Origin of the sequence: Spirosoma sp., from assembly GCF_026391055.1 — a bacterium.
GTDB lineage: Bacteria > Bacteroidota > Bacteroidia > Cytophagales > Spirosomataceae > Spirosoma.
Genome location: NZ_JAPLET010000010.1, coordinates 230,025 through 287,695, shown reverse-complemented (window position 1 = coordinate 287,695; position 57,671 = coordinate 230,025). Strand labels below are relative to the sequence as shown.

General features: G+C 49.7%; 45 protein-coding genes, 1 tRNA gene and 1 riboswitch (1 of these 47 only partly in view). Of the genes, 24 read left to right on the top strand and 22 right to left on the bottom strand.

Going from position 1 to position 57,671, the window contains the following annotated elements:
- On the top strand, positions 1 to 1,253 hold the 3' portion of the coding sequence (locus NT073_RS03600) for a Gfo/Idh/MocA family oxidoreductase (protein WP_297368907.1). Its footprint begins 124 nt before the window's first position; 1,253 of the gene's 1,377 nt are visible here — the last part of the coding sequence; the start codon falls outside the window, past its left edge; it ends in the stop codon at positions 1,251 to 1,253.
- Positions 1,254 to 1,305: 52 nt separating this feature from the next.
- Here the strand turns inward: NT073_RS03600 and NT073_RS03595 are convergent, their stop codons facing one another.
- Together NT073_RS03595 and NT073_RS03590 are read right to left on the bottom strand one after the other, a co-directional pair.
- A complete protein-coding gene (locus NT073_RS03595; protein ID WP_297368903.1) occupies positions 1,306 to 4,863 on the bottom strand; it encodes a DEAD/DEAH box helicase in 3,558 nt (1,185 codons plus the stop codon).
- 78 nt (positions 4,864 to 4,941) lie between these two features.
- On the bottom strand, positions 4,942 to 5,955 hold the full coding sequence (locus NT073_RS03590) for a hypothetical protein (RefSeq protein WP_297368900.1): 1,014 nt from the start codon (positions 5,953 to 5,955) through the stop codon (positions 4,942 to 4,944).
- Between the two features lie 229 nt (positions 5,956 to 6,184).
- On the opposite strand from NT073_RS03590, the gene NT073_RS03585 reads away from it, so the two are divergent.
- The 3 genes from NT073_RS03585 to NT073_RS03575 all read left to right on the top strand — a co-directional run bounded on the left by NT073_RS03585 (position 6,185) and on the right by NT073_RS03575 (position 9,360).
- A complete protein-coding gene (locus tag NT073_RS03585; RefSeq protein ID WP_297368897.1) occupies positions 6,185 to 7,444 on the top strand; it encodes an anthranilate phosphoribosyltransferase in 1,260 nt (419 codons plus the stop codon).
- A 133-nt stretch (positions 7,445 to 7,577) separates the two neighbouring features.
- On the top strand, positions 7,578 to 8,774 hold the full coding sequence (gene lhgO / locus NT073_RS03580) for an L-2-hydroxyglutarate oxidase (RefSeq protein ID WP_297368894.1): 1,197 nt from the start codon (positions 7,578 to 7,580) through the stop codon (positions 8,772 to 8,774).
- Positions 8,775 to 8,853: 79 nt separating this feature from the next.
- Complete coding sequence (locus NT073_RS03575) at positions 8,854 to 9,360, top strand: DNA starvation/stationary phase protection protein (RefSeq protein WP_012930087.1); 507 nt, start codon at positions 8,854 to 8,856, stop codon at positions 9,358 to 9,360.
- Positions 9,361 to 9,428: 68 nt separating this feature from the next.
- Here NT073_RS03575 and serS read toward each other — a convergent pair whose 3' ends face one another.
- The 6 genes from serS to NT073_RS03545 all read right to left on the bottom strand — a co-directional run bounded on the left by serS (position 9,429) and on the right by NT073_RS03545 (position 14,361).
- Positions 9,429 to 10,700: a serine--tRNA ligase gene (serS, locus tag NT073_RS03570; RefSeq protein WP_297368888.1), complete on the bottom strand. Its 1,272-nt coding sequence runs from the start codon at positions 10,698 to 10,700 to the stop codon at positions 9,429 to 9,431.
- A 163-nt stretch (positions 10,701 to 10,863) separates the two neighbouring features.
- Positions 10,864 to 11,007, bottom strand: coding sequence for a nucleotidyltransferase domain-containing protein (locus NT073_RS03565; protein ID WP_297369177.1), 144 nt, complete (start codon positions 11,005 to 11,007; stop codon positions 10,864 to 10,866).
- A gap of 138 nt (positions 11,008 to 11,145) precedes the next feature.
- Positions 11,146 to 12,486, bottom strand: coding sequence for an aspartate kinase (locus tag NT073_RS03560; RefSeq protein ID WP_297368885.1), 1,341 nt, complete (start codon positions 12,484 to 12,486; stop codon positions 11,146 to 11,148).
- Between the two features lie 91 nt (positions 12,487 to 12,577).
- A complete protein-coding gene (ribH, locus tag NT073_RS03555) occupies positions 12,578 to 13,078 on the bottom strand; it encodes a 6,7-dimethyl-8-ribityllumazine synthase (RefSeq protein WP_297369150.1) in 501 nt (166 codons plus the stop codon).
- Positions 13,079 to 13,355: 277 nt separating this feature from the next.
- Complete coding sequence (locus tag NT073_RS03550) at positions 13,356 to 14,051, bottom strand: tetratricopeptide repeat protein (RefSeq protein ID WP_297368882.1); 696 nt, start codon at positions 14,049 to 14,051, stop codon at positions 13,356 to 13,358.
- Between the two features lie 79 nt (positions 14,052 to 14,130).
- Entirely contained in the window at positions 14,131 to 14,361 is a 231-nt protein-coding gene (locus tag NT073_RS03545; protein ID WP_297368879.1) for a DUF4926 domain-containing protein, read from the bottom strand.
- 79 nt (positions 14,362 to 14,440) lie between these two features.
- A riboswitch (TPP riboswitch) is annotated at positions 14,441 to 14,535 on the top strand.
- A 77-nt stretch (positions 14,536 to 14,612) separates the two neighbouring features.
- Between NT073_RS03545 and NT073_RS03540 the strand changes: the two genes are divergently transcribed.
- Entirely contained in the window at positions 14,613 to 16,994 is a 2,382-nt protein-coding gene (locus NT073_RS03540) for a TonB-dependent receptor (protein ID WP_297368875.1), read from the top strand.
- Positions 16,995 to 17,174: 180 nt separating this feature from the next.
- On the opposite strand, the gene NT073_RS03535 is transcribed toward NT073_RS03540, so the two are convergent.
- A complete protein-coding gene (locus tag NT073_RS03535; protein ID WP_297368872.1) occupies positions 17,175 to 18,314 on the bottom strand; it encodes a cystathionine gamma-synthase in 1,140 nt (379 codons plus the stop codon).
- An 86-nt stretch (positions 18,315 to 18,400) separates the two neighbouring features.
- Between NT073_RS03535 and NT073_RS03530 the strand changes: the two genes are divergently transcribed.
- Positions 18,401 to 19,072 carry a VTT domain-containing protein gene (locus NT073_RS03530; protein WP_297368870.1) on the top strand — a complete coding sequence of 224 codons (672 nt, stop codon included), beginning with the start codon at positions 18,401 to 18,403 and terminating at the stop codon, positions 19,070 to 19,072.
- Between the two features lie 29 nt (positions 19,073 to 19,101).
- Here the strand turns inward: NT073_RS03530 and NT073_RS03525 are convergent, their stop codons facing one another.
- Positions 19,102 to 19,911, bottom strand: coding sequence for an alpha/beta hydrolase (locus NT073_RS03525; RefSeq protein WP_297368867.1), 810 nt, complete (start codon positions 19,909 to 19,911; stop codon positions 19,102 to 19,104).
- A gap of 95 nt (positions 19,912 to 20,006) precedes the next feature.
- On the opposite strand from NT073_RS03525, the gene NT073_RS03520 reads away from it, so the two are divergent.
- The 3 genes from NT073_RS03520 (at position 20,007) to NT073_RS03510 (ending at position 22,820) form a co-directional block, all read left to right on the top strand.
- Positions 20,007 to 20,462, top strand: a complete 456-nt coding sequence (locus tag NT073_RS03520; protein ID WP_297368864.1) for a MaoC family dehydratase — start codon at positions 20,007 to 20,009, stop codon at positions 20,460 to 20,462.
- A gap of 89 nt (positions 20,463 to 20,551) precedes the next feature.
- The gene (locus NT073_RS03515; protein WP_297368860.1) at positions 20,552 to 21,721 is read left to right on the top strand and encodes an acyl-CoA dehydrogenase; all 1,170 of its coding nucleotides are present in this window, start codon (positions 20,552 to 20,554) and stop codon (positions 21,719 to 21,721) included.
- A gap of 172 nt (positions 21,722 to 21,893) precedes the next feature.
- Positions 21,894 to 22,820 (top strand): AraC family transcriptional regulator, encoded by a 927-nt coding sequence (locus tag NT073_RS03510; protein WP_012930100.1) that lies wholly within the window; start codon positions 21,894 to 21,896, stop codon positions 22,818 to 22,820.
- 90 nt (positions 22,821 to 22,910) lie between these two features.
- Here NT073_RS03510 and NT073_RS03505 read toward each other — a convergent pair whose 3' ends face one another.
- The 5 genes from NT073_RS03505 to NT073_RS03485 all read right to left on the bottom strand — a co-directional run bounded on the left by NT073_RS03505 (position 22,911) and on the right by NT073_RS03485 (position 25,674).
- Positions 22,911 to 23,348, bottom strand: a complete 438-nt coding sequence (locus tag NT073_RS03505; protein ID WP_297368857.1) for a hypothetical protein — start codon at positions 23,346 to 23,348, stop codon at positions 22,911 to 22,913.
- Positions 23,349 to 23,352: 4 nt separating this feature from the next.
- Positions 23,353 to 24,162 carry a geranylgeranylglyceryl/heptaprenylglyceryl phosphate synthase gene (locus tag NT073_RS03500; protein WP_297368854.1) on the bottom strand — a complete coding sequence of 270 codons (810 nt, stop codon included), beginning with the start codon at positions 24,160 to 24,162 and terminating at the stop codon, positions 23,353 to 23,355.
- The gene (locus NT073_RS03495) at positions 24,080 to 24,616 is read right to left on the bottom strand and encodes a hypothetical protein (RefSeq protein WP_297368851.1); all 537 of its coding nucleotides are present in this window, start codon (positions 24,614 to 24,616) and stop codon (positions 24,080 to 24,082) included. The genes NT073_RS03500 and NT073_RS03495 overlap by 83 nt, the downstream gene beginning before the upstream one ends.
- A gap of 78 nt (positions 24,617 to 24,694) precedes the next feature.
- Positions 24,695 to 25,114, bottom strand: a complete 420-nt coding sequence (locus NT073_RS03490; protein ID WP_012930104.1) for a phage holin family protein — start codon at positions 25,112 to 25,114, stop codon at positions 24,695 to 24,697.
- Between the two features lie 173 nt (positions 25,115 to 25,287).
- On the bottom strand, positions 25,288 to 25,674 hold the full coding sequence (locus NT073_RS03485; protein ID WP_097129970.1) for a TraR/DksA C4-type zinc finger protein: 387 nt from the start codon (positions 25,672 to 25,674) through the stop codon (positions 25,288 to 25,290).
- A gap of 334 nt (positions 25,675 to 26,008) precedes the next feature.
- Here NT073_RS03485 and NT073_RS03480 point away from each other — a divergent pair, with 334 nt between their 5' ends.
- The 3 genes from NT073_RS03480 (at position 26,009) to NT073_RS03470 (ending at position 29,871) form a co-directional block, all read left to right on the top strand.
- On the top strand, positions 26,009 to 27,283 hold the full coding sequence (locus NT073_RS03480) for a Glu/Leu/Phe/Val dehydrogenase (RefSeq protein ID WP_297368844.1): 1,275 nt from the start codon (positions 26,009 to 26,011) through the stop codon (positions 27,281 to 27,283).
- Positions 27,284 to 27,399: 116 nt separating this feature from the next.
- Positions 27,400 to 28,071, top strand: coding sequence for a phosphatidylserine decarboxylase family protein (locus NT073_RS03475; RefSeq protein ID WP_297368841.1), 672 nt, complete (start codon positions 27,400 to 27,402; stop codon positions 28,069 to 28,071).
- A 120-nt stretch (positions 28,072 to 28,191) separates the two neighbouring features.
- Positions 28,192 to 29,871 (top strand): GMC family oxidoreductase N-terminal domain-containing protein, encoded by a 1,680-nt coding sequence (locus NT073_RS03470; protein ID WP_297368840.1) that lies wholly within the window; start codon positions 28,192 to 28,194, stop codon positions 29,869 to 29,871.
- A 22-nt stretch (positions 29,872 to 29,893) separates the two neighbouring features.
- Here NT073_RS03470 and NT073_RS03465 read toward each other — a convergent pair whose 3' ends face one another.
- From NT073_RS03465 to NT073_RS03435, 7 genes are all read right to left on the bottom strand, one after another.
- Complete coding sequence (locus NT073_RS03465) at positions 29,894 to 31,417, bottom strand: GH3 auxin-responsive promoter family protein (RefSeq protein WP_297368837.1); 1,524 nt, start codon at positions 31,415 to 31,417, stop codon at positions 29,894 to 29,896.
- Between the two features lie 70 nt (positions 31,418 to 31,487).
- Positions 31,488 to 32,366, bottom strand: a complete 879-nt coding sequence (locus NT073_RS03460) for a glycerophosphodiester phosphodiesterase family protein (protein ID WP_297369147.1) — start codon at positions 32,364 to 32,366, stop codon at positions 31,488 to 31,490.
- Between the two features lie 66 nt (positions 32,367 to 32,432).
- Positions 32,433 to 36,008 (bottom strand): VCBS repeat-containing protein, encoded by a 3,576-nt coding sequence (locus NT073_RS03455; RefSeq protein WP_297368834.1) that lies wholly within the window; start codon positions 36,006 to 36,008, stop codon positions 32,433 to 32,435.
- 91 nt (positions 36,009 to 36,099) lie between these two features.
- Entirely contained in the window at positions 36,100 to 37,635 is a 1,536-nt protein-coding gene (locus NT073_RS03450) for a RagB/SusD family nutrient uptake outer membrane protein (protein ID WP_297368830.1), read from the bottom strand.
- Between the two features lie 24 nt (positions 37,636 to 37,659).
- On the bottom strand, positions 37,660 to 41,133 hold the full coding sequence (locus tag NT073_RS03445; RefSeq protein WP_297368827.1) for a TonB-dependent receptor: 3,474 nt from the start codon (positions 41,131 to 41,133) through the stop codon (positions 37,660 to 37,662).
- A 17-nt stretch (positions 41,134 to 41,150) separates the two neighbouring features.
- Positions 41,151 to 42,149: a FecR domain-containing protein gene (locus tag NT073_RS03440; RefSeq protein ID WP_297368824.1), complete on the bottom strand. Its 999-nt coding sequence runs from the start codon at positions 42,147 to 42,149 to the stop codon at positions 41,151 to 41,153.
- Between the two features lie 77 nt (positions 42,150 to 42,226).
- Entirely contained in the window at positions 42,227 to 42,817 is a 591-nt protein-coding gene (locus NT073_RS03435; RefSeq protein WP_297368821.1) for an RNA polymerase sigma-70 factor, read from the bottom strand.
- 163 nt (positions 42,818 to 42,980) lie between these two features.
- Between NT073_RS03435 and NT073_RS03430 the strand changes: the two genes are divergently transcribed.
- The 12 genes from NT073_RS03430 (at position 42,981) to NT073_RS03375 (ending at position 57,659) form a co-directional block, all read left to right on the top strand.
- Entirely contained in the window at positions 42,981 to 45,407 is a 2,427-nt protein-coding gene (locus NT073_RS03430) for a penicillin acylase family protein (RefSeq protein ID WP_297368818.1), read from the top strand.
- 59 nt (positions 45,408 to 45,466) lie between these two features.
- Positions 45,467 to 45,841 (top strand): hypothetical protein, encoded by a 375-nt coding sequence (locus NT073_RS03425; protein WP_297368816.1) that lies wholly within the window; start codon positions 45,467 to 45,469, stop codon positions 45,839 to 45,841.
- A 60-nt stretch (positions 45,842 to 45,901) separates the two neighbouring features.
- On the top strand, positions 45,902 to 46,498 hold the full coding sequence (locus NT073_RS03420; protein ID WP_297368814.1) for an OmpH family outer membrane protein: 597 nt from the start codon (positions 45,902 to 45,904) through the stop codon (positions 46,496 to 46,498).
- Positions 46,499 to 46,720: 222 nt separating this feature from the next.
- The gene (smpB, locus tag NT073_RS03415) at positions 46,721 to 47,182 is read left to right on the top strand and encodes an SsrA-binding protein SmpB (protein ID WP_012930119.1); all 462 of its coding nucleotides are present in this window, start codon (positions 46,721 to 46,723) and stop codon (positions 47,180 to 47,182) included.
- A gap of 175 nt (positions 47,183 to 47,357) precedes the next feature.
- A complete protein-coding gene (locus NT073_RS03410) occupies positions 47,358 to 47,873 on the top strand; it encodes an HNH endonuclease (RefSeq protein WP_012930120.1) in 516 nt (171 codons plus the stop codon).
- 261 nt (positions 47,874 to 48,134) lie between these two features.
- Complete coding sequence (gene rpsA, locus NT073_RS03405) at positions 48,135 to 49,922, top strand: 30S ribosomal protein S1 (protein ID WP_012930121.1); 1,788 nt, start codon at positions 48,135 to 48,137, stop codon at positions 49,920 to 49,922.
- Between the two features lie 140 nt (positions 49,923 to 50,062).
- Positions 50,063 to 50,133 (top strand) — tRNA-Cys (locus NT073_RS03400).
- Positions 50,134 to 50,360: 227 nt separating this feature from the next.
- A complete protein-coding gene (locus NT073_RS03395; RefSeq protein ID WP_297368807.1) occupies positions 50,361 to 51,686 on the top strand; it encodes a c-type cytochrome in 1,326 nt (441 codons plus the stop codon).
- Positions 51,687 to 51,775: 89 nt separating this feature from the next.
- Positions 51,776 to 54,889 (top strand): TAT-variant-translocated molybdopterin oxidoreductase, encoded by a 3,114-nt coding sequence (locus NT073_RS03390; protein ID WP_297368802.1) that lies wholly within the window; start codon positions 51,776 to 51,778, stop codon positions 54,887 to 54,889.
- Between the two features lie 97 nt (positions 54,890 to 54,986).
- Positions 54,987 to 56,417 (top strand): NrfD/PsrC family molybdoenzyme membrane anchor subunit, encoded by a 1,431-nt coding sequence (gene nrfD, locus NT073_RS03385; protein WP_297368790.1) that lies wholly within the window; start codon positions 54,987 to 54,989, stop codon positions 56,415 to 56,417.
- Positions 56,418 to 56,499: 82 nt separating this feature from the next.
- Entirely contained in the window at positions 56,500 to 57,033 is a 534-nt protein-coding gene (locus NT073_RS03380; protein WP_012930125.1) for a DUF3341 domain-containing protein, read from the top strand.
- A 14-nt stretch (positions 57,034 to 57,047) separates the two neighbouring features.
- Complete coding sequence (locus NT073_RS03375) at positions 57,048 to 57,659, top strand: cytochrome c (protein WP_297368777.1); 612 nt, start codon at positions 57,048 to 57,050, stop codon at positions 57,657 to 57,659.
- Positions 57,660 to 57,671 lie beyond the last annotated feature (12 nt).

Below are 57,671 nucleotides of genomic sequence, written 5' to 3'. Positions count from 1 at the left end.
TGATCGGTACGGGCTGGTACGGCAAAAGTGATTTGTTTCGTCTGATTCAGGTAGCACCCGTTGAAGTGGTTGCCCTCTGCGATGTCGACAAGAATATGTTGGCCGGTGCCGCCAAGCTGGTTAGCCAGCGGCAGAAATCGGGTAAAACGCCCAAGCTGTATGGCGATTATAAGAAAATGCTGGCCGAGAACCAGATGGACATTGTACTCATCGGCACCCCCGACCATTGGCACGCACTCCAGATGATCGACTGCGTAAAGGCAGGGTCGCATGTGTATGTGCAGAAGCCCATCAGCGTGGACGTGATGGAAGGCGAAGCGATGGTTGCTGCCGCCCGTAAATACAACAAAGTGGTGCAGGTGGGTACGCAACGGAAAAGTACCCCGCACCTGATTGATGCTAAAAAGCGGATTGTCGACGCCGGATTGCTCGGTAAAATATCGCACGTAGAGATGTCGTGCGACCTGCACATGCGGAACAATGGCAACCCAGCTGTTCAGCCGGTCCCCGATTTCCTAGACTACGAAATGTGGACCGGTCCGGCTCCGTTGCGTCCCTACGATGGCTTACCCCACGTGCGCTGGTGGCGGACATTCATGGAATATGGCAACGGCATTACGGGCGATATGTGCGTACACATGCTCGATACCGTCCGCTGGATGCTTAACCTGGGCTGGCCCAAGCGGATTACGTCTCACGGTGGAATTTATGTGCAGAAAGAGGGTAAATCGAACATCTCCGATACGCAATCGGCGCTATTTGAGTACGACGAACTGAACTGTGTGTGGCATCACAAAACTTGGGGAACGGCCAACAATCCCGATTATCCCTGGTCTTTCACGCTGTATGGTGAAAAAGGCACTCTGTGGGGCAGTACCATGCAGTGCGACTTCATTCCGGACGGTAAAGGCGAGAAAATCCACTTCGATGTTCTCTTCGAAAAAGAGAAATACCCGGAAGACGTCACGGAAGATACCACGCCGAAAATTGAGCTGAATGCAGCCCCGGCTACGCGCCTGCACATGCTTAACTTCCTGGATGCTATCGAAAAAAACAGCCGACCTGTTGCAGATATTGAGCAGGGTCACATCTCAACGGCAAGCTGCATTCTGGCCAACATGGCTATGAAAACTGGCCGTCCAATGGTATACGACCCCGTCAAGCGCGAAGTGGTGGGTGATAAAGAAGCTACTAAAATGCTGGCACGGGATTATCGGAACCCATACACACACCCCGATCCGAAGAAGGTGTAGATAGATAGTAGAGTCGCGTAGTACTGACCGTGACGGTCGGTACTACACGACTCTACCCCAACGCCACCAGTTCTTTCAACTCATCATCACTCAAATCACCAAGCCAGGTTTCGCCAGTTTTGACGCTGAGGTCGGCGAGTTCGCGTTTAGAACGAATCATGGCGTCGATTTTCTCTTCCAGTGTGCCCTGGTTCATGAGTCGGTAAACCATGACGTTCTTTGTCTGGCCGATACGGAAAGCACGGTCGGTGGCTTGCGACTCCACCGCCGGATTCCACCATAAATCGAAGTGAATAACGTGGTTGGCCTGGGTCAGGTTAAGTCCCGTACCGCCCGCTTTGAGTGATAGTATGAACGTGTGGTCACTGCGGTTTCGCTGGAATTGCTCCACCATCCGGTCGCGTTCGGGCCGGGAGGTGCCGCCGTGCAGAAACAACGGCTGCGTGCCAAATGACTGTTGAATGAACTGGGTCAGTAGCTCACCCATCTCCTTGTACTGGGTGAAGATCAACACCTTTTCGTGGTTAGCGTAAATCGTTTCGAGTAAGCTAAGCAAGAGTGTTGCCTTGCCGGACAGCGACGGAGCCGCATTACCTTTCTTGAGGTATTGATGCGGGTGATTGCCAATCTGCTTGAGAGCTGTCATGAGTTTCAGCACCAGACCCCGGCGCGCAATACCGTCTTTCTCTTCAATGGCCCGTAAGCTTTCCTGCACCACACTCTGGTAGAGCACGGCCTGCTCGGTCGTGAGGGCGCAAAACTGGTTAGTCTCGATTTTATCGGGAAGATCGCTGATGATGGTGCGGTCGGTTTTGACGCGACGGAGTAGGAACGGACTGGTAATGCGCCGGAACTGGTCGAGTTTCTGGTGGTCGCGCTCCTGCTGAATCGGCTTGCCGAACTCCTCATTAAATTTGGTCAGCCCGCCCAGATACCCTTTGTTGACGAAATCCATAATGCTCCAGAACTCCGACAACCGGTTCTCGACTGGCGTACCGCTCAAGGCAATGCGTATGGGCGATTTTAGGGCTTTAACGGCTTTTGTTTGTTCGGTATCGGCGTTTTTGATGTTCTGTGCTTCGTCGATGACCACCACCGCCCAGGTTATCTTCTTCAGTTCGTTCAGATCACTCCGGATAACGCCGTAGGTCGTCAACAGCAGGTCATACTCGCCGTTGCGTTCGGTGGGGAGCTTTCGGTTGGAGCCATGGTAAATCCGGGCCTGCAACTCCGGCGCGAACCGGGCAATTTCTTTTTGCCAGTTGGTCAGCAGGGTCGTAGGTAATACAACCAGTCCCTTTTGTTTCTTGAATCTCCCTTCCTGTTTGAATTTTAGTAGCAGCGCAATGACCTGAAGGGTTTTTCCAAGGCCCATGTCATCGGCCAGCAAACTACCCATACCGAGAGCCGTATTTTTAATGAGCCAGTCGTAACCACGCTGTTGATACGGGCGAAGGGTCGCATCCAGCGAGTCGGGGAGGGGCTGCGATTCACTTTCGGTAAACTGCCGAATCAACTCCCGCACATCGGCCGTCAGGCCAACCCGATTGCCCCGGAACTCTTCCGATAAAGCCGCCCGAAGCAGTTCAGTGCCCGTTAGTTCGGGTGGATTTTCGAGTTGTTTATAAAGCTTGTTCAGTTCGGTTGGATCGACGAGCACGTACTGATCTTTGATTTTAACCAGCCCCGTGGTGCGGCCTACCAGCTTCTGGAACTCTTTTACGCTCACCATGTCGCTACCGAGGGCAATCTGCCAATCGAAGGTCAGCATGTCGTCCAGCCGCATAAAGGCATTGTTGGCCGTAACTTTGGCCTTTAGCCGTCCACCCGCTGTGGGGCGGACCCAGTGCTGGAGCGACTTAGGCAACAACAGCGCAATGCCGAGCAACTGCATTCGGGGCAGTTGTTCCAGCAGGACTTTCACGAACTGTTCGGGCGTATAAGCCAAATAGGCCGGGCCTCCCGTTTTGGTCAGTTTAGCCAGATCGGGAAAGTGCCGCGCCAGCACCAGTAAATCCTGTAAAACGGCCATCCGGATGCGCTGATGGCGGTCGATGCCGTTAGCGCGTTTGTCGAGCAGGTCCGGCAAGGGAATTGGGGCAGTTGGCGCCCCGTTGATGGTGGGGGCTTCGCGGTCGCGGATAAGCAGACTCAGCCGGAATTCATCGCCCGATTCGCTATCTTCAACGGCCAGAATGGGTACAAACCGTTTATGGGTCAGAAAGAAATCACTCACCCAAAGCTGCATGGCTAGCGGCATTTCCTTCCGGCCAAATCCTTCAAAGCGGATCGTTTCGACCCCGAAAAAGAGCCGGTCGGCGTCTTCCAGAGGCCAACGTTCCCAGAGTTCAACGGTAGCAGGTTTGATGGCCCGGCGCAGGAACAACGAACATAGTGTTAGCACCTGCTGCTCATCGGGTAGAGCGAGCCATTCCTTTTGCCAGCGCACCGTAAGTAGCGTGGGCGGCAGTTGCGCGGCCAACAAATCGGTCTGGCGTTTTACGGTCTCATTAAGCGTAGCGGGGAGCCACCGAACCCGGTATTGCTCTTCTGTTGGCCCCACGCGCAGGAGCTGGGGCACAACGGCACCCCTGCGCAGCAGCGCGGCTGCAAACTGCATGGTTAGGTACAGACCCCTCACCGAATCACTCATTTCGGCCCAGTCGGCTTCGGTGAGGGTGTTGAGCCAGGCCATCAGGTCGCTCATGTCGAAGCCTGGAATAGACCGGGGTTCGCCATGCTCGCTGAACATATTAATTTTCTTGACCGTCATCACCTCATCGAGTTGCAACTCAATGCTGTCGCTGAAAGCTGGTACGCTAGCCGTGTTGCGCTCTTCGTTCAGGTCAACGTCAACCGGCTTGCTAAACAGCTTGTATGCCCGTGCCAAGGATTTATGAAAGTCGCCTTTGGTGAAGGTAACATCGGTAGCGAGCAGCCCTAAAAGCTGGTCAGTCAGCGCCGGAATGGTGGCGAAGTCCAGATTGGCCTGCGCCTTTTCGTTAGGTTTCCAGTCTTCGTCGTCGGGCAAATCGTCGGTGCCAATGTCTTTAAACGACAGGACCGTTTCGAGCGCACCCTGAATACCTTCTACCTGAAATTTTTGCAACTCGCTCAAAATGTCAAGCCCTTTCAGTTGAAAAACCAGAAACGGATTCCGGTCAATTTCATTGGCGATGGTATAAATAACGGCAGCCAAGTGCTTGCAGGGCACGGCTTCGTCGGGGCAGGAGCAACCCATCGACAAGTCCCGAAACGAATGCGGGAAGAGTTGAATGCCGCTCGTCTCTGCAAATTCGGTCAGTTCGGGAGGAAGTTGCCGGTTCAGGAGTTGCGCCAGCGTGGCTGGGTTCTCCCGGATTTCGGTCAGCAGCCACTCTTTTTCCTGCTCAGAGAACAGCGGTACCGATAACTTTGATTTATAGGGTCGGGGGGCGGTTCCTTTAATCGAGGCACTAATTTGATTCTGGGAAATGGACAATCCCTGCACCGCTCCTTTATTCGCGTAAGTTTTACCCCGCGGCAATCGGTTCGCCATGTCAATGCTGGTCAGTGCATTGAGCCATTGTTGTCCCCACCATGTTTTGCCGTAGGTGATTCGTTCCGCCATGTTACCGAATTGAAATGTCTTCGTAAAAATAGTCGATTGGGCCATTAGCCAGCGGTTGTGCACTGCTAACGGGCCGAATCAAGCACGATTCGTTAGTAATTGAACGAATGAATCGGGATTATCCACACAAAAAGAAAATCGACTGATTTGCTTCCTCAATCCATAAGGCCCGTCGAAGCAAATGGGTTCGCTGAAGCTCAGTAAAATAGTGGGTGCTGTTAGAAAGGCACCGTTGAGTTGACCGGTCTGTTTTGCCGGTTTTTCATGAATCCGTCTGATATCAATAATCGCCGAGCGAGGTATAACCGCCCCCCAGCGTACCCCTAAGCGGAGGTGAAGATGCGTATCGGTCAAATAGGAGGGACGCTTGACGGTGGCAATCATGTCGGCTATGAAAAATAACAACCCATAGACGCTGGTCAGGGTTACCCAGAACGCTATTGACGGATTCCAGCGGTTCAGTAGCACATGGAGACCAACTGTTTCGATAAGGCCAACCATTAGCAGGCTGACCACGAGCGCAATTTGTCCTGATTGACGATGCGTGGTCAGGACGGTCGATCCGGGCGGAACATTCTGTCTGAGCCGCCAGCCCAGCAGCACGTAATAGAGCGTGAGGCCCTCGCCCATGATAATACCAGACGCTTTATGACCAAAAACGGCAGCGAGGCTGCCTTGCAAGGCTGTTTCTGCATCCGACTGAGAACGCAACCGTCGATAGGTCTGCACAATAGTTCGGATTCGTAAACCCGCTAGTATCAGTACCATTGCCTCAGTCAGTACCAACAAGATTGGCCAGAACTGGTTTGGTAGGAAAGCGCCTTTTGGTAGGATGAACGACGCCAGACGCAGCATCAGAACAGCGATCAGGATGGTCCGGTTGCGGGGCAGTTGATGGGGTTTTGCCACAAGCCAGTAAAACAAACCCGTGGTGACGAACACCAGATCGAACATGACACCCAACGAAACGGCCATCGGGCGCCGAACGAAACCAGTTGTTTGCGTTACGGCCAGTTCGACGCTGACCAGTAGGCCCGTCAGCAGGATGAATAACCCGGTTTTGGGTGTAAGAAAAAGCCGGAGAGAAGACATAAAACAGATTATTTCCGATAGATAAACACGGCTCAGGGCACGGTTTACCAAAACTAAACCTTTTTAGGGTTAACTGAATTGGACAGGAACAGTAATAGACTACACTTTAGGAATAATATGGCTTTAAGGCCTTCAAAACCGCCATTTTTGCTAACTTTTCGGTTAGAGAGTCCATCTTTTTTACTTATATTTACCTACTCCCTATCTCTCAGTTAAACCAGTTAATCTTATGGTTCTGGACGTACCGGCCACCAGTACCCCGCTTGGGCGTGGTATTAAACACATTGGCATTGGTAAGTATGGCAGTAAGCCGCTTACCCCCGAAATGCTTGCTGAATGTCGGGTTGCGCTGGCCGATCCCGCTTCCCATCCGCTCCAGCGAGGGGCTTTTCTGGGAGCCTTACTAGCCAAAGGCCCAACCGACGATGAACGGACGCTGGAAGAGGTAATCGGAAAAGGAGCTTTTTTACATCCGACATTTCTTATCAATAAAGTTTGTCCCGATCTACCTGAAGGGATGCTTCATATTGCCACTAAACTGGTTCGGGGGGCAAACCTTCAGGTCGATGAAGCCGAGCAATTAGGTGATTATCTGTTTGGTGATGGCTCCTGCGAGACTTTCCGGGGACTGGCCGCCAGCATCATGCGCGTCCGGCACGAAACGAACGAAGAATACCATGGGCTGATGCGTGCTGCCGAACGGACGTTTACGCCCGGATTTGGCCCCATAAGCTGCGCCGACCGGCCGCTGATCCAACTGGCTGAGCCGTTTGATGGCGTCGAGAACAGTTACCTGATTACGCCCCTGCTGGCGCAGTTTTTCCAGAAACGGGGCTACGGGGCCATCTCTATGGTGGGCCGCTCAGGTGGGCCGAAGTTCACGCTGAATACCCTCGATCTATACATGAACCTGGGTTGCCAGTTTTTACAAAGTAACCACGAACTGGATACACCCCTGGCTTCGTACGGCTGGGTGCTCGACCAGAAAGCCCTGTCGCCAGCCCTTAACCGGTGGGTGGAGCGTCGGCATACCATGATCAAACGCCCGTTTCTGGCTACCCTCGAAAAAGTGCTGAACCCCTGCCACGCCCGGATTCTGGTGACGTCGGTGTTTCATATTACCTATCAAATGAAAATGGCCGAACTGGCCATGCTGGCCGGATTCGACGCCGTTATCGTCCTAAAACGCGGCCTGGAGGGGAGTCTGGCTCCCTCAACCAGCCGTGCAACGGGCGTACTTTGCGCTGTTCGTACCCCCAAAGGGCATTTGTTCTTTCAGCACTTCGAAGGTGACGCCCCCGCCTTCTCGGCCTTCCGTACAGAAACGGAACCTGAATACGACCAGCCGCAGGCACTGGACAACGCCCGGCTCGTGAAGCAGTTTATGACTACCGGCCAAACCGCTAATGCCGATTTCGACAACCGGGTTCGTTTTGCCCACGCCCTGTACGGGCGCGGACTCGATTGGATTGAGGGCCAGCTGCGGTAATCGGCTGATTCGTCTGAAAACTGTACCTTTGTGCCTTAACTATACAGCAGGGGTATCCGGCAGTAACTTGTCCGACAATACGGGCTGCCGAACTTAGGCATCGCTGACAGCATCTTGCTGTCAGATACAAGCTATGACAGACGTAGTAATTATTGGCGGGGGCATCGTAGGGTTAGCCACCGCGCTTCAGTTGAAACAGCAACGGCCAAACCTGACCGTTATCTTAATCGAGAAAGAATCCGCTGTTGCTCGTCATCAGACGGGGCATAACAGCGGGGTTATCCACTCTGGACTGTATTACAAGCCGGGCAGTCTGAAAGCCACTAACTGCATTCGAGGCTACCACATGCTCATCGACTTTTGCGATGCGGAAGGTATACCGTATGACCTTTGCGGCAAAATCGTCGTCGCCACCAAACCTGAAGAGCTCCCCCAACTCGATACGCTCTATGAGCGCGGGCAGTCGAACGGCCTTGGCGGACTGAAAAAGCTGTCGCTGGCCGAGATGCGGGAGATTGAGCCGCATGTAACGGGCGTTGCCGGTATGTTCGTGCCGCAAACAGGTATAATTGATTACAAGCAGGTATCCGACAAGTATGCCGAAAAGTTTCTGGCGCTGGGCGGTGAAATTCGACTAAACGAGCGGGTGGAGCAGGTAACACCCGGAACGAGCCTGAGCATCGTAGTATCGAATAAGAACCGTTACGAAACCAAACTGGTCGTGAACTGCGCAGGTCTGTATTCTGATAAAATCGCTCAGCTTACCCAGCGCGAGCCGGTCGATGTACGCATTGTGCCGTTTAGGGGGGAATACTTTAAGATCAAGCCACAAAAAGAATACCTGGTTAAAAACCTGATTTACCCCGTACCCGACCCGAACTTCCCTTTTTTGGGCGTTCACTTCACCCGTATGGTGCATGGGGGCGTAGAGGCCGGTCCGAATGCGGTTCTGGCGTTTCAGCGGGAAGGCTACACCAAGTCGGCGGTGAATCTGAAAGAATTGTACGAAACACTTTCGTGGCCGGGGTTTCAGAAAGTAGCCGCCAAGTACTGGGAAACGGGTCTGGGCGAAATGTATCGGTCGTTCTCCAAAGCCGCTTTCACCAAAGCCCTGCAGGGCCTGATACCGGAAATTCAGGAGTCGGATCTGGAGCCGGGGGGCGCGGGTGTACGGGCGCAGGCCTGTGACCGTACCGGTGGATTGCTGGATGATTTCGCCATTCTGGAAAGCGATAAAGCCATTAACGTCGTCAATGCACCATCGCCAGCCGCCACCTCGTCGCTATCGATTGGCAAAACGGTTTCCGAGAAAGTGCTCGCCCGATTTTAAGTTGGATTTAACAAACAATATCAGGGGCATGGGGTTTTTCAAGGGTATAAGCTTTTACGCTGACTAACTGATTAACCTTATGAAAGCTGTTCATCAAGTAGAGGTGCTGGATACCCCATCCGACCTCAAAGACAAAGGCATACAAAAAGTAGCTGAAGCTGTAAACGGGCTGGTGGCCGATGCCTTTGCACTATATATCAAAACGAAAAATTACCACTGGCACATGTCGGGACGCCATTTCCGCGACTATCATCTGCTATTGGACGAGCAGGCCGACCAGATTTTTGCCACCATCGACCCGCTCGCCGAACGCGTCCGGAAACTGGGTGAAAATACCATTCGGTCGGTGGCGCACATTGCCCAGTTGCAGCGGGTGAAGGACAACGACGAAGATTTCGTGGCACCTAAAGACATGCTGGTTGACCTGATGAACGAGAATAAAAAGATGGCGAAAGCTATGCGCGACGCACACAAAGTAGCCGACGACGCTGAAGACGTAGCCACCGCCAGCTTGCTCGAAGTATACATTGATGAGACCGAACGCCGTGTGTGGTTCCTGTTCGAAACCACTCGGGAGTTGAATTAGTGTCTTGGTAAAAAAAGGAAGGCGTGCCACGGTTTGAACTGTGGCACGCCTTCCTTTTTACTAACCTACTAATCGATCACCTCAAACCCGCAATACGGCACAAGAACCTTTGGGATTTTGATGCCTTCGGGTGTTTGGTTATTCTCCAGAATGGAGGCCAGAATACGCGGCAGCGCTAACGCCGAGCCATTCAGCGTGTGCATGAGCTGCATTTTCCCTTCTAGTTTCGAACGCAGTTTCAGCCGGTTAGCCTGATAGGTTTCGAAGTTTGAGACGGAGCTAACTTCAAGCCAGCGTTGCTGTGCCGCCGACCATACTTCCATATCGTAGGTAAGCGCCGAAGTGAAGCCCATGTCGCCCCCACACAAGCGCAACACGCGGTAGGGGAGTTCCAGTTTCTGCAACAGGCTCTGAACGTGCAGGCTCATTTCTTCCAGAGCCGCGTAGGAGTTTTCGGGCCGTTCGATGCGCACGATTTCCACTTTATCGAATTGGTGCAGCCGGTTCAACCCGCGAACGTGAGCACCCCACGAACCCGCTTCCCGCCGAAAACAAGGCGTGTATCCTACATTTTTAACCGGCAACTGATTCTCGTTCAAAATTACATCCCGGTAAATATTTGTGATGGGGACTTCGGCCGTTGGAATCAGGTACAGTTTATCTTCGGTGGCGAAATACATCTGCCCTTCCTTATCGGGCAGTTGTCCGGTTCCAAAGCCCGAATCTTCATTAACCAGAATGGGTGGCTGTACTTCTATATAACCGGCTTTCAGGGCTTCGTCAAGAAAAAAGTTGATCATCGCCCGCTGAATCCGGGCTCCTTTGCCTTTATAAACGGGAAACCCCGCTCCGGCAATCTTCACACCTAGCTCGAAGTCAATAATGTCGTACTTCTTAATCAATTCCCAGTGGGGCTGGGCTGCGTCGTGAAGCGTGGGCTTGTCGCCATGTTCGAGCACCACTTCGTTATCGTCGGCACTGCGGCCGGGTGGAACGCTGCTGTGCGGAATGTTCGGGATGGTAACGAGCACGGCCTGCAACTCAACTTCTACCTGGCGCAGGGCTTCGGCGAGGTCTTTGGAGCGGACTTTCAACTCAGCGGTTTCGGCTTTGGCAGCTTCAGCAGCGGTTTTATCCCCCGCCTTCATCAACGCACCAATCTGACTGGCTTTGGCGTTGGACTGGGCCAATACATCGTCAAGTTCCTTTTGGGTATCGCGCCGTTTCTGGTCAAGCGTCAGCACATTGTCGACAACCGTTTCGGCATTGGCGAAATATCGCTTTCCAAGCCCCGCCAACACGGTGTCTTTATTCTCGCGGATAAAATTGAGTTGCAGCATATTACTGGTTAATCAGACGTTTGATAACGTCAATAAATTCCTGAGTTAGTGAGAGTAGGAAACAGTACGACCTGTAGTCTGATGCCTTCGTCCATTACATTCTGATACAAGTCTGTAACCTCATAACGACGTCTTTCCCGTTGGGGCCAAACAATGGTGCTAATCATCCGACCGCTCTCTTATTGAATGTCGTACAACCGATCCGAAAACTGCCACCTTCTCCCCCAGACAGATCGTTGTTCGTAAATACTAAAAAATCCCAGTCCGAATTGGGACGAGCATCACCCCGCGCCCTTGACCCGTGCAGTCAAACTTCGGCCTGGGGGTCAATCTCGCAGACTTGCTTCTTTACTGCCTGTGAAAATTGCTTGTCAGTCATGGCCTGGCGAGATTGATGGGCAGCAACGCCATTTCTTTGAGAAATGGCGTTGCTCTGAACGCAAAGTTACACGGAAAACAATCCGTCATTCAAGGCGTTCAGTGCGTCGGCTTTGTAACGACCATGAACGAGCAGCGACAGGTTGCTTTCGGTACCGCCGTATGAGATCATCCGGATCGGGATGTTTTTCATGGCGTTGAACACCCGAACCGCGACGCCTTCGTTGTCGGCGCTGAAGTTCCCTACAACACAAATAATGGTCTGGTCGTGGTCGGGTTCTTCGAGTGTACAGAACGTGTTGAGTTCGTCCGTAATTTCCTGAAGGCGCTCGGTATTGTCGATTGTTACCGATACCGACACCTCGGAGGTCGTTATCATATCGACCGGCGTTTTGTACTTCTCGAAAATTTCGAAAATCCGGCGCAGGAACCCGTAGGCATTCAGCATACGGGTCGAGTGGATGTATAGGGCTGTAATGCCGTCTTTGGCCGCAATCGCTTTGAATACTTCGCTGGATGCGGCCGACGCTTCGGGACGGTCGGCGATGAGGGTGCCGGGGGCGGCTGGGTCCATCGTGTTTTTCAACCGGACGGGCACACCAAACATCCGGGCGGGGGTGATGGTAGACGGGTGCAGGATCTTCGCGCCGAAATACGCTAATTCTGCCGCTTCGTCGAACGTCAGCTCGCGAACGGGAAAGGTGTTTTTAACAATACGCGGGTCGTTGTTGTGCATCCCGTCGATGTCGGTCCAGATCTGGATTTCTTCCGCCCGGATAGCACCGCCAATCAGCGAAGCAGTATAATCCGAGCCACCCCGCTTGAGGTTGTCGACTTCGCCCCGTGGATTCCGGCAAATGAAGCCTTGTGTAACAATGATCTGCTTATCGTCATGGGCAGGCAGCAGTTCGGCGAGTTTCTGTTCGGTAAACTGAATCTCAGGCTCGTTGTCGGCGTCGATGCGCATGAACTCCAGCGCGGGCAACAACGTAGACGGAACACCCTCTTCGACCAGATACGCCTGAAAAATCTGTGTACTCAGCAACTCACCTTCGGCCACCAGTTCTTTTTCCTGCTTCAGCGTAAATGGCTTGATACCCGTCAGTGAGCGGATAAACGAGAATTCGCTGTCCACGATTTTCTGACCGGCCGCTTTCCCGTCGGCGGTTTTATACAATTCGCTCAGGAATGAATCATAGTGCGCTTTCAACGCGTCGATCTTAGCATGAGCATCGGCATCGTTATTCGCTTTCAGCGATTCGCCGATGGCTAGCAGTGCGTTGGTAGTGCCGGACAGAGCCGACAGTACGACGATTTTACGAGTGTCGTCGCTGGTGATCAGCGTACGGATGGAGTGCATACGCTCGGGCTTCCCGACCGATGTGCCGCCAAATTTCCAGACGTGCATTTTAAGGTGAATTAGTGAATTAGTGAATTAATGAATGAGAAAGTAGCGTGTGTTTCACTATTCGCACATTCTATCATTCACTCATTCAGAATTAAAATTTACTGTAAACCTGTTGCTGTAAGCCTAACATTTTAATAGCGGTGATGGCCGCTTCGTCACCTTTGTTACCGTGTTTGCCACCCGCCCGGTCGATAGCCTGCTGCTGATCATTGGGCGTCAGAACACCGAAAATAACGGGCTTGCCGGTTTTAAGGCTGACGTTGGTGAGACCTTGCGCCACCGCGTGATTAATGTAATCATTATGCTTGGTTTCGCCCTGAATAACGCACCCCAGCGCAATAACCGCGTCTATATCATCGCGCTGGGCGAACCATTGCGAGGCCAGACTTAATTCATAACTGCCCGGCACGTTGCCCCGAATAATGTTTTCGGCTTTGGCTCCATGCGTCAGCAGGGTTTGATAAGCACCCTCAAACAGGGCTTCGGTCACTTCAGTGTTCCATTCGGATACCAGAATGCCAAACCGGCGGTGGGTTATATTGGGGAGTGCGTCTGTTGAAAAGACGCTGAGGTTTTTTAAGTCTGATGCCATCAGAATTGCACCGGCAACCCGGCGGGATTTTAACAAGATTTGAAAGATTTTCTTGATTGATGCAAGAGCCACAAAACAACTCTTTCCAGAGGTACAGTGACACTAGACCGCTTTGTAATGGAATGATTCAGGCGATAAGTATATGTCCAGGTTTATTGATTTTTTGATCGCGTAATCTTGCTAATCCTTTAAATCCTTCAAAATCCCGGTTCAGACAAACAAAAAGGACAAAACCCATCGGCTTTGTCCTTTGCTGTATTGAGTTATTCAAGTACGCTTACGACTCACCGACCGCTGCTTCGAGTACGGATTTATACTTCTTGGCAGTAGGAGCTTCAGCCGACTGACTGTACTTCTCGATAATTTCGTTGTAAGCGGCAATCGCTTTGTCGTTCTGTTTCGCCTGCTCATAAGCAACACCTAACTTAAGCAGGTACCCTGGCGAAAAGAATTTGTTAGGCTTATAATCAGCCGCTTTTCGATAGTAATCGGCGGCTTCATCAAAGCTTTTCTTTTCCATATAGGCATCTCCTGTCAGGGCGTAGGCACGCGCCTGCACCAACAAATCAGATGAACTGAAGCCTTTCAAGTGGTCGATGGCTTCATCGTATTTACCTTCTTTTAACAGACCGAGGCCAGCATAGAATTCGGCCAGATTTCCGCCGGGTGTTGACCCGTAGTTATCCGCAACAGCCAGCAGGCCAGGATTGCGGCCATCGCCGTTGAGCGCCTTCTTAAGCGAATCGGCTTCGAGCTGATAAAGCGAGGGAAACATCTCGACCTGAGCCGTTTCATCCTGTGTACTGATGTAATACCGGTAGCCGAAGAAACCAACTACCAGCAATACAATGCCGCCAAGGATGCCGAGCACAATATTTTTGTTCTGTTGGAAATAATCACCAACGTCTTCTAATTTTCCTTCTAATGCGTCTGGATCTTCGAGAAAATCCAGGCCTGGGTTCTTCTTGCTCATGCTTTTGCAATTTGGAGTGCAAAATTAGGAATATTTACTATCATGGAAAAGGGTATGCATCAAAAGTTTACGATTCATTTTATTCGTGTAACGCCAGATCGCGTACAGCTAATACCTCCGACGAGCGAACCGGCCTAATTTGATGCGCCAGAAGCGTTTCAACGGCCACCGCTTCACCGGTTAAGGTCACAAATTCGACTTCAAATCCTTTCCCTTCATTATAGACAGTTAAAATCGTGCCAACATCACCTATTCGTAAGCGTCCGTTAGCTGTATCTTCCTGTAAAACAACTAAATCAAACTCGTTCATAAGTCAATACACTAGTTCAAAACAAAAACGACCAAGGATGAAATCTTGTTTTGTTAAAATTGAGTTAACTTTGCGCTGCTAATCTTCTAAGGGGTGCCCTAACCTAACGGGCTGAGATTATACCCATTGAACCTGCGCGGGTAATGCCGCGAAGGGAAATGATTTCACAGATTGTGTCTGTGAATAGATACAACCATCATACCTAACAACAGGTAGGACAGGCCCCTTGCCTATCGTCATGCTTTTTCGTCATGAAAAAACCGACGACCTCCTCTTTTCTCCTAATAGCTTTTTTGTGGCTATCTATGCTGCCCGCCTGGGCTCAACTCACCATTTCGGGTACCGTCAGCGATGCCGATGGCGGCCCGCTACCCGGTGCTGCCGTTGTACTGATAAATACGTACAAAGGCACCTTCACGGATGCCTCCGGTGCTTTTCAATTAACCAATCTTAAATCTGCCCCCGTAGTTTTACAGATATCTATGCTGGGCTATGGAACTAAAAACCAGACGTTTAATCCAAATCAAAACGCTTCATTAACAATAAAATTATCAAAAACTGCCGTAGCTGTCGATGAGGTGGTTGTGAGCGCCACCCGAGCGAACCAGAAATCAGCCATTGCCTATACGGATGTGACCCGCCGGGACCTCAACAAGTTAAACCTGGGTCAGGATATTCCGCAACTGCTAAATTTTACGCCATCCATTGTCACCACCTCCGATGCCGGGGCGGGTGTTGGCTATACCGGCATTCGCATTCGCGGGTCCGATGCCACGCGGGTAAACGTGACCCTCAACGGTATTCCGTACAATGATGCTGAGTCGCAGGGGACGTTTTTTGTGAACATGCCGGATTTCGCATCGTCGGTGAGCACCATTCAGATCCAGCGCGGGGTGGGTACTTCGACCAATGGAGCCGGGGCATTTGGGGCGTCGGTCAATATTCAGACGAACAAACTGGAAGAGAAGCCCTACGCCGAGGTAAACCTGTCGGGTGGGTCGTTCGGCACACGGAAGGCGAATGTACTGGCTGGAACGGGACTGCTCAATAATCACTTTGTGCTCGATGCCCGATTGTCGACCATTCATTCGGACGGCTACATTGACCGTGCTTCTTCCGATCTGAAGTCGTTTTACCTCTCGGGGGGCTACTACACCAAAAAGAGTTTCTTCCGGCTGAATATGTTTTCGGGTCAGGAGAAGACGTATCAGGCCTGGAACGGCGTGCCGGAACAATTTCTGAAAACGAACCGGACGTACAACTCCTTTACCTACGATAACCAGACCGACAATTACCAGCAGGATAATTACCAGTTAATCACGTCGCATGAGTTGACCAAAAACTGGCGGGCCAATCTGTCGTTCTTTTACACGAAAGGGAAAGGGTATTACGAAGAATATAAAGCCGATGATCCGTTCAGTAAGTACGGCTTGCCTAATGTGGTGATTGGTGATTCAACCATTAAGCAGACTGATCTGATCCGGCGGCTTTGGCTTGACAACGATTTTTATGGCACCGTTTTCTCGTTCGACTATAACAGTTTTGGGAAGTTGACGGCCAACATCGGTGGTGGCTGGAATCAATACAAAGGCATCCACTACGGCGAAATTATCTGGTCGCGGGTGTCGGGAAACAGTAATATCCGGGATCGCTATTATCAGGACGATGCCACCAAACGTGATTTTAACCTGTTCGCCAAAGCCTTCTATCAGTTTACACCCAAGCTGAACGGCTTTGTCGACGCGCAGATTCGGACAATTAATTATTCATTTTTAGGCTATAATAGCCAATTGCAGAACGTTCAACAAGACGCCAAACTCACGTTCTTCAACCCGAAAGCCGGTTTGACCTATACCATTAACGACCGCAGCACGGTATATGCTTCGGTAGGCGTGGGCCAGCGAGAACCGAATCGCAATGATTATACGCAATCGACGCCCGAAAGTCGTTCGAAAGCGGAGAAACTGATCGATTACGAAGCAGGCTACAAAGTTCAGAATGAGAAGCTGGCGTTTACGGCCAACGCGTATTTCATGAATTACAAGAACCAACTGGTGCTGTCGGGTCAGTTGAATGATGTAGGAGCTTATAACCGGGTAAATATTCCGAGTAGTTATCGGGCTGGTATCGAGCTGGAAGCCGGGGCACGTTTGGCTAAACAACTGCGCTGGAATGTCAACGCAACCTTTAGTCAGAACAAGGTGAAGAACTTTACTGAGTACCTGGATAACCTCGACAACGGTCAGCAGGAAACCCGTCAATATCGTGAGACGGATATTTCGTTTTCCCCGAATGTCATTGCTGGTTCACAACTGTTGTTTACGCCTGCTAAAGGGCTGGAGCTGGCCCTTCTCTCGAAGTACGTGGGTAAGCAGTATATGGACAACACCGCGAACGAAAGCCGTAAGCTTAACCCATATTTCACGAACGACATCCGGGTGATATATAGCCTAAAACCAAAATTCGCGCAGGAAATCGCATTTACGCTACTATTCAACAATGTGCTAAATGAGCTTTATGAATCGAACGGCTTCACGGTTTCGTACATCGCAGAAGGAAAAGTAACTGCCGATAATGGCTACTACCCTCAGGCCGGACGCAATTTCCTAGCCGGGGTGCGGGTACGTTTCTAAACCGGGATTCTAAAAAGATTTAAAAGATTCGACAAGATTAATGCAGCAGTCCCTATCAATGATAGGGACTGCTTTGTAAATGTAAATTAGGACTTTAACAGGAGTATAAGCATTTAACGCGCTGGCGCGTATACGAACGGATAATCTTGAAAATCCTTTTAATGTCATTACAATCCCGGTTCAGTCAATGGCTCGCTCCAAATCCTGGATCAGATCCTCTACATCTTCAATCCCAACACTGAGCCGGATGAGGGTGTCTTTTAGTCCGTTTTTGATGCGTTCTTCTTTCGGAATGCTGGCGTGGGTCATGCTGGCGGGGTGCGTACACAGCGACTCGACGCCCCCTAGCGATTCGCCTAACGAAAATACCTCAAAGCTTTCCATGACTCGGACGGCCTCGGGCATCGAATCGCCTTTCAGTTCGAACGAGAGCATACCGCCAAAGCCACGCATTTGCTTCTTCGCCAGTTCGTGGCCGATGTGTGAGGGCAGGCCGGGGTAATGCACCTGGCTTACTTTCGGATGTTGCTGTAAGTACTCGGCTACTTTCTGCGCATTCTCGCAATGGCGCTGCATTCGAACGTGTAGGGTTTTAATGCCGCGCAACACCAGGAAGCAATCTTGCGGACCGGGAACTGCCCCACAGGCATTCTGAATAAAGGCTAAACGTTGAGCAGTTTCGTCGTCGTTGAGGACGATCGCGCCCATAACGGTGTCTGAGTGACCGCCGAGGTATTTCGTGACTGAGTGCATGACAATATCGGCCCCTAAATCGAGCGGGTTTTGCAGATAAGGTGAGGCAAAGGTATTATCGACCACCAATTGAATACCGTGCTGCTTTGTAATAGCCGCTATAGCCACGATATCTACCAGTCGAAGCAGTGGGTTGGTTGGCGTTTCAATCCAGACCATCTTCGTCGCGGGTGTGATGGCTGCTTCCAGCTTCGTTCCATCGGACAGATCCACGAAGTTGAACTTCAGGCCGAATTCCTGAAAGACACGCACCATGATTCGGTATGTGCCCCCATAAAGGTCATTACTGGCAATTATTTCGTCGCCGGGTTTGAAGAGCTTCAGAATGGCGTCGGTAGCGCCTAAACCCGATGAGTAGCAAATGCCATGTTTCCCGTTTTCAAGAGCAGCCAGGTTATTCTGAAGGACATTCCGGGTAGGGTTCTGCGTGCGGGCATACTCGTAGCCTTTGTGCTTACCCGGCGATTCCTGAACGTAGGTCGACGTTTGATAAATGGGCGTCATAATGGCGCCCGTCGTGGGGTCCGGCTCAATACCGGCATGGATGGCTTTGGTTCCGAATTTCATAGTCAAATGTAACGAAGAATGTAACGTAGACGCGTGCATCGGCTGGTAATCAAAACCAGAACTGCTATTTACCCGTTTGATAGAGTGTGAAATTATCTATTCCTAAATCCGTTACCGGTCCGGCGCTTCTGGGGCTCGTCTTGTCGGTAACCCCTATCGTCTTTACCTCCCTGCTGACCTACTTTGCGGTAGTTCACGAAGCCACTATTGCGAGCTTTACTACCTGGCAATGGGCACTCATTACGCTTGCCTGTTCCATTACATCGGCCGGGCTGACTCCGCCCACTATGCTGGCGCTTATCTTCGGCTATTTTCTGGGCTGGGGTGCTGTACTCCCCATCTTCATCATCAATTTTGGTGGTATATTATTTATCAATCTCTTGGTCCATTGGCTCGACCACGACCGGTTTATCGCTTTTCTAAACCGGAATCCGAAGGCTCAATCGGTACTGGATCGTATTTTGAATAACGAGTTGGAAGTCATTTTCTTTGCCAAGCTGTCGCCTATTCTTCCCTTTGGCCTGACTAACCTGATGTTTGCCTTATCGGGGGCCAAGCTGAGAAATATACTGTTGGGTGGTTTTCTGGGCATGACCCCCCGGACATTGATTGCTATCTGGTCGGGTCACGAAGCGCGCGAAATCAAAGCCCTGCTGGAAAACCCCAATCAAAGTTCATGGACTCAGATAATCATTGTAGTCCTGATCCTTGTTTCAATCGCCGGTCTCTGGCAAGTTATCCAACGGTCCCTTAAATAGCTCCGGCCGTCGACCATCCTCAACGAAGCTCAACTTATGCTAATTTTCTCGCTCACCAGTTCAACCAACCGATTGTGACCTGTTTTTAACACCGTAAGTTCGTACTGCTGTAATTGGTTTGTTAAGGGAAGGACATAGGCTCCCGGTACAATACGGTCGAAAGCGCCCGTAAAAAAGCGCACCCGTACCGAATGCTCCCTGAGTATATGTGCAATCGGGTTCAACGCGGGGCGGAGCAAGCGGAACTGCGTCCAGCTTCGATATACCAAAGCACGTTGTTCGGGTGTTGCCAGAGAAATCTCAGCGAACCGCATGACTGTTTTATTAAGCAGGCCTAGCTGGGTTAACAAATGGCCGAACGTACTTAGCATGGACAAATGACGCATTACGTAGCGGAATAGTGTGCGTCCGGAGCTAGAACTTGTTGCCAGCCAATACCAGTGATTAAGCGTAATGCCATCGGGCGCAACCAAAATCAGTTGATCAAGACGATCGGCCAACGCTTCTGCTGTTACCAGCGCGAACCGGCCGCCCAAGCTAAAACCTATCAGGGAAAACCGGGATATACTATGAGTCTGTAAAAACTGACCAATTAGCTCGCACCAAAGCTCTTTAGTCAGTAAGCTGGTACCCAGATAATGGCTATCTCCGTGGAAGAATAAATCGATAGCAAAAATGGTAAATTGCCCACCGAGCGGCTCCTCCAGTATTCTGAAGATGTCGCTATTCTGGCCGAAGCCGTGAAATGCCAGCAATACCGCCGGGCCGCTGCCAAACTGCTGGTAGCTAATACGGCTGTCATGAAATGTAAATTGTTGACTATCGGCCGTTTCGGACATATTGACAAAATTACGTACGCTGAGTGATAATCATCAGTAATTACTTTTTTATCCCTTATATTAAGATTTGTAGCCTTGTCTTGTTCAGTTTTACTATGAAAATTTTTACTGATTTAGAGCATTTTTCAGCTCATGCCGGACAATCACTGGGCGAAACCGATTACCTGACCATCACTCAGGAAATGGTTAATCTCTTTGCCGAGGCCACCGGCGACCACCAATGGATACATACTGACCCCGTTCGGGCTGAAAATGAGTCTCCCTTTGGCGTACCCATCGCGCACGGATTTCTAACACTTTCGCTGGCTCCGAAACTCATGGCTCAACTTTACCGGATTGACTCGGTCGGGATGGGAATCAATTACGGAGCCAATAGAATCCGGTTTACGAACGTTGTGCCGGTAGGGAGTCGTTTACGAATGAAAGCGATGCTGAAAACGGTGGAACCGCAGGATAAAGGCGTTCGGGTAATTATGGAATGCGTATTCGAACTTGAACATGCCTCAAAACCAGCCTGTATTGCCGAATTGATTATACTTCTGTTCGAGTGAGGGAACCGTATGCATGCATACTATTGCATCTTTTTTACTTACTTTTACGTTACTCTCAACAATCAACAGAACTAAACCAAGCAATTCAGATGGCATCAGCAACGCTGGAGTTACAGGGGTTGAACTTTAATTTATCCGAAGAGCACCTGGCGGTGCAGGAAGCGGCCCGCGACTTTGCTCAAACAGAGCTATTACCCGGCATTGTCGAGCGCGATAACGAAGCCCGTTTCCCGGTAGATCAAGTCAAACGGATGGGCGAATTAGGGTTTATGGGCATGATGGTATCTCCCGATTATGGTGGGGGAGGTATGGATACGGTGTCGTATGTTCTGGCTATGGAAGAGATTTCCAAGGTCGATGCATCGGCGTCGGTAGTCATGTCGGTGAATAATTCACTGGTGTGTTATGGCCTTGAAGCATTCGGAACTGAAGAGCAAAAACAGAAATATTTAACCCGGCTAGCCTCGGGCGAAACACTGGGTGCTTTCTGCCTGTCGGAGCCCGAAGCGGGCTCTGATGCGACTTCGCAGGCCACTACTGCCGAAGATAAAGGCGATTATTATTTAGTTAACGGTACCAAAAACTGGATTACGAACGGCGGCTCATCGGGCATTTGTCTGGTTATTGCGCAGACGGACCGTGAGAAAAAGCACCGGGGTATCAACTGCCTTATTGTTGAAAAAGGAACACCGGGTTTTGTTGTTGGGAAGAAAGAAGACAAAATGGGTATTCGCGCATCTGACACACACTCACTGTTGTTTACGGATGTACATGTACCGAAGGAAAACCGGATTGGCGAAGATGGATTTGGGTTTAAATTCGCCATGTCGACGCTTAACGGGGGCCGTATTGGCATTGCCGCCCAAGCCCTTGGCATTGCTGCCGGAGCCTACGAACTGGCCTTGAAATACAGCCAGGAGCGAAAAGCGTTTGGTAAGCAAATATTTGATCATCAGGCTATCCAGTTCAAACTGGCTGAGATGGCTACCAAAATAGAAGCGGCCCGGTTGCTGGTTTATAAAGCGGCTCGACTCAAAGACGAACACAAGGATTACGTACAGGCAGCCGCGATGGCTAAATTATTTGCGTCGGACGTAGCCATGTGGGCCACAACGGAGGCTGTACAGATTCATGGCGGCTATGGATATGTGAAAGAATTTCACGTGGAGCGCCTGATGCGGGATGCAAAAATTACTCAGATATATGAGGGTACTTCTGAAATACAAAAATTAGTTATTGCCCGCGAACTCATTCGCTGAGTCATTTCTTGGTAAAATAGAATTTTTCTAAAGGTGTAGTGCGTGTTCGATGCGAATACGCACTATTTTTTTTATTATTTGGAAACTTTTATACTTGTATTAGTTTTGTACAAATTATTAGTTTTGTGCAACTTTACGCACGAATTCAATCTGGGAAACACTTCTTTCGACTATGGAAGACTACAATAAAATAATCGAATCGCTGGGCGTTAAGTTTATCAAGGCCCGCAACATTCGGATTTTACAGCCCATCACCATCAAAAATTTCTACGATGTTGAGAACACGCTACTAATCCTGTTCAATGGAGAAGTTTCCATTGGCGATGAAAAGATAAAGGTAGATGTGGGTGATATGCTGTTTATTCCGGGTGGAAAACACGTCACGGTGACCTACGGTGACCCTACAAACCCAAAAATCGTCTCGAACGAGGAGTTCATGACGCACCGGGAATCCTATTGGGAAGGAAACCACGATCCCAAGCTGATCGGTCATTTGCCTAATTCCTTTGGCTATGTATCGTTTGAAGCGAAGGTGTTTGACTCCGTTAACTTCTTTAACTCACTCGATGTGCCCCCCTTTATTATCAAGCGGGAAGAGCACCTAGCCACGACCATCGACCAGATTCTGGCCGAAGAAATGACCGATCTGGCTGGTAAAGGGCGTATCATCAAGATAAAGACAGAAGAAATCGTTATTGAGGTTGTTCGCTATATTCTCAAAAACCATCTCTTCGTAGAGCAGCTTGTTACGAACAGTACCTACTTCAAAGACCCCCGTCTGATCGACATCTTCGCGTACATCAAAGAAAACCTGGGTGGCGACTTGTCGAACAAAGTGCTGGCAAACGTAGCCAACGTGTCAGAAGATTACGTTGGGCAGTATTTCAAGATGCTGACGGGTATTAACCCGCAAGATTATATTGAGTATCAGCGTATGGAGGCAGCTGTTGGCTTACTACGTACGAGCAAGAAGAGCATACGGGCTATTGGTGCCGAAGTGGGTTATAAAGATACCGCGTACTTCTGCCGTCGCTTTAAAATGATGTTTGGTATTCCGGCCGGTAAAATGCGCCGTCGGGAATCGTTGATGAATGTGTAAATAGCCGGTAAGTTAATAAGTGGCTGACGCAAGCAAATACCTCTTGCGTCAGCCACTTATTAACTTACCGACTCAAAAGATCATCTCTTCTCACTGTATCGTAATCTCAATTGGTAAGGTGTAAAATACCGCTACGTCTTTGCCGCCTACCTTACCCGGTTGCCAGCGCGGCATCTTTTCAATGGCAGCGATGATATTTGTAATATAGCTCTGCACACCTTTCAATGTCTTCTTATCGAGTGGTTTCATCGTGATGCGGATATCCTGTATGTAGCCAATATCATTGACGATAAACTTGGCTGCTATAGGTCCGGTGTCGTAGTGTTTACGTACCATAGAGCCCGGTACTTTTATGGTTTCAGCCAGATATCGGCTCAACGCTGTATAGCCGCCGGGAAACTCCGGCTGAACCTCAGGAACTGTATATACCTTTTGATCGGCCGATTGACAGTGAGCAACGGAGCTCAACATTATAAGGACAGAAGCCGTGATTACTCCAATGAGGAGGGTCTTTACAAAATGTTTCATGAACTTATGCTTGGACAACGGATTGGTTAAACTCGCGCACTACTGTTGCTAGTTGAGGTAATAAATCCGGGTCCTGCTCCACACCGTTGCCTACCACAATCATATCGGCACCGGCTTTCAGCGCTTCGTAGGCTTTTTCACCTGAAGTTATCCCACCACCTACAATAATAGGAACATTTACAGCTTTTCGTACGGCTGCGATCATAGCGGCTGATACCGGTCGGCGGGCTCCGCTACCGGCGTCAAGATACATTAGCTGTAAGCCAAGCATTTCACCTGCAAGGGCAGTACAGGCTGCTACATCCGGTTTATCGTGCGGCAAAGGCATCGTACCACTAATGTAGGAGACAGTTGTTTGCGTACCGCTGTCAACCACCATATAGCCCGTAGGTAAAATCTCCAGGCCGCTTTTTTTGAGTAGAGGTGCGGCTATGACATGCTGACCAATTAAAAAATCGGCATTACGTCCCGAAATAAGCGATAGGAGCAATACAGCATCCGCCGACGATTCTATATGAAGTGGATTTCCCGGAAACAGAATGACCGGTGTGCTGGAGTAGCGACGAATCGTGGCAATGACCTCTTTGTGTGCGTAATCGGTAACCAGACTGCCTCCAACCAGAAAAAAATCGACAGGATAATCGGCGGTACGTTGAAGAAGGGTAGTAAACGCGTCTTGCTCGACCTTATCAGGGTCGAGCAAGACGGCAAATGCTTTGCGGCCAGACAGCTTATAATCCCGGAGTATAGTCAACAGGCTCTGTTGGGGCCTGTTTGTGGTATTGGGTTGGTTGGGCAGTTGGATTGATGGCATTATTTGTACGGATGCGGGCTAAAAATCCAGTTAGCTGCTCGCGAGCTATGTTGGTCAATACAGATGTTAAGAGACCACCGATCAACCCACTGGCTGCGGCTGACTTTTGAACTTTGTTGGCCTGCTGCTTTATGGCTTTATGCGTTGGCGCTTTGGCATGGGGATAATCGCTATCCTCGTCGTCGCTTTCGTCATAGTCATAATCCTCGTCGTCTGGTTCGCCGTATTTTTCGGCATACCGATACTCGTCGGATTTGGGCAGAATGGCATTTACAACCAAATATACGGCTAAAGCAGCACCTGCTACAAACGCGGTCGTTTTACCGACCTCAGTTGCATCACCTTTTATAGCATCGACGCTGTCGGTAATGGATGTTTTGAACTGCTCTGTGGCCGCCATAAGTTGGGCCCGGCGTGCGGTTGTATCAGCAAAAGGTACTTTAGGATCTTCCATTGCAATAAAGTAAGGATTCGAGTATAGAGAATCAATAAGTAGTAGATTTTTAGTCGTTTACAGAAACATCAGAGCAATTCACGAATTAGCGCTGTTACTCATCGACGACCGCGTTTGGGCCATTAGTTGTTCAACGGCATCTGATTTTTCTTCAAGTTTTTTCTCCTGACTTTTCTTCAAAGCACTATAGGCAGCTTCTCTGATCTTCGATTTAAAAAAGTCTTTTGCGGCAATCCAGATTATACTTAAAAGAAGAAAAAAGGCTGCTACGATTAAAAAACCCAGATACTTGCTATTTGTTACTTCGTTTAGGTAAGCTGCCAGTAAGCTAAATAAAAAGATAACTGTCATTGTGCCCAGCAATGCTAACACAATGCTATGAACCGCAACGACAACACCTTCTTCAATTTTTCCCCGGCTCTCCAGGGTGAATAGCTCAATACGGGCTTCCAGATAGCGGAATATGTTCTCCCGAATTTCTTCCAGGCGTTCAAGCATGATTTCGAATAATTAAATTTCTTTCTGACCTATTTACTCAAAAGTGATTAATTTGTTTAAAATTATGAGGAAAAAAAAGCTCCGGCATCTGGTGGGCCGGAGCTTTTTTACTCTAAAAAAATAAGCCTCTCTTTCTCGTTTTCTGCGTTTAAGAGAACCTGTAATGCAAGCTGTTATTTCGACTGACGTAATTTAGCTTCGATCGTCTGCTGGGTGTGGGGAACAGCCCGAAGACGTTCTTTAGGAATAAGCTTACCCGTATCCTTACAAATACCGTAAGTGCCGTTCTTGATCCGTACCATAGCAGCATCCAGTTGCTGAATGAACTTCTGCAGGCGGGCGGCAAGCTGACTTAAATTTTCACGCTCACTGGTATCAGCACCGTCTTCAAGCAATTTCGAATTACCTGATGTATTGTCTGTGCCGCTATCGTTCCGTTTGCTAAGCGTTTCTTTTATGTAGTTCAGCTCACTACGAGTAGCATCGAGTTTCTGACCGATCAGCTCCTCGAATTCCTTTAAATCTTCTTCTGAATACCGCTTTTTCTCGTCCTGAACCATATCAAGTGCTACGTTAAATGGTGCGTACCTTATTTAGGCCACAAAATTAATGTTTATTAAGCATTAATTCAATGTGCTATTTATCAATCCATTAATTTTTCAAAAAAATCATCAAATGGATATTTTATCGTTTCACGAATTAATATTTGGAGCCTGCGTTAAATGGGTAATATCTGTTTTGGAACAAATCAAAAAAAAGCATGATTGTATGGCTTTTTGTTATTATATTAATCTTAGAAAAAATATACCTTTCGCAATGTGACTATTGATTTATTAAGTTTGCGGGACACTTCACGAACAAATTTGTTTTTATCAAAGAAGTTAAAGTAAAGACATGGGATATATTGAACCAGCTCCGATAAAAGACAAGGAGAATCCGCTTGAGTCAATGATGTCGCGTTTCGATGCCGCTGCCAAACTGGTGGGCATATCGGACGAAATGTATGATATATTGAAAGTGCCCGCCCGGCAGGTAATTGTGGGGCTGCCTGTTACCATGGATAACGGATCCATTAAGGTTTTTGAAGGCTACCGGGTTATTCATTCCAATATTCTGGGGCCTGCTAAAGGGGGTATTCGGCTTGATCCGGGGGTCCACCTCGATGAAGTTCGGGCTTTGGCCGCCTGGATGACCTGGAAATGTGCCGTAGTCGACATTCCGTATGGAGGTGCCAAAGGCGGTATTGCCTGTAACCCCCGCGAAATGTCGGCCGGTGAGATCGAACGACTTATTCGCCAGTACACCGTTGCCATGCTCGATGTTATTGGTCCCGATCGTGATATTCCGGCTCCCGACATGGGGACCGGTCCGCGCGAGATGGCTTGGATTGTCGATGAGTACTCGAAAGCAAAGGGCATGACCGTCAACAACGTTGTAACGGGTAAACCGCTCGTTCTGGGTGGGTCGCTGGGCCGCACCGAAGCAACGGGACGGGGGGTTACAGTAGCCGCTCTAGCTGCTATGGATAAATTGCGCATGAATCCCTACCGGGCTACAGCGGCTATTCAGGGCTTCGGGAACGTTGGGTCCTTTGCGGCCGAACTCCTCCACGAACGGGGTGTTACGGTAGTGGCCATCAGCGATATTTCGGGCGGTTATTATAACAAGAGTGGTATCGACATCACGGCGGCTGTAAGCTACCGGAATAAAAATAAAGGAACACTGGAAGGATTCAGCGGAGCCGAGAAAATCTCGAACGAAGAACTCTTGTCTTTGGCAGTAGATGTGCTGGTTCCGGCCGCCAAGGAGGATGTTATTACGGAAGACAATGCAGCCTCAATTCAGGCTAAAATGATCGTGGAGGGGGCCAACGGACCAACATCGGCCAGCGCCGACGAGATTATCAACAGCAAAGGTATTCTGGTCGTGCCGGATATCCTGGCTAATGCCGGTGGCGTTACGGTTTCTTACTTTGAATGGGTACAAAACCGCATCGGCTACAAATGGACGCTCGATCGAATCAATCGCCGGGCCGACCGGGTCATGAAAGACGCCTTCGACCGCGTGTTCGATACCTCACAACGCTATCAGGTACCGCTGAGACTGGCCGCCTATATTGTTGCTATTGACAAAGTGTCAAGCACCTACAAATTTCGTGGAGGATATTGATTTACCGTGAAATGTATGATGTGTACTGTATGATGTCTATTTTTGCTCATACTTGATGCATTGATAATACATCATACGGCACGGGCCAACCCCGTTTACACATCATACATTTTATTATGCGCTTACACCGCGAAGGCAAAACAATCATGATTACGACAGGGCTGGTGCTACTAGCCCTGAACCTGCTCGCCTATTTTTACTTATTCTCCGATAATTCGACAGCCATTGTCTTATTAGCCATAGTAAGCCTGATTTTGTTTCTATTGGTAGTACAGTTCTTTCGTATTCCCACACGCCCACTCACAACCGGCGAAACACAGGTCATTGCTCCGGCTGACGGTAAGGTAGTTGTTATTGAAGAAACCGTTGAAAGTGAGTATTTTAAAGATCGTCGTCGGCAGGTGTCGATTTTTATGTCGCCCCTAAACGTACACGTTAACCGCAACCCGATTACAGGTGTTGTTAAGTACTTCAAATATTTCCCCGGTAAGTATTTAGTGGCCTGGCATCCAAAATCGAGTACGGAAAATGAACGCACAACGGTTGTTGTTCAGGCTGCTAGTGGTACAGAAATATTGTTTCGGCAAATAGCCGGTGCGGTGGCCCGACGTATTATCTGGTACGTAAAAGAAGGACAGCCCGTGAAGCAGGGCGATGAGTTTGGCTTTATCAAATTTGGCTCCCGGGTTGATCTGTTTTTGCCTTTAGACGCTGAAATTAAAGTTAATATAGGCGACGTAACACGGGGTGGTGTTACAGTAGTTGCTGAGTTACCCGAGAAGGAATAAAAGAGCATTAATAGGAATGCGACTTGTTTTGGTAGATTAAGAGCTACTAAGACAAGTCGCTTTTTTTTGTACTTATTCTAAGCAATAGTTGTAATTTATGGACCTAAATGCTTTGTAGCTATGGACTTTGATTACATCATTGTTGGTGCTGGCTCGGCTGGCTGTGTGCTGGCAAATCGGCTTTCGGCTGATCCGGCAAATTCAGTACTACTGCTGGAAGCGGGTGGTTCTGATTCGAAAATGGAGATTCAGATTCCGGCCGCTTATACAAAACTGCATGGATCAACCGTTGACTGGGGATTCTGGACAGAACCGCAACAGGCACTTAATGGACGGCGGATGTATCAGCCGAGAGGAAAAACGCTGGGTGGCTGCTCGTCGACTAATGCAATGGCGTATGTGCGCGGCAACCGGCTCGATTACGACGATTGGGCCGCATATGGCAATTTGGGCTGGGGGTACGATGATATTTTGCCTTATTTCATCCGGTCAGAGCATAACGAACAGTTCGATCAGCTCGATCCGCGTTACCACGGCCGGAGTGGTCCGTTAAACGTCACGTTTGCTACACGCTTTCAAACACCGCTTGCCGGAGCTTTCGTCAATGCCTGCCTGCAATCCGGTATTCGAAAAAACGATGATTATAACGGGGCCGAACAGGAAGGTACGGGGTTATTTCAATTCACGATCAGGGATGGCCGACGGCATAGCGCAGCAACTGCCTTTTTAAAGCCCGCCCTCAATCGGCCAAACCTCAAAGTCATTACCCACGCCCACACAAAGCAGGTTCTGATTGAGCAGGATCGGGCAACTGGTGTTGAGTTTATAACGGGTAAAAACCAGACGCAGCAGGCGAGGGCGCGCAAAGAAGTAATCCTGTCGGCGGGAGCGTTTCAATCACCACAGTTATTAATGCTGTCCGGGGTTGGGCCTGCTGATGAGCTTCGGTCGGTTGGAATTCCGATGAAGAAAGAGCTGCCGGGCGTAGGGCATAATTTGCAGGATCATCTTTTTTCGGGGGTTAGTAGCTTATGCTCGCAGCGGGGGATTTCTGCTAATTTTCACCTCAAACCATTGAACCAGCTGAAAGGGCTGGCCCAGTTCTTGATCAGCAAAAAAGGACCGATGACCATAAGCCCGCTCGAAGCCGTTGCCTTTTTACAAACCGATCGGCTTAGCCGTGCCGATGCCGATGCGGGCCGTATCGACATGCAGCTCCATTTTGCCCCCGTTCATTTCGATACGACGGACAAGACAGATTTTTATAACCTGGCAACCTACCCCGTAACGGATGGCTATACCGTTCTGCCAACTTTGCTTAAGCCCAAAAGTCGGGGTTACGTTGGACTGCGGTCTGGTAATCCGCTCGACGCTCCTATTATTCAGCCAAATTACCTGACCGATGAACAGGATCGGCAGGTGTTGCTCAGCGGCCTTCGAAAAACGATTGAGGTAATGCAGGCCGATGCGTTCGGTCCCTACAGCCGTGGCATTAACGTACCGGCGGTCCATGCATCGGACGATGACCTTTGGCAGCATGTACTGAGTGTTCTGGAAACAGTTTACCATCCGGTCGGGACCTGCAAAATGGGGCCGACGTCCGATGAGCTGGCCGTTGTGGATAACAACTTGCGGGTTCGGGGTATTGAGGGACTTCGGGTAGTAGATGCCTCCATTATGCCCACAATCGTATCGGGGAATACCAACGCGCCGGTTATTATGATTGCTGAAAAAGCCGCTGATCTGATTTTAGGTAAGACAGCACAGAGTAATACGAGCAGATACGAAACCACGCTTTAAAGCCCGTTAACGTATAGGAAGCTTATATTTCAAAGACTTTCCGCAGAATATCGTCCAGATACTCTCTTGAGTTAGCCAGGCGGGGTACTTTGTGTTGCCCGCCTATTTTGCCACGCTGTTTCATCCAGGCATAAAATGTACCCGGCGGTACTACATGAATACGGGGGCGCTTGAGCACCATATCGTTATACCGTTTAGCGTCGTAGTCGGAGTTGATCCGGCGGAGGGTATCATCCAGAATTTGATTGAACCGTTGCTGGTCGCTTGGTTCCTGTGAGAACTCGATGACCCACTCATGACATCCATTGGCACCGTTGCTCATGTAGCTGGGTCCGGCGGTGTAATCGGTGATGACGGCTCCGGTGGCTTCACAGGCTTTGGTGATGGCCGTTTCGGCATTTTCAACAATCACTTCTTCTCCGAAGGCATTGATAAAATGCTTGGTTCGGCCGCTCACCTTCAGACGGTGCGGATAAAGCGAGGTAAATCGTACGGTGTCGCCCACTTTATAGCGCCAAAGACCGCCATTTGTGGAAACAACGAGGGCGTAATTTTTATCCAGCTCGACTTCTTCGATGGTAAGGGCTTTGGGAAATGGCTGGTCAGCTTCCTGGATGGGGACAAATTCATAGAAAATGCCGTAGTCGAGCATCAGCAACATTTCGCCCACCCGCGACAGATCGTCCTGAATGGCAAAAAAGCCTTCCGATGCATTGTAAACCTCCTGATACCTGACGCTTTGGGAGGGAAAAACATGTTGCTGAAACAACTCACGGTACGGTTGGAAGTTGACCGCTCCGTGCATCATAACCTCAAAGTTTGGCCATACTTCCAGAATGTTTGATTTACCCGTTCGGGCCAGGATTCGGTCGATCAGCACCATGCCCCAGGTAGGTGTCCCCAACATACTGGTCACGTTTTCCTGTGAGGTAAGCTCAACCATTCGCTCCAGTTTGGCTTCCCACTCGTCCATCAGCGCGACCTGAAGGGAGGGTGTTCGAATATACTGTGCCCAACTAGGCAGATTTTTCATGACCACTGCCGATACATCGCCAGCTGCGCTGTTGGTTCCGTACGGATTCTGGTGGAGACTGCCCCCAATGGATAAGCCTTTGCCTTCAAATGCCCGGCTATCGGGGTTGTTGGCAATATACAGCGCCATCATGTCCTTGCCGCCCTTGAAGTGGCTCTCATCCAGCGACTCGGTCGTAACCGGAATAAATTTGCTCCGTGCATTGGTCGTCCCGGACGACTTCGAAAACCAGCGTACGGGCGATGGCCAAAGGACTTTATTCTCACCTTTCAGCACGCGTTCGATGTACGGGAACAGGTCTTCGTAACTCGAAACAGGTACCTGTTTCTGAAAATCCTGAATGGTTTGGATTGATTTGTACGCGTGCTTTTTGCCCCAATCCGTTCGGCGACCCGCCCGAATCAGTTGATTAAAGACTTTCTGCTGCACCATTCCGGGGTTTTGCTTCATAGCTTCGATGCGCGGCAATCGCCGTTGAAGGAGCCATTTGAGCGTGGTATTTAGAAAAGTCATGGGGCTAAAATAACATAAACTAACCAAATAGAAGAGGTTAGAGATGAAAACGTAAAACCAAAGAATCTGTTTACAAGCCGCTTGCCCGGTCCGGATAGTCCGTAATCAATCCGTCGACGCCCCACCGCTTTAGTCGCTCCATGTCTGCCCGGTTATTAACCGTCCATGGAATAACACGGATGTTCTGCTCGTGCAACCAGTTGATTTTTCGTTTGCTGAGCAGACGGAAATAGGGACTGTAAATATCGGGTGTAAAGCCAAGTTCATCGAGATTGGTTGACGGACTGCGCAGGTTTTCTACCAAAGCTGACAGCCGGACAGGTGGATAATCGCTTTCGGCAACACCCTTCTTCCATTGCTTTAGCATGGCAAAATCAAAGCTTTGAATAATAATCCGGTTTGAGTTAACACGCTCAGCCGGAAACTGTTTTTTTAGCACTGCCTGAACGAGTTCACAAAACTCAGTCGGTTCGGGCTGGCTTTTACCATACTCTGAGGGCTCACTTTTGATCTCTATGTTGTACGAAAAGAGGGGAAGATTATGCGCCTTACGGTATGCTTCCGCCTGCTCAAGTACCTCACTCAGCAAAGGTTTATGGATGCTAAGTTTTTTCTGTTCGGGATAAGCCGGGTTACCGTTAGTGCCAACATCATAGCGTTTAATGTCGGCATAGGTCATCGTGTAAAGAACCAGATTTTTCTGCGCTTTCTTATCAACTGGCACGCCATCCGGAGCGATGCTAAAGGCTGCGTTGAAGTAAGGTTCGTGGGACACGACGACTTGCCGGTCTTTACTAATCACTACGTCCATTTCCAGTGTGGTTACACCCAGCTCCAGCGCTTTCAGGAAGGCGGGTACTGTATTCTCTGGCATTAACCCCCGGCAACCCCGATGCCCCTGTATGTCGAACATAGGCAAATCTGACGGGACAAAAGCACTTGTTAACATAAAAATCAGCAGTAACAAAAAGCGCATGTGGCAGGTGGAATAGCTTCCAAAAGTACAATTTCTTTTTTAGTTATGATTTTTTTCTGAAACTGTCCTGGGCACAACCCACGACGACTGGGAGAGGTAGCCGCTGCCATAGCTAAATTCCTGTTTTCGCCGTATCATGGTTGTTGCATGCCGAGGGATGGAAGGAGCGGCACGCTGATAGATCGTACCAGGCGAGGTTGCGGTAAATACCCGTACAGGACCATTATTTTGCGTAGTTATGTACCACAACTGCCCATTCGCTACTAATAGGCTGGCCAGTGCTTTGGCATCTCCATCAACGACAAAGCCCGACTGAGCCGGCGAAAGTGGTTTGAAGTGGCCCCGCCCATCACCCAGTAGGCATAACCCAAGCCCGGCATCCTGCCAGCCCGAGAGAACTTCGGTCGAGTAATCGTTGCCTGCCAGCAGGACGTCCAGATTGCCGTCGTGGTTAAGGTCTGTGATCGAACTGCCGAATACGGGAGAAAATTGAGCTTCAATAGGTAAGGCATGAACCACAAAACTACCCGCCCTATTTTCGATATAAGCCGATGCCGAATAAGTCACTCGTTTAACCAGTGCAAGCTTTTGCTCGTCGGTCGATAACAGATTCGATAGCGTTGTATTGCCATAAGCAGCATAGGTCGTCATCTTCTTTTTGAAGGAAGGAATCTGGTCCGTCAGCACATCGCGTGGGTGAAAGGGATATTCCGTGCCACCATTGAAAAAGCTCAGTATGGGGTCCAGCGTGCCGTTTTTGTCGTAGTCTGCTGCGTAGACAGATACGGGTTGGTTGGCCGAAGGCTGTAATCGGCTGTTCAGGCCGCTATTTCCGGCTACATAATCCATGTCGCCGTCATTGTCGAAATCACCCGCCGAGAGACTGTTCCAGAACCCAACGGCCTTCGCCAGTTCCGGCATATGCATGATCGAAAAAGCATGACCATGCTGGTTTCTGAAAACGGTGATGGGCATAAGCTCCCCGGCCAGCATCAGATCGGGCCAAGTATCGTTGTCGACGTCTGTCCAGAGCGCCGAGCAGATTAAGCCCGCCCGGCTTAGGCCCGGTGCCAGTTGGTCCGTTACATCGGTGAAGCGGACTGTGCCCGATTTGCTGTCATTGCGTAATATATAACTCCGGGCGGGCTCCGGGTAGCGTTGCGGCACGATACGACCGCCAATGAACAAATCTAAATCGCCGTCGTGGTCGAAGTCGGTGGCAACAACGCATGAGCCACTGGACATCGTGTTGGGTAAGGCATTCGGCGACGCACGGAAATTACCTTTTCCATCGTTCAGGTACAGGCTATCCTGGCAAACGGTTTCATTCCGGCCAAATTCTGTGCTGCCATGAACGGTATAGAGGTCGAGGTCTCCATCGTTATCCGCATCGAAGAGGAGAACGCCGGTTTCTTCCGGTTTTTTTGCTGGCTGGTCTTTCCGCCGGAACGAAACGGGTGCCAGGGGTTGGTTTTTCTGCTGAAGAAAGAACGTACCCCCTTTATAAGCACTGCCCGCAATGTAAATATCATCCAGCCCGTTGCCGTCTACATCGCCAGCCGCCAGCCCCGGACCAATTTGTGAATGTTTGTGTGGGAGAAGCGTCTGCTGGGCTTTATAATCCACAAAGTCGTCTTCCTGATGTTGGTAGTCAAGACCGTTTGGCGAGGTGATTTCTGTTAGTAAAGGGGAAACAGAAGGTTGTAGTTGCAAAAATGATTCAGGTTGAAGTCCCGCATTTCGCTCATCCAGCGTCAGTAGCCGATCAGCGGCCAGGTTGGTAAGCGTTTGGCCGTTGCCCGTTGGCCAGACTATTTTTAATGAGTCGATGCGTCTGGCCAAGCCCAGTCCGACATGAATGCCCGATGCCATAGTGGATTGGTAGCCTCGTTGCCGGGTGTATTCGGTGTAGTGCAACTGTCCGTTTGCCCACATGGCCACTTTCGCACCAATGCCCTCCCGATTACCTGGTTTACCCACAAGGTTTATACGCAGGAAATGCGTTTTTGGGGAGGATTCTGCGTTTTCAACGGTGCGATTGCGGTAGATGAAAGCCGGATCGTTGATGTTGTTCATAACCAGATCCAGATCGCCATCGTTGTCGAAGTCAGCATAGGCGGTGCCGTTCGTGAAGGAAGATTCGGTCAGGCCCCAGTCGGTAGCGACATTGGTAAAGTGGAGATCGCCGGTATTGTGGAAGAGGAAATTAGGTTTGTAGACAGGCTCCAGATCAACAATCCGTTTCAGTAGTTGAGCGCGTCGGTCGGCATCAGTGCCGAAGTTGCCATCATCCCGGTTATAGCTGGTGAAATCCAGATCGGTGATGTCTTTGCGGTAGCCATTTGTAATCAGTAAATCCGAGAAACCGTCATTGTCGAGATCCGAGAAAAGGGCACTCCAACTCCAGTCGGTTGCCGCTGTTCCGGCCAGATAGCTAATGTCTGAAAAGTGAGGCACAGGGGATAGGGGGGGCTCTTTGCCCGCTGCTCCAAACCCTCTATTCAATTGAAGTACATTCCGAATGTACTGCGGTTGGTAACCAAGCCGACGGGCCATTTGAAAGCGGTCGTAGGGAATGGTAGAGAACATGGTTTTCTGCCGTAGGTTATCATCCGGCAGCATATCCACCACGGCTAAGTCATTCAGGCCGTCATTGTTTATGTCGGCCATGTCTACCCCCATGCTGTTATGGCTCTGGTGTTTCAGAGTCTCGGCGATACGGTTACTAAACGTTCCATCCCGATTGTTGACGAGCCATACATCATTGGACTGAAAGTCATTGGCCACATAAATATCTGGCCACCCATCCTGATTTACGTCGTTCATAAGGACACCCAACCCCCAGCCTTCGTGAACCAGCCCCGCCTGGGCGGAAATGTCTTTGTATTTAGGAGTGAGCGGCCGGCTTGCGGAACGCTGGCTGCTCACTCCTAACTCCTCGCTCCTCACTCCTTCATTTCTAAACAGCTTATCTACACTCCGGGCGGAGCCGTTGTTTCGGGGGCCGATAACGTTGTTCCGGTTGAAATTTTCGAGGGCGTTTGTCAGCAGAAACAGATCCAGATCGCCGTCGCGGTCAAAGTCGAGAAAGGTGGCTTGCGTAGAGTAACTCGAATCGGCTAACCCGGCTGCCCGGGCCGATTCAACAAAATGGGGAATGCCATTTGCGTCGTTTCCCTGATTGAGAAAGAGCAGATTCGGAACGGCCTTGTTGCGGTTGGGGTGAATGGTCGATACGTAAATGTCCTGCCGACCGTCCTGGTTAATATCGGCTACAGCTACGCCCGTACACCAGTAGTTAGTGTCAACGCCTGCTGAGTCGGTTACGTCCTCAAATTTGAAATCGCCTTTGTTGAGGTACAGCCGGCTCGAAACCTGATTTCCGGCAAAGAACACGTCCTGTTGGCCATCACCGTTGAAATCACCAACGCCAACACCACCCCCGTTATAGAGATATTCAAATTCCAGCACATTCAGCGAATCGCTTTCTGTAATGGTATTGGCAAAGTCGATGCCGGTTTCACGGGCTGTTAGTCGTTCGAATCGTGGCAATGGATGCGTACAGCCAACCAATATGAGTGCCAGAAGCCCAGTCAGCCTGTGTAAGTAATGCATACTTGAAATATAGAAAAAATCCCCGATTGACGCGATGGTCAGCCGGGGATTGACTATTCAAATTAGGTTGGTAATTCAGAAAAAGTAATGTTTAATATCCCGGATTCTGATCTTTCTGGGTCAGCTTACTATTGTTGTCCAGCTCTTGCTGTGGGATAGGCAGCAGTTCCTGTTTCCCCTTGGCAAAATAGGATATTGGCTCGGCTTGAAGTTTGTTTTGAGCCCGCCAGCGCAGAATATCCCGGTTGCGAATCTGTTCGCCCGCCTGTTCAACCCGTTTTTCATGGACGACAGCCCGGAACACTTCGGCTTTGCTGTTGACGGGATAGGTAGCCGTAGGATAGGGTGGCATCGCTACGCTTGCCCGTGCCCGCACCTGATTGAGCAGCGCAATGGCGTTGGCACTGTTGCCGGTTTCGTTCTCTGCTTCGGCCATCATCAGCAACACTTCTGCATACCGGATCAGCCGCATATTGATGCCGGATGTATAGAAGGTTTCATTGTTCTTGTACATCGCCGTGTATTTCCGCCAGCTAACTTTCTGCGTCACCCCATTCACAACAGACGTGTTGCCCTGCACCTGGGACTCCATCAACGTATTCAGGCCATTATTGTACGCATCGCCAATGAAGTAGAAGTTATACTTTAGGCGCGGGTCCGTTTTGGCGTCGCCTTTAGCCGTGTTTTCGTATTCGTTCAGCAAGCCATCTGATGGAATCAGGTTTCGCCAGCCAATGGCCGAATACTCCTGGCTACGGGTCATGGTTTCGTTAGCGCCATTATCATTGCCATCGCCGTCCCAGTTAAAATCACCAATTTTCGAGAAACCAATCTCGAAGATCGACTCAGTGTTGAATTCAGTTTCTTCGATGAAGTTGTCGAGGTAGTTAGCCGTCAGTTTATAAAGCCCCGAACTGATGATCGACTGAAGCTGGGTTTTTGCACTGGCATAATCGCCTTTCTGCATATAAACCCGTGCCAGCAGTGCCTGAGCCGCCCCTTTGGTAGCCCGGCCCAGGTCGGCTCCGGTAGCTGTGGCGGGTAAATCGGTCTGAACGGCCAGCAGATCGGTGGTTAGCAGGGTATAAATTTCATCGACCGACGATTTTGCTTTGGTACCATCTACTTCGGTAACATAGTTGGTATAGAGCGGAACGGCTCCCCATAGTGTTGTCAGATCGAAGTAAGCCATGGCACGGAGAAACTTCGCTTCGGCCACTGCCCGTTTCGCCAAAGTAGGATTGTCCGTAACGGCAGGGCCATTGTCAATCACTACGTTGGCCCGGTGGATAACGCGGTAAAGACCATTCCAGACGGATAGTGCAACGCCGTTTCCGGGGTTTTGCGCACCTGATAGTATCTGATTTCGGGGTGCTTCCAGTTGCCCGCCACCCGAGGCTACATCGTCGGAGCGGAGATCGTGCAGGAAGAACCATTCGCGGCCGGTCAGGTTGGCGCTTTGCCAGACGGCATAAACCGCATTGACGCCTTTGAGCAACTCGGCCGAGTTTTTGTAATAATTGGCGGTAATGACCTGGTTGGGATTCACTTTATCCAGGCTGCTGGTGCTGCATCCGAAGAGCAGCCCCATTGCCACGATACCCGAGGTCCAATATGTAGATTTCATAATGACGTTGTTTATGTCTGTTTCTTAAAAACCAAGTTGAAGACCTACCATGAAGGTGCGTGCCTGCGGAAACTGTCCGTAGTCGATACCATTGGTCAGCGTTGGGTTGGTATTGCTGGTGCGCGAACCCACTTCCGGATCGTAGCCAGTGTATTTCGTAAACGTCAGCAGATTGGTTGATGCTACATAGACCCGCGCCCGGCTCAGGGTTCCGCGCGAAAATGCCTGTAATGCACCCGCTGGTACTGAATAGCCAATGCTCAGGTTTTTCAGCCGTAAGTAAGAGCCATCCTCAATGAACCGATCAGAGGTACGCGAGTTACCATTGGGGTCACCATCGACGGCACGGGGTACGTCGGTAACCGTATTTGTTGGTGTCCAGGCCCGCAGTACATCCGTTCCAGCATTGAACAACCGGAGCATACCCTGCTCAAGAACTTTTACGCCGTTGTAAATTTTGTTGCCCTGCACACCCTGGAAGAACATCGATAGATCGAAGCCGCGGTAGTTGGCCGACAGGTTCAGCCCATAGGTGAATTTCGGCAGGAAGCTGCCCAGGTTTACCCGGTCGCTGGCGTCGATCTTGCCATCGCCGTTTGCATCGACAAAGCGAAGGTCGCCGGGCGCGGCATTGTCCTGCGTTGGGGCCGATTTAATCTCGTCGGCATTCTGGAAGATACCTGCTACTTTCCAGCCGTAGAAATATTGAATTGACTGACCGGCTTCGGTACGGGTGATGTCGAATCCGCCGTAATCGGCGTTGGCACCATTGAGCAGGGGCGACACGGTGGGCCCAAGGCTCAGCACTTTATTGTTGATAAAGCTGATGTTGCCCGATGCGTTGAACCGGAGAGCGCCTTTCGTTTTGTTATAGCCGAGTTGCATTTCGACCCCCGTATTCCGCATGCTGCCCACATTGACGATGGGCGATTGCGAATAGCCGATGGATGGCGCAATAGGCTGGTTTAGAATCAGTCCGTCCGTATTTCGCTGGTAAACTTCTGCCGAAAGGGTGATGCTGTTGCTGAACAAGCCCAGGTCGAGCCCAACGTTACTCATCTTCGTTACTTCCCACCGCAGGTCGGTGTTGCCCAGACGGTCGAAGTAGGTTCCCTGCGTACGGTCGCCCCCGATGATGGCGTTCGTGTTCTGGGATACGGCTACCTGCCACGAGTAATCGCCGATACCATTGAAGCCCATCGTACCGTAGCTGGCACGAACTTTCAGTTCCGAAATGGCCGGTACATTTTTCAGGAAGGCTTCTTCACTAATCCGCCAGCCCGCCGATACCGACGGGAAATTACCCCACTTGTTGCCTGGTGCAAACCGCGACGAACCGTCCCGCCGGAACGAGGCACCCAGCAGGTACTTACCGGCATATTCGTAGTTCAGGCGGCCCAGATACGACAGTAGCACGTTTTGGGAGCGTGTGCCACTTAAACCCGCACTCGTACTGATAACGGCGCTCAGCTCCCGGATCGTATTTGAAGCGGCCTGGCCTGTACCCACTATTTGCAGGCTGTTGCCTGCCTGTCGTTCGGCTACGGCAACGACATTGAGGCTGTGTTTGCCAAACGTTTTCTCGTAGGTTAACTGGTTCGAGATCAGAGGTGATGCGTACGTCAGCCGGTCGTCGGAAACGTTGGCAAGCGCCCGGGCGTTGAAGCTCTCGCTGTAAATTGGCAGAAAGGAAAAGGTCCGCGCCGTTACATAGTCGATACCTCCGCGCAGGCGGTAGGTAAGTCCGTCAATGATCTTGACATCGACATAAGCACTTCCCAGGATTTTCATGCGCTGGGTGTTGCTCTGGTCCTGTAGGGCAGCCCGCACCGGATTTTGGGGGTCAGACCCGTCGGACCCGTCGGGGCCACGGTAGCCACCGAGCAAGGTAGGGTCTTCAATGGGCATGTAAGGCGTCATGCGGATCATGTTCTGAACCTGTGTCCGGCCACCGGCGCTTACTTCGTTGAGTTTATCATCGTATGAGATGGTCAGTGTTTGTCCGAACGAGAAACGCTTGCTGATGGCATGGTCGGAGTTAATGCGGAAGTTGCCGCGCTTGTACCCTGTACCAATCATGATACCCTGTTGATTGAAATAGCCGACAGAAGAGTAGAACCGCGACTTTTCATTGCCACCCGACAACTGCACGCTATGCTGCGTAATGGGCGCATCCCGAAACACCGCCTTCTGCCAGTCGGTATCAGTTTGGGCGTACGTTTGCGAAGCCCCGGCATAGATGGGTTGATTCAGGTTACTAAACCGCGTAGGTACCGGCTGACCGGCATTGCTTCGCAGGGCTGTTCCGAACTGGATGTACTCATCCCGGTTTAGTAAGTCGAGTTGACGCCATGCGCTTTGAGTGCCTACGTAGCCGTCGTAGCTGACGTGCAGTTTGCCATCGCTGGTGCCTTTTTTTGTCGTGACGATGATAACGCCATTGGCCGCTCTTGAGCCATAGATAGCGGCTGAGGAGGCATCTTTCAACACATCGACCGACTCAATGTCGCGGGTGTCGAAGTTGTTTAGGTCACTGGTCGGAAAACCGTCGATAACGTATAGCGGGTTGGCTGCGTAGTTGATGGAACCAATGCCCCGAATACGTACGATGGGCGTTTCGCCGGGGGAGCCGTTGCTCACGACCGTTACGCCTGGCACACGGCCCTGAATGGCCTGCTCTACGCTTGGTACGGGCAGTTGTGTTACTTCCTGAGCGGATACCGACGAGATAGCACCCGTTACTGACGCCCGTTTCTGGGTGCCGTAGCCGACGACAACTACTTCGCTGATGGATTTTACATCGTCCAGCAAGGTAATGTTAATGCGACTTCGGTTGGCTACAGCGACTTCCTGCGAGGCATAGCCGACAAAACTGAATACCAAAACAGCATTATTCGGCGCATTGAGGTTATACTCCCCGTCCGTATTGGTCGTAGTGCCTCGCGTGGTACCTTTAATAACGACGCTAACCCCTGGGATTCCCTGCCCGTTTTTGTCCAGTACTTTACCCGTAATGTCGGCTAAGGGCTGGGCCGATGTAGTAGACCACCCAATACGCTCCAGTTTGTCGATGGTACGATCGGGTAACCTTACGGCTTCGGTCGAGGGATCGGTAGTGGTTTTGGTTTCGATATGTTCGATTTTACGAAAAAGCCGCGTACTCTTTTCCTTTTCCGGTACAATGGCATAAAAGCGGGGCTGTACTTTTCGATACGTTAAGCCGGTGCTGTTGAGTAAATTGACAAGTTCCGTTTCCAGATTCCGATTGCGCTGGTTAACCATAGAGACTTTGGTATTGACCAGGTTGGTTGGATAAATAAACGAAACGCTGTAATGCTGTTCAAGCTCACTTAAGGCACTTTTCAACGTAATCAAGCGGGTATCTGTTGGCTGCTTCTGATAGGAGGCATACCGATTGCTGGAAGCCACGAGCTGTGCCCGGGTCGGTAGTATTCCAATCAGCAGCAACGAACCAAGCGCAATTAATTGTTTAGTCATGGCAGTAAGAGGTTGCGTCATTGTATGATTATCTGATTTGGTTGTTGAGTAATATGCAGGTCAAATAAGGTGGTAAGGCCGTTGAGTATCGTTTGCATAGATTGATTGGGGATGGTTCCGGAAATGGTTTGCCGTTGAAGGGCCGGGTCAGTAATAATCACGTTCACGCCATAGGTGTCTTTCAGCATCTGCGCGACTTCCTGCAGGGTGGTGCCATCGAACGTCAGTTTGCCGGATTGCCAGGCCGCCTGTGCGGCTGCATCGACATGCTTTCGGTAATACACTTTAGCCTTAACATCAGCGTAGAACAGGTCGCCGGGGCGCATCACTAGCTTTTCCTTAGCCTGTTCGCCAACATCCAGACGGATCTTCCCCGTATTCAGTACTACCTTAGCCCGGGCTTGCCGGGCCATAACATTAAACTGAGTACCCAGCACTTCAATATTCAGTTTGTTGGGTAGGTGGACTACAAATCGTTCGTGATTTTGTTGGTGAGTGACCCGGAAATAGCCTTCCCCATCGAGCCAGACTTCGCGAGTCTGGTGGCTGGCCCAGCGGGGCGCATACCGTAAACGGCTGTTGCCGTTCAGAGTAACCGTGGAGCCATCGGGCAGGGTCAGCGTCGATATTTTGCCAAAGGCCGTCTGGCGAACCATGTCGTCGGGATACCATTGTTTATAGGCCGTAAAGGCGCCCGTTGCCAGTAAAACTAAGCCTGCCAGTACAGCCGCCCAGCGCATTACCTGTGGCCATACCGTGAGCCGTCGAACGGGTATTTCAGCAGAGAGGGTAGCCAGTTCCGGTTCCATCCGTTCACGAATGGCGCTCAGCATTTGTTCGGCGTCGGGTACCAAAGCGGTGTCTGGCACCAGCCATTCTGCTCCGTTAAATTGGGCGTCGATTCGAGCTTTTAGATACGCCTGGCCGGCTTCGGTGGTTAACCAATCCAACACGCGCCGGGCTTCGTCGGGCGTGACCTGATTGGCGAAATAGCGTTGAAGTAACTGTTCGGTCATGGGTATAGGAATGCTATGTGCTACCTATACACCACCCGGTAGGGAAAGTATTATTAGAAAGAAAAAATAATTCGTGATTAACTGTAAAAAGCAGTCATAATGATGAGCATCGCTTCAATACCGGCGTGCTGGCGCAGGTAATCGCGAAGAAACCGGCAGGCCTGATAATACTGCACCTTAACCGTATTGATGGAAATCTTGAGTTTAGAGGCTACCTCCTCGTTGGATAAACCCTGTTCAGAGCGAAGGGTAAAAACCAGCCGCCGTTGTGCCGACAGCTTACGCAGCCCCTCCCTGAAAACGGAGCTATACTCGTCGAACAGTAAAGTTTCTTCGGTTGTGGTATCGGTGTCGGACTGGCTGGCCTGGTGCGTTATATGCCGCAAAATGGCCCGCTTATTATCTCGGATACTATTCAGGACCTGATGTCGCATAGCCGTGGCCAGGTAACTCCTGACAGACTGCAATTCGTCCAGTTGAGACCGGTTCACCCACAATTTGAGGTAGATTTCCTGGAGGGCATCTTCGGCCAAAACGGGGTCCTTTACGTATTGAATAGCAATACTGTATAGATAACGGTAGTACCGTCGAAACAACGTTTCGAACGCCACTTCGTCATTTTGTTTGAGACGAATTACTAAATCCTTATCCGTCAGTTCTATACCCATTTTTCTAAAGGATCTTCAAGCGGTCGTGTTCAAACGCTATTTTGAACCATCGTTACTAACAAATGTAAAAAAGAATTACCCTCGTTAGGAAAAGAATAGTTTTTATTTGCTGGGTGCAATTGTAAACTTGCATCCCTGATACGCTCCGTTGCCTGTTTTTATTATGCAATACACAAAAGCAATCCTTATTTCTTTAGGTACAATCTCACTCATTTGGGCCCTCAACCGATCGTGGGGCAGTATTCCGGCTTTCGCACCGCTCCTTAGTCCGTTCGTTGGTTTCTGGCAAAATGCCGAGTCCGTCAACAATGCCGATGAAGAAATTACGCTGGAAGGCACCAAGGCGCCCATTACGGTTATTTTTGATGATCTGGCTATTCCGCACGTCTTTGCACAGAACGATGCGGATGCTTATTTCGCCCAGGGCTATCTAACTGCCCGTGACCGGCTTTGGCAAATGGAATTTCAGACGCACGCAGCCGCCGGACGGATTTCTGAACTGGTGGGCGATAAAGCACTTGAACTAGACCGATATAACCGACGGCTGGGCATGGGCTTCGGCGCCGAAAAAGCGGTCAAAGAAATGTTGGCAGACCCTCGCACACGCGAAGCGATTGAGTCGTATACGGCTGGCATAAATGCCTATATCAACCAACTGTCGCCATCTAGTTACCCACTCGAATACAAGCTGTTAGGCTATGCTCCTGAGTCCTGGCAGCCCATTAAATGCGCCTATTTCTTGAAATACATGTCGGGTGTGTTAGCGCTCGGTGCCGATGATCTGAACATGAGCAACGTGCTCAAAAAGTATGGCACCGTTGTTACGAACGACCTTTTTCCGGACTATCCCTTCCGCGAAGATCCCATTATCCCGACGGGTACGAAGTGGGATTTTGCTCCGGTGAAGATACCGGCCGTACCCGCTAATTCACAGACCGATACAAAGCCGCTGGCAATGCGCTGGCCCGAACATGACCCGGCTATTGGGAGTAACAACTGGGCCGTTGGTCCGCAGAAATCGGCGACAGGGTACCCGATTCTGGCTAACGACCCTCACCTCACACTAAGTTTGCCGTCGATCTGGTATCAGATTCAGTTGGTTACGCCCACCATGAACGTGTATGGAGCCTCCATGCCCGGCTCGCCAGGGGTTATTATCGGGTTCAATAAGCAAATCGCCTGGGGTGTAACCAACGTGGGTGCCGATGTCCTGGATTTCTATCAGATTCGGTTCAAAGATGCATCCCGCCGTGAATATTGGCACGATAACAAGTGGAAGCCGGTAACCCGTCGGTTAGAAATGATCAAAGTTAAGGGGCAGCCCGACGTGATTGATACCGTTTTATACACCCATCATGGCCCAATTATGTACGAAGTGGGCCAGAGGCCATTTGCCAGTAATGTGCCGGTGGGGTATGCCGCCCGCTGGATTGCTCACGAAGCATCAAATGATTTACTAACCTATTATTTACTGGATCGCGCAAAAAACCACGACGATTACCGGAAAGCCTTAAGTTCTTACAGTGCTCCGGCTCAGAATTTCGTGTTTGCCGATATTGCCAAAGATATTGCCATCTCGCCAAACGGCAGGTTTCCGCTGAAGTGGAAAGATCAGGGCAAATTTTTGCTGGATGGCACAAACCCAGCTCACGACTGGCAGGGCTGGATTCCGGCCGCACAAAACCCGCACGTCAAAAATCCGCCCAGAGGGTTTGTTAGTTCAGCCAACCAGTCATCTACCGACCCAACCTATCCGTATTACATCAACTGGCAATTTGGCTCTTATGAGCGTGGTACCCGAATCAATCAGCGGCTAACGGCTATGAAAAATGCCACGCCCGATAGCTTGCGGGTGTTACAAAATGATAATCGAAACGTAAGGGCTGCTGATGCCCTTCCGGTGTTTCTGCCTCACATACGAGAGAAGGACTTGTCCGACGCGCAAGCCAAAGCACTGACCATCATTAAAAAGTGGCAGTATAACAATGATATCGCAGAGATAGGCCCAACCATTTTTACGGAGTGGATGCGTCAATATATGGATGGTGTCTGGAAAGATGATTTTCCGGGTAATGACAGTACCACGCTCCGGTACCCAAGTTTCGACCGGACGCTTCAACTGGCCGAGAAAGACTCGGCATCGCACTGGTTTGATGATCTAACAACGCCCGCCAAAGAAACAATTGGGCAGGTACTGACCAAAAGCTTTCAGTCGACAGTCGATTCGCTGACACGGCGGCATGGGCCTCTGGGAGAATCCTGGCAATGGAGCAAACATAAAGCCACCCGTATAGGCCATCTGGCCCGGCTGGATGCGCTGAGTGCCTTGAATGTGCAGATTGGGGGCGGGGCCGGTATCGTTAACGCTACCACCGAACGGACCGGTCCATCATGGCGGATGGTTGTTGCTCTCGGAACGACCCCCAAAGCGTATGGCGTCTATCCCGGCGGGCAATCGGGCAATCCGGGCAGTCCTTATTATCTGAACATGCTCGAAACCTGGCGAACGGGTCGACTGAACGAACTGCTTTTCCTGCAAACCGCACAGGACAAAAATCCAAGACTAAAACGGAAACTGACCTTGAAATAATCGGGGCTGTCTCTTTTCATAGATCAATATTTAATTGTGGCTTTAGCCGCCCATACCCAATGATTGAACTTGTTCTTATTGCCATTCTGAGCCTGCTGGCTCAACTTTTCCTTCCCTGGTGGAGTCTTGCCATAGTGGCATTTGGTGTTTGTTTCTGGCGTAGTTCAGGAAGCGGTCGTGCTTTTTTATCCGGTTTTCTGGGTGTGGCGTTGGTATGGCTGATTTATGCCTTATTGATTCAGCTCCGAACCGACGGTGTTTTTGTGGGCCGAATGAGCGAATTACTTTTCAAAACCAATACATCGGTTCTGCCGGCACTAGTTGCGTGCCTGCTCGGTGGATTGGTAGGTGGATTGGCTGGCCTGTCGGGCTATTTCGTGAAACAGGCAACCAGAGCACAACCCATAAGCCGAACGGCCAGCCGGTCTCGTTAGGAATTCGATAAATCCCTTTACCTTTGTTCTATAAACTGTTAACTAACTGATTTATTTCCTGTGAAGAATGCCTCATTGATTCTGAACGTCGTTCTGACGATTGCCGTAGCTGTATTATACTACCTACATTTTAAAGGCCCCCAGGCCGAGACTGACTCTGCCGTAAAAGCACCCGTCGAGGCCAAAGGCCGGGCTATTGTCTATGTAAATGTTGACTCGCTGTTAACCAAATACGACTATTTTAAAGACACCCAGAAAGTGCTTGAGAGCAAGCGTTTTCAACTGGAGAACGACCTGGCTGCCAAAGGTCGGAACTTACAGAATAAAGTGGCTTTCTTTCAGCAACGCGCGGCTACAATGACGCAGGAGCAGGGACGAGCAACGGAAGCATCACTCCAGAAAGAACAGCAGGATATCCTGGCCTTCCGGGAGCGTGCCGCACAGGGCTTGGCCAGCGAAGAGCAGGACAAAAACAAGCAGTTGTACGACCAGATTTACGAATACCTCAAAAAAGAGAATGCTACCAACAAATATGAATTTGTGCTGGGCTATACAAAAGGTGGTGGCATCCTGTTTGCCGACCCATCGGGCGACCGCACCAGCAAAATTCTGGCTGGTTTAAACAAAGAGTATCAGGCGAAGCAGACGAAGAAATAATTTCCGAACGTCTACACGTAAAAGTTCAGACATCCGGCTACTAAGCGAGAGTTTAGTAGCCGGATTCATTTGCATGGAGTCTGCCAAATTTACAGGGTCTGGTAAACCTCTCTTTCTATTCCGGTGTTAAAACGTACTTATGGGCTTCCGCCCGTAACACGTTAATGAAATTAAACACGGGCTTCCGCCTGTGGGTACAGTACACATTCTACCTATTAGTACATGGCTACCGCTTCTATAGTTAAACAAGTTGATATCCGTAATCGTCGGGCTTCCTTTGAGTATTCGTTTCTTGAAACCTATACTGCCGGTATTGTCCTGACGGGTACCGAAATAAAGTCCGTTCGGCAGGGGAAAGTAAACTTGCAGGACGCTTACTGCCTGATTCATGGCGATGAACTGTTTATCCGCCAGATGAGCATATCCATTTACACCGAAGGCACACACTATAATCATGAACCCCTCCGCGACCGTAAACTGCTGCTAACAAAACGTGAAATCAGGCGGCTCACCGAGAAGTTGAAAGACCAGGGGCTTACTATTGTGCCCATTCGTATGTTTACCAGTGAGCGTGGTTTCGCTAAGGTTGAAATAGCCCTCGCAAAGGGTAAAAAATTGTATGATAAACGGGATAGTATCAAGGAGCGAGACGTAGAACGGGAGATGCAGCGAGAACGGTATTAAGGACGGATTGTATTAAAAAATAGCAGTTTTGTAGAGTAATAAAGCGCCATTCTATTCGTCCGTGTATTTTGCCGAAAATTTTATGTATTTACCACTACGTTAATTTTTACCATAAGTATTGCCGTTATGTGGATAACTCTGTAACTTGCTACCGTACAGAGGCTCTAAACGCGATATGGGTAGGAAAGTATTAGTCTTAAATCAAGATTACAGTGCATTCAGCATCTGCTCCGTTCCCAAAGCATTCTTGCTGGTCTATTTGGATAAAGCAGAACTTGTTGCAGAATCTGAGCAGTTCATGCTTCGAACCGTTTCGGCGGAATACCCGATGCCGTCAGTTATTCGTCTTCACCGGTACGTTAGTCTTCCTTACAAAGGGGTAATGCTCACCAGACAGAATATCTTTAAGCGCGACGGTCATCATTGTCAGTATTGTGGTACGACAGAAGACTTAACACTTGACCACGTACTGCCAAAATCGAGAGGGGGTAAGACCAGTTGGGATAACCTGGCAACTGCCTGCAAGCGATGCAACTCCCGAAAAGGCGATTACACGCCGGAGGAAGCAAATCTCAAACTACGTCAAAAGCCCTTTAAACCAACATTTCTGGTTTTCCTGAGAGAGTTTTCCGGCTCTCTTGAGCAAAGCTGGATGCCTTTTCTGGCTAAGAAGGAGAAGGCATTTAAGTAAAGAAATTAGTTAACGAGTAAATAAGTGCAGTGGGTGGAATAAGTGAAGTAAGACATAAAGAGTCTACTTCACTTATTCCACCCACTGCACTTATTTACCTTTAGCCCTCAATCTCAAAGAGTTTTGCCGCTTTCGAAACTTTTTTACGAAAGCATTTGCTATCTTTGCAATCCTTTTTCAAAAGGAAAAATTTCACAACTAAAGTCAGTCCGCCATTGACCCACGGGCTGATGTACTGAGGGGGTCAGGGAAACTTTTTTTATGAGCAAAACGCAGCAACGCGAACTGCCGGCATTTGATTGGGACCGGGCAGACAACAAAGGGTTTGGAAGCGGCTATTCGGTTGAAGAACACAACCGGATGTTAGAACTTTACGACAACACACTGTCGGAAGTTAAAGAGAAAGAAGTGGTAATGGGAACCGTCGTTGGGATAACGGATCGGGAAGTACTACTCAACATCGGCTTCAAGTCGGATGGCTTAGTGCCAGCTTCTGAATTCCGGGATATGCCGGACCTGAAGATGGGTGATGAAATTGAAGTTTACGTAGAAAATCAGGAAGACCCGAACGGTCAGCTGGTGCTTTCTCGCAAAAAGGCGAAAGTGATCACTGCCTGGCAGAAAATCCAGCGTGCTCTGGACGAAGACCTCGTTATCGATGGTTTCGTTAAGCGCCGGACGAAGGGTGGCCTGATCGTTGATATTTTCAGCATTGAAGCGTTCTTGCCAGGTTCGCAGATCGACGTGAAGCCAATTCGCGATTTCGACATCTTCGTTGGCAAGAAAATGGAGGTTAAAGTCGTCAAGATCAATTATGCAAATGATAACGTAGTCGTTTCGCACAAAGTCCTGATCGAGAAAGACCTCGAAGCACAACGCGCACAAATCCTGAACAACCTCGAGAAAGGTCAGGTACTGGAAGGTGTTATCAAGAACATGACCAACTTCGGTGTGTTCATCGATCTTGGTGGCGTAGATGGTCTGTTGCACATCACGGATATTTCGTGGGGTCGTATCAGCCACCCATCCGAAGTACTGCACCTCGACCAGAAAGTCAACGTGGTTGTACTCGACTTCGACGAAGACAAGAAGCGTATTTCGTTGGGCATGAAGCAACTTCAGGCTCACCCCTGGGATGCTCTGGTTGAAGACATTCAGGTTGGTTCGAAAGTGAAAGGTAAAATCGTGAACGTAGCTGATTACGGCGCGTTCCTCGAAATTCAACCTGGTGTTGAGGGCCTGATCCACGTATCAGAAATGTCGTGGTCGCAGCACCTCCGCAATCCACAGGAATTCCTGAAAGTTGGTGATGAAGTAGAAGCACAAGTGCTGACGCTGGACCGTAACGACCGCAAAATGTCGTTGGGCATTAAACAACTGACGGAAGATCCCTGGACTCGTCCGGAACTGCGCACCAAATACGCCGTTGGCACCAAGCACAAAGGCATGGTACGTAACCTGACAAACTTCGGCCTGTTCCTCGAACTGGAAGAAGGTATAGATGGTCTGGTACACGTGTCTGACCTGTCGTGGACAAAGAAGGTGAAACATCCTTCGGATTTCATTAAGGTTGGCGACGAACTCGAAGTGCTGGTACTTGAACTGGATGTCGACAACCGTCGTCTGGCACTGGGTCACAAGCAACTCGAAGAGAACCCATGGGATACGTTCGAAACCGTATTCGCCGTTGGTACTGTACACCGTTGCACGATCCTGAACAAGAACGACAAGATGGCTACCCTCGAACTGCCGTACGGCATCGAAGGCTTCTCGTCGCTCAAGAATCTGGGCAAAGAAGATGGCACCTTCGCTGAAGTTGGCGAAACGCTTGACTTCAAAGTAACGGAATTCTCGAAAGAAGAGAAGCGCATCATGCTCTCGCACACGAAGACGTGGCAGGAGAAGAACGAGCCAGTAAAAGAGCAAAAAGCACCTAAGGCCGCTCCGGCGAAATCGTCGTCCGCACCAGCCCAGGCTGAGCGTGGTGCTACGCTGGGTGATCTTGATGCACTGGCTGCATTGAAAGAGCAACTGGAAGGCCGCAACTAGAATTAGTTAGTTGGCATCATATTTGATTTACCCCTGGTGTAAGAGCCAGGGGTATTTTTTTGACAAGGAGTTTCCTTATACCAGATAAAACTCTATCTTTGCACTCCCGAATACAGACATGGGCTGTTTTAGGGCTAAAAGGTTCCGTGGCCGAGTGGCTAGGCAGAGGTCTGCAAAACCTCCTACAGCGGTTCGAATCCGCTCGGAACCTCACTTTTTTCAGAATGCCATTTGGCCCGCTTTCTACACAGAATGCCGGTTGAATGGCATTTTTTCGTGGTTAATTAGCAATACTTTATACGATCTTAGGGGAGGTTACAAGAAGCTTAATTAGAAACAATATAAATAAAATGGGGTATGAAATAACTAAAGATCAATTTTTGCCTATACAGCAATCGTGTCGTACTTTTGGGCGCTAATAAAATAGCAGTGCTGATTATGTTGATCAACTCAAAAAATATAGTTCATAAAATGAGTCCCTTCTATAAGCTTTGCGTGGCTATCGTCCTATCGCTGACGCTGTTGGTTTCCAACACGTCAGTTAAAGCGCAGGATGCGGCAGCAGGTGGTGCACCAGCCGCAGCTGCGGCTGCTCCTGCGGGCGGTGGTGATGCTGAAAAAGGAAAGACGCTGTTTACCAACAACTGCGCACAGTGCCATGCGGTAACAGCCGAAAAGGTGGTTGGACCTGGTCTGAAAGGAATTGAAGAGCGGGCGCCAAGTAAAGATTGGTTGCACAAGTGGATTCGGAACTCATCAGCCGTTATTGCCTCAGGTGATGCCTATGCCAATCAGGTGTTCAATGCCAATGGTAAGGTTCAAATGTCGAGCTTCCCGAACTTAACGGATGCCGACATTGACGGAATCCTTGCCTACATTGATCAGGCAGGTAAGCCAGCCCAAGTTGCTACAGTTGCTGGTGATAACAACAGCAAAAATGCTGGTGGTGCCGGTGGAGCAGGTCCATCAACGGGCGGCCCTTCAGAGCTGTTTACCTTCGTGCTGGTTGCTCTACTGATCGTTATGTTATTAGTGCTGGGCGTTTTGCTGGCCATCGTAACAATTCTGTCAAAAGCAGTGACGCCATCAACTACAGATGGTACACTGGCTGCTGCATCATTCGGGCAGCGTTTAAAAACCGGTCTGTCGGATGCCTTCAACAATCCAACACTTCGGTCAATCGTAATCTGGCTGTTTTTGCTGGTTGTTACGAAAGCAACCATCGACGGTGCGTATAGCGTTGGTGTGCAGCAGGGTTACGCTCCCAAGCAACCTATTGCTTATTCGCACAAGCTGCACGCTGGTCAGTACAAAATTGACTGCAACTACTGCCACACAGGTGCGCAGAAAGGTAAAAGTGCAACCATTCCTTCAGCAAATATCTGTATGAACTGTCATGGCGTCATCAAAAAGGAGTCGCCGGAAATTCAGAAGATTTATACGGCAATCGAAAAGAACCAGCCAATTGAATGGGTTCGCGTACACAATCTACCCGATTTGGCGTACTTCAACCACGCCCAGCACGTAAACGTTGGTAATGTAGCCTGCCAAACCTGCCACGGCGAAATTGAAAAGATGGAAGTAGTTGAACAGCGGTCGTCGTTAACGATGGGCTGGTGTATCGATTGCCACCGCCGGACGGAAGTAAACACCAAAGACAACGCATACTACGATAAGCTGGTTGCTTTACATAAGAAGGAAAGTAAAGACGCTCTTAAAGTAGCCAACATTGGTGGTCTGGAATGTTCTAAATGTCACTATTAATTAATGTATAGGAAGAATTGAAACGGGACCTATTCTATTTCAATTTGTCGCATACAGTCTCATTTTAACCATTGCCGCATACAACACGCATGGAAAATACATCTAAACGGTATTGGAAAGGGGTTGAAGAATTACGCAATGACGCGACGTTTGTTAAGAACGCCAACAGCGAATTTGCTAATCCAGACCTAAGTGAATCATCGAATGACCTAGACGGTCTGCTCGGTGGTTCAAATACCCAACGCCGTGACTTTTTGAAAGTAATGGGCTTTGGTATGGCCGCTGTATCGCTGGCAGCCTGCGAAGCCCCGGTTCACAAGGCCATTCCCTACATTAACAAGCCAGAGTTTACGTTCCCGTCCATCTCCGATTACTATGCATCTACGTATAGTGAAGGCGGTGATTATGCGGCCGTACTTGTTGAGACCCGGGAAGGTCGGCCAATTAAAATAGAAGGTAACCCGCAATCGAGCATAACCAAAGGCGGTACAACTGCCCGTGTTCAAGCCTCCGTTTTGTCATTGTATGACATCGACAAACTGAAAGGACCGAAGCGGGGTGAAACCGATATCGACTGGTCAACTGCCGATCGCGAGATTGTTAATCAGCTTAACGCAGCTGCTGCAAAAGGTGCTGGCATCCGGATTGTTACGTCAACAATCCTTAGCCCGGCTACGAAAGCGGTTGTTGCTGACTTCGCTGCTAAATACCCAACGGCACGCCACATTATGTACGATGCCAACTCGGTATTTGGTCTTGTACAGGCTAACCAGACATCGTTTGGTAAAGCAGTCATCCCTTCTTACGATTTTAGTAAAGCAGAAACGATTGTTAGCGTCGGCGCTGACTTCCTGGGTACCTGGGTAGCTCCGCTTGAGTTTATGAACGCCTATGCAAAAGGGCGTAAGATTGGTGCTGTCGGGAATGGTAAAAAAACCATGTCGCGCCATTACCAGTTTGAAACCGGCCTGTCGATGACAGGTGCTAACGCTGATTACCGGACGCCTATCAAACCATCGCAAGAAGGGTTGGTTGTTGCTGCACTTTACAATAAAGTAGCGGCTAAGTTGGGTGGTACGGCTGTCGGTACGCCTTCGGTTACCGTTGAGCATTTAGACAAAGCAGCTGCTGATTTAGCTAAATCGCGGGGTAAAGCGCTGGTTGTTTCCGGTTCGAATGATCCTAACGTTCAGGTCGTTGTCAACGCTCTTAATAACTTGTTAGGTAGCTACGGCAGTACAATTGATATCAATACGCCGGTCAATTACCGCCAGGGCAATGATCAGCAAATGAATGCTTTCATCAACGAAGCCAAAGCGGGTCAGGTTGGTGCAGTTCTGTTTTACGGAGCTAATCCAGTATATGATCACCCACGGGGAGCTGAGCTGGCAGAAGCATTACCAAAAATTGCTTTGTCTGTATCTTTTGCTGATCGGGCTGATGAAACTGCTTCGTTATCGAAATACATTACGCCGGCTCCTCACTACCTGGAGTGCTGGAATGATGCTGAGCCAAAGCAGGGCTACTATAGCCTGACACAGCCAGCTATTACGCTTATCTTCAAAACCCGTCAGTTTCAGTCGAGCCTGTTAACCTGGGCTGGTAAGCCTGCTGATTATCAGGTATACCTGAAAAACTTCTGGCGGACAACGCGGTACCCACAAGCAACGGGTTTCAACTCATTCGAGGCCTTCTGGGTGCAGTCGCTGAATGACGGCGTATTTGAACCAAATAAAGCGGCTGCCACAGCTGGTAGTACTTCATTCGCTGGTAATGTAGCTCAGGCTGCTGCCGGTATCGCCCAACGGTACAAGCCAACAACCGGTATGGAACTGGCCTTGTACGAATCGGTTGGAGTAGGTACAGGTGCTATGGCTAATAACCCTTGGTTGCAGGAGCTACCTGATCCTGTTTCGAAAGCTTGTTGGGATAACTACGCAGCCATTTCGCAGAAGACTGCCAACGAAATGAAATTGGCCCAGAATGATCTGGTAACGGTTTCTGTGAATGGTAAATCAATTGAATTGCCTGTTCTAATTCAGCCGGGTCAGGCAGATAATACAGTATCTATTGCAGTTGGATACGGTCGTGAGAAAGCAGGAAAATCAGCAAATGGAGTTGGTAAGAATGCTTACCCATTTGCGTCGGTTACTAATGGCACTGTAAACTTTGCTGCATTCACGGCTACAGTAGCCAAGGCAAGTGGTCGCCATGAAATTGCTCAGACCCAAACGCACGATACCGTAATGGGCCGTCGCGCTGTGTTGCAGGAAGCTAAGCTGGCTTCTTATCAGAAAAACCCCAAGGCAGGCCGCTACGAACCGAAAGTACAAACCTCTGTAGGGCCAACAGACCCAACTGATATTACGCTTTGGAATGGCTACGGTAAGCCAAACCACTCTTGGGGTATGGTTATTGACCTGAACTCCTGCGTAGGTTGCGGAACATGCGTAGTCGCCTGTAACGCTGAGAACAATATTCAGGTTGTTGGTCGTCAGGAAGTGCTCAACCGGCGCGAAATGCACTGGATGCGTATCGACCGGTACTACAGCAGCGACGCTGAAGCGGAAGATTTCTCAGGTTTAGAAGTTGCTTCGGCTAATCCGGAGATCACCTTCCAGCCGATGCTTTGCCAGCATTGCAGTAACGCTCCCTGCGAAACCGTATGTCCGGTGCTTGCTACTACACACAGCACGGAAGGGTTGAACCAGATGACGTACAACCGCTGCGTTGGTACTCGTTACTGTGCAAATAACTGCCCATACAAAGTGCGTCGTTTCAACTGGTTTAAATACCATGATAACGACAACTACGATTATCATTTCAATAATGACCTTGGTAAAATGGTCATTAACCCGGATGTAACAGTTCGTTCGCGTGGTGTTATCGAGAAATGTTCCTTCTGCGTACAGCGTATTCAGGAAACCAAACTGACGGCTAAGAAAGAACGTCGCCGGTTAGCGCCTGATGAAGTTCAAACCGCCTGTTCGCAAGCTTGTCCAACGGATGCTATCACATTCGGCGATATGAACAATCCGGAAAGCACAATCTCCAAGATTCTGGTTGAAGAGATGGAAGGCCGTGCATTCCATGTATTGGAAGAGATCAACGTGAGACCACAAATCTCGTACCTGACCAAGATTCGGAACAAAGACGAAGAGGCTAAGCAAAACGAGAACGCTCGTCAGGAAACAAACGCATAAATAAATCACACGTTACGCAGGTTGGTTTTAGAACAATCTGGACTCACAAAGCGTAATTTGTCTATCGTAAATCATACATCGTAAATAAGTAAATTATATGTCGCATGTTACATCAGCCGTAAGAACTCCCCTCGTCACCGGTGGTAAAACCTACGCCGACGTGACGGAGGATATCAGCAGACAGGTTGAGGGAAAACCCACCCGCGAGTGGACGATTGCCTTTACCATCTCGGTGATTGTGCTACTTTACGGAGCCGCCTGCGTATTTTGGACCTGGTGGGAAGGCTTAGGCGTTTGGGGTCTTAACAAGACTGTTGGCTGGGCGTGGGATATTACCAACTTTGTATGGTGGGTAGGTATCGGTCACGCTGGAACGTTGATTTCGGCTATTCTGCTTTTGTTTCGTCAGAAATGGCGGACAGCAGTAAACCGGGCGGCTGAAGCCATGACGATCTTTGCCGTGTTATGTGCAGCCAGCTTTATCCTTATGCACATGGGTCGGCCCTGGCTGGCTTACTGGGCGTTACCGTTGCCTAACACGTTCGGTTCATTGTGGGTAAACTTCAAGTCTCCACTGGTATGGGACGTGTTTGCCATCAGTACGTATTTCACTGTATCTCTCGTGTTCTGGTACATGGGTCTTATTCCTGACCTGGCTACCATTCGCGATCGTGCCCGCAGCAAAGTGTCACGTTATATCTATGGTGCGTTCGCTATGGGATGGAACGGTTCAGCTAAGACCTGGGCTCGTTATGAATACATGAGTTTGATTCTGGCCGGTCTGTCGACGCCCCTTGTACTTTCTGTACACACGATTGTAAGTATGGACTTTGCTACCTCGGTTATCCCGGGCTGGCACACAACCATTTTCCCTCCTTACTTCGTTGCCGGTGCTATCTTCTCTGGCTTCGCCATGGTACAGAATCTGGTGTTGATTATCCGGGTCGTTTTCAAACTGGAGGATTATATCACCATCGAACACATTGAGTCGATGAACAAAGTCATTACGCTTACCGGCTCCATTGTTGGTGTGGCTTATCTGACTGAGTTCTTCATCGCCTGGTATTCGGGTGTTGAATTCGAAAGTTATGCGTTCATCAACCGGGCTACCGGTCCTTACTGGTGGGCATACTGGGCCATGATGACCTGTAACGTAATTACGCCACAGCTATTCTGGTCGCGGGCCATCCGTCGGAGCATTGTCTGGACATTCGTTCTGTCTGTTATCGTAAACATTGGTATGTGGTTTGAGCGGTTTGTAATTATCGTAACGTCACTACACCGTGATTACTTACCATCAAGCTGGGCTATGTTCCACCCAACGCTGTTTGACATAAGTGATTACATTTTCTCATTCGGATTCTTCTTCACTCTGTTCCTGCTGTTCTCGAAATTCCTGCCAGTAGTTAACATGGCTGAAGTTAAAACGATCATTAAATCATCGTCCGAGAAACTACCGGTTTCGGTATCGGGAGTTGCAAAAGGAGAACGCGTCGCCAATCCGACGTTCAATAAAGACGTAGAATAAGATAGTTTCACGTTTATAGTTTCCGGAGGATTGATGCGAAAGCAACCGGGAACTATAAACGAAACTGCAAACCGAATTAATCATGTCAGATGTAAATGGTAACGGTAAGTTCTTAGTCGGCATCTTTGATGATGACGACGTAGTACTTAGTGCCGTTAAAGAAGTTAAAGGAGCGGGCGTTCGGATTCAGGAAGTCTACTCTCCGTTTCCAATTCACGGCCTGGACGTTGCACTTGGTCACCCACGTAGTCGCTTAGGTATTGCTGCTTTCTTGTTTGGGTTAAGTGGTACACTTACCGCGTTAGCGCTGACGTATTACACAGAAGGTTTTGACTGGCCAATGATTGTTGGCGGTAAAGATTCTTATTCTCCTGTAATATATGTACCGATCATTTTTGAATTAACGGTTTTATTTTGTGCCTTGGGCATGGTTGGAACATTCCTGATCTCGAATGGTATGGGCCCAACTGTTAAACCGTTAATGTACGATCTCCGGACTACCGATAATAAGTTTGCCATGGCCATTGACCTGAGCAAAAACAGTATTGGCGAAGGTGATATCGAGCAGATTTTAAGAAAATCAGGTGCTGCTGAAGTCAACATTAAGCAGTTCTAACGATCAGTATAAGGATGATAACTAAACATAAAAGTGTTGCGGCACTAGCTATTATCGGACTGTTAATTACAGGCACATCCTGTGAAAGAGGTCACGATGATACGGGCACTGTATATGCCCCGAACATGTATGAGTCTGTTGGATACGAGCCATATCGCCAAATCCGTCCGAATACGATAAACGTACGAGAGAATGGTCTCAATATGCGTTTACCGGCTCAGGGTACTGTTGCCCGGCCTAATTATCATACAACATTTGGAGAGGGTGCTAACAAGACCACGGATCTGATGATGTATAATATTCCGGCCGATAGTATTGGTATTGCAGAACGCGTTTTAACAAATCCAATCCAGGATTCAGAGAAAACGCAGGCAGAAGGCCAGCTATTATACACTCGTTATTGCAGCCATTGTCATGGCGCAACCGGTAAAGGTGATGGGCCTGTAGCTGCACAGTATAAGGGGGTTCCCAATTACTCGGCTGATGCGTATAAGACTATGAATGACGGACACATTTTTCACGTCATTACCCATGGCAAAGGTCGTATGTGGCCACATGGCTCGCAAATTACACCAGAAGACCGGTGGAAGATTGTACAATACGTTCACAAACTCCAACAAGGATAAATGACAGTGGAT

Excerpts from the sequence above, each read along its gene's own strand:
- NT073_RS03475 (WP_297368841.1), top strand. The coding sequence starts at position 27,400 with ATGCGCTTACACCGCGAAGGCAAAACAATCATGATTACGACAGGGCTG.
- NT073_RS03590 (WP_297368900.1), bottom strand. The coding sequence starts at position 5,955 with ATGTCTTCTCTCCGGCTTTTTCTTACACCCAAAACCGGGTTATTCATC.
- NT073_RS03455 (WP_297368834.1), bottom strand. The coding sequence starts at position 36,008 with ATGCATTACTTACACAGGCTGACTGGGCTTCTGGCACTCATATTGGTT.
- NT073_RS03460 (WP_297369147.1), bottom strand. The coding sequence starts at position 32,366 with ATGTTAACAAGTGCTTTTGTCCCGTCAGATTTGCCTATGTTCGACATA.
- lhgO (WP_297368894.1), top strand. The coding sequence starts at position 7,578 with ATGACAGACGTAGTAATTATTGGCGGGGGCATCGTAGGGTTAGCCACC.
- NT073_RS03375 (WP_297368777.1), top strand. The coding sequence starts at position 57,048 with ATGATAACTAAACATAAAAGTGTTGCGGCACTAGCTATTATCGGACTG.
- NT073_RS03520 (WP_297368864.1), top strand. The coding sequence starts at position 20,007 with ATGAAAATTTTTACTGATTTAGAGCATTTTTCAGCTCATGCCGGACAA.
- NT073_RS03435 (WP_297368821.1), bottom strand. The coding sequence starts at position 42,817 with ATGGGTATAGAACTGACGGATAAGGATTTAGTAATTCGTCTCAAACAA.
- NT073_RS03500 (WP_297368854.1), bottom strand. The coding sequence starts at position 24,162 with ATGCCATCAATCCAACTGCCCAACCAACCCAATACCACAAACAGGCCC.
- ribH (WP_297369150.1), bottom strand. The coding sequence starts at position 13,078 with ATGGCATCAGACTTAAAAAACCTCAGCGTCTTTTCAACAGACGCACTC.
- NT073_RS03550 (WP_297368882.1), bottom strand. The coding sequence starts at position 14,051 with ATGAGCAAGAAGAACCCAGGCCTGGATTTTCTCGAAGATCCAGACGCA.
- serS (WP_297368888.1), bottom strand. The coding sequence starts at position 10,700 with ATGCTGCAACTCAATTTTATCCGCGAGAATAAAGACACCGTGTTGGCG.
- NT073_RS03430 (WP_297368818.1), top strand. The coding sequence starts at position 42,981 with ATGCAATACACAAAAGCAATCCTTATTTCTTTAGGTACAATCTCACTC.
- NT073_RS03395 (WP_297368807.1), top strand. The coding sequence starts at position 50,361 with ATGTTGATCAACTCAAAAAATATAGTTCATAAAATGAGTCCCTTCTAT.
- NT073_RS03540 (WP_297368875.1), top strand. The coding sequence starts at position 14,613 with ATGAAAAAACCGACGACCTCCTCTTTTCTCCTAATAGCTTTTTTGTGG.
- NT073_RS03425 (WP_297368816.1), top strand. The coding sequence starts at position 45,467 with ATGATTGAACTTGTTCTTATTGCCATTCTGAGCCTGCTGGCTCAACTT.
- NT073_RS03515 (WP_297368860.1), top strand. The coding sequence starts at position 20,552 with ATGGCATCAGCAACGCTGGAGTTACAGGGGTTGAACTTTAATTTATCC.
- NT073_RS03495 (WP_297368851.1), bottom strand. The coding sequence starts at position 24,616 with ATGGAAGATCCTAAAGTACCTTTTGCTGATACAACCGCACGCCGGGCC.
- NT073_RS03440 (WP_297368824.1), bottom strand. The coding sequence starts at position 42,149 with ATGACCGAACAGTTACTTCAACGCTATTTCGCCAATCAGGTCACGCCC.
- NT073_RS03585 (WP_297368897.1), top strand. The coding sequence starts at position 6,185 with ATGGTTCTGGACGTACCGGCCACCAGTACCCCGCTTGGGCGTGGTATT.
- NT073_RS03510 (WP_012930100.1), top strand. The coding sequence starts at position 21,894 with ATGGAAGACTACAATAAAATAATCGAATCGCTGGGCGTTAAGTTTATC.
- NT073_RS03380 (WP_012930125.1), top strand. The coding sequence starts at position 56,500 with ATGTCAGATGTAAATGGTAACGGTAAGTTCTTAGTCGGCATCTTTGAT.
- NT073_RS03450 (WP_297368830.1), bottom strand. The coding sequence starts at position 37,635 with ATGAAATCTACATATTGGACCTCGGGTATCGTGGCAATGGGGCTGCTC.
- NT073_RS03485 (WP_097129970.1), bottom strand. The coding sequence starts at position 25,674 with ATGGTTCAGGACGAGAAAAAGCGGTATTCAGAAGAAGATTTAAAGGAA.
- NT073_RS03490 (WP_012930104.1), bottom strand. The coding sequence starts at position 25,114 with ATGCTTGAACGCCTGGAAGAAATTCGGGAGAACATATTCCGCTATCTG.
- NT073_RS03410 (WP_012930120.1), top strand. The coding sequence starts at position 47,358 with ATGGGTAGGAAAGTATTAGTCTTAAATCAAGATTACAGTGCATTCAGC.
- NT073_RS03595 (WP_297368903.1), bottom strand. The coding sequence starts at position 4,863 with ATGGCGGAACGAATCACCTACGGCAAAACATGGTGGGGACAACAATGG.
- NT073_RS03465 (WP_297368837.1), bottom strand. The coding sequence starts at position 31,417 with ATGACTTTTCTAAATACCACGCTCAAATGGCTCCTTCAACGGCGATTG.
- NT073_RS03545 (WP_297368879.1), bottom strand. The coding sequence starts at position 14,361 with ATGAACGAGTTTGATTTAGTTGTTTTACAGGAAGATACAGCTAACGGA.
- rpsA (WP_012930121.1), top strand. The coding sequence starts at position 48,135 with ATGAGCAAAACGCAGCAACGCGAACTGCCGGCATTTGATTGGGACCGG.
- NT073_RS03505 (WP_297368857.1), bottom strand. The coding sequence starts at position 23,348 with ATGAAACATTTTGTAAAGACCCTCCTCATTGGAGTAATCACGGCTTCT.
- nrfD (WP_297368790.1), top strand. The coding sequence starts at position 54,987 with ATGTCGCATGTTACATCAGCCGTAAGAACTCCCCTCGTCACCGGTGGT.
- NT073_RS03390 (WP_297368802.1), top strand. The coding sequence starts at position 51,776 with ATGGAAAATACATCTAAACGGTATTGGAAAGGGGTTGAAGAATTACGC.
- NT073_RS03470 (WP_297368840.1), top strand. The coding sequence starts at position 28,192 with ATGGACTTTGATTACATCATTGTTGGTGCTGGCTCGGCTGGCTGTGTG.
- NT073_RS03525 (WP_297368867.1), bottom strand. The coding sequence starts at position 19,911 with ATGTCCGAAACGGCCGATAGTCAACAATTTACATTTCATGACAGCCGT.
- NT073_RS03480 (WP_297368844.1), top strand. The coding sequence starts at position 26,009 with ATGGGATATATTGAACCAGCTCCGATAAAAGACAAGGAGAATCCGCTT.
- smpB (WP_012930119.1), top strand. The coding sequence starts at position 46,721 with ATGGCTACCGCTTCTATAGTTAAACAAGTTGATATCCGTAATCGTCGG.
- NT073_RS03535 (WP_297368872.1), bottom strand. The coding sequence starts at position 18,314 with ATGAAATTCGGAACCAAAGCCATCCATGCCGGTATTGAGCCGGACCCC.
- NT073_RS03560 (WP_297368885.1), bottom strand. The coding sequence starts at position 12,486 with ATGCACGTCTGGAAATTTGGCGGCACATCGGTCGGGAAGCCCGAGCGT.
- NT073_RS03575 (WP_012930087.1), top strand. The coding sequence starts at position 8,854 with ATGAAAGCTGTTCATCAAGTAGAGGTGCTGGATACCCCATCCGACCTC.
- NT073_RS03445 (WP_297368827.1), bottom strand. The coding sequence starts at position 41,133 with ATGACTAAACAATTAATTGCGCTTGGTTCGTTGCTGCTGATTGGAATA.